The following is a 44,666-nucleotide window of genomic DNA, read 5'->3' on the forward strand; positions in this document are numbered from 1 at the left end:
GCCACGCAAAAAAATGCCTGACACTGGCCTCCACCCGCGCACGCCCGATTGCGCAAAGCCCTCGCAAGCGGGAGAGGGAGCGCAGCTCCTTCGCGGCTGCTACGCAACTCTGTCTCATCAATGCTCTATTGACCCTTCCGAGATGCCCGATCACAACCGCCTCCCCGACCAGCTCCGCGCCGATCTGCGCCTGGTGTTCGTCGGCACCGCAGCGAGCACGCGGTCAGCCGCCGTCGGGCATTATTACGCGCATCCCGGCAACCGGTTCTGGCGCGCGCTGCACGAGGCCGGCATCACGCCGCGGCGCTATCGGCCGGATGAGTTCGCCGCGCTACTCGCGCTGGGCATCGGCTTCACCGATCTCTCCAAGACCGGCGCCGGGATGGATCACGAGATCAACAGGCAATCGTTCGACGTGGTGGGCTTCCGGGCGAAGATCGAGACCTATCGGCCGAGCACCGTCGCCTTCACCAGCAGGAAGGCGGCCAGCCTGTTTTACAACAGGCCGACCAGCGCGCTCGTGCTCGGCCGGCAGCCGCGCATGAGCGGTTTTCCCGAGGTGTTCGTGCTGCCGTCGCCATCAGGCGCGGCGTCCGGGCATTGGACCTTACAGCCGTGGCGCGAGCTCGCCGAGTGGATCACCGAATCGTAGGATGGGTAGAGCCAACGGGTCCGCGCAAAGCGCGGCCCGATGATAAACTCCGCGAAACCCATCATCTCTCCCGGCGTACCGAGGTCGATGGGTTTCGCTTCGCTCTACCCATCCTACGAGATCGCTACGAGACCGCCCCTTATTCCTTCAACGTGATCGCAAGCCCGCTGAGGTCGACATTGGCCATCAGGCCGACCTGCTTGCCGCTCAGTTCGAGCACCGCGCCGTTCGGGTTGGTCAACAAGATGCCGCGCACGCCGGCGCCGAGCGCAACGCCCATGCCCGCCGCGGCATAGACGCCGTTGATGTCCTGCGGACGGCGGATGTTGCGCACCCGCCCCTGCAACGTGGTCTGCGAGCCGCCGAACACGAGGCCATAGTCCAGCCCGCCGGCGGTGAGCCCATAGGTCTGGCCGTGGAACGTCATGACACCCTTGCCGGCGGAGCCGCCGAACACCCAGCCGCCCTTGAAGATCACGAGCGTCACCGCGCCCTCGTCAGCCAGGGCGGCGGACGTTCCGGTGAGCAGCGCCAGCGCGAGCAGCGCGGCGCGGGCGACGGATGGCAATCTCATGGGAGTTCTCCGGACGAAGTGAGAGCGAATCGCGGCAACCCAACCGACCGGCGGCACCACTGAAATGCCGCGAAACATGCGGGATTGCGCTTGTTCCTGATGGTGCGGAGTCTATCATCGCCTCCGCAGCCGCGCGACCATTGGCGCATGCGCGCCCACCGCTTTGCCGGACCGCTGAGGAGTTTGCGCAACAGGGATCTGCACCGATGCACGATTTCACCCCACTTTCCGGCCTCGCCGGCGGCGCGCTGATCGGGCTTGCCGCGGCGCTCTTGATGCTGCTGACCGGGCGAATCGCCGGGGTCACCGGCATCGTCGGCGGCGCGCTGCAGGCCGATACCGCCGACCGTAGCGCCGATCGTTCCTGGCGCATCGCGTTCATCGCGGGACTGATCGCAGCACCCCTGATTGCGGCACTGTTCGGCGCGCCGCTGCCGCGGCCGGCGATGAATGCGAGCCTTGTGGTGGTCGCGATCGCCGGACTGCTGGTCGGGTTCGGCACAAGGTTGGGCAATGGCTGCACCTCGGGCCACGGCGTCTGCGGCTTTGCGCGGCTATCCGGCCGTTCGATTGCGGCAACATGCATCTTCATGCTGACGGCGATCGCGACGGTCGCAATCGTCAGGCACGGGATCGGAGGCTAGCGATGCCGGTGCTTGCCAGTTTTGTCTGCGGCCTGATCTTCGGCGCGGGGCTTCTGATCTCCGGCATGACCGATCCGCAGAAGGTGCTCGGCTTCCTCGATCTGTTCGGCGCGTGGGACGCGACGCTCGCCTTCGTGATGGCGGGCGCGGTTGCGGTTGCAGCAACCGGCTTTGCGGTCGCACGGCGGCGCGCCGCGCCCGCCTTCTCGGCGCGCTTCCTCTGGCCCGACCGCCGTGACATCGATGCGCCGCTGGTTGCCGGCGCGGTGCTGTTCGGCATCGGCTGGGGCCTCGTCGGCATCTGCCCCGGGCCGGCACTGGTCAATCTCGCCGGCCTCTCGCTGCCGATCGTGGTCTTCGTTGTCGCGATGCTCGCAGGCATGATCGGCCAGAATCTCTTCGGCAGGAATCTTTGGCGCCGGCGTGCAGCGGCGCCGCGCGCCATCGAAACTTCTCCCCTTCCATCTCACGCAGACGGGTGACCCAATGACTGAAAAGACAGCTATCAAGCACTTCCCTCCTCCGCCCGGCGTCCAGGCGCCGCCACTCTCGTTCGGCGCCCGCGTCGGCGATTTGTTGTTCATTTCCGGCATTCCCGGCTTCGACGCCAATCGCGAGCTGCCCGACGGCTTCGAGGCGCAGTTCGCCAATGTCGTGACCAATTTCAAGCGCGTGCTGAATGAAGCGGGCGCGACGATGCGCGATCTCGTCAAGGTCAACGTGCTGCTGACGCGCGCCAGCGACGTCGCGACGATGAACGCGCTGTATGCCGGCGCGTTCGGCCCCGCCCCCTACCCCGCGCGCACCACCTGCGTGGTGGTGGCGCTGCCCAATCCGAAGATGCTGATCGAGATCGAGGGCGTGGCACACGTGAAGGGGTGACAACTCTCTCCGTCATTCCCCGATGCGCAATTGCGCATCTGAGGGTGTGCCACTTGCGCGAGCCCGGAATCCTCAGGCCACGCAGCGTGTAGCGAAATGGATTCCGGGTTCTCGCTTCGCGAGCCCCGGAATGACGAGTGGAGAGAGCGGCGAAACGAAATGCAAAGCTCGGGCAGATCATGTTGCGAGAATGTCGAAGTTTGATCCACTGCCCGTGCAACATATTCAGTGTCGTCCCGGCGAAGGCCGGGACCCATAACCACAAATCTCAATTGGTTTGCGAAGCTGGAGCTACAGCGCGCTTCAACAATGCAGCCCTGTGGTTATGGGTCCCGGCTTTCGCCGGGACGACGACGTGGAGAGAGCTGCGCTTCAATCCCGGCCCCAGCTACGCAGACATTCGCTAAAACAACGACCCCTGCCCGTCGTCCTCCCGCGCAGTCGCCTTTCTTGGCGCGGCCTTCTTCGGCGCCGGCGCGTCCTCCGCGGCGATCTCCTCCGCCGTCATCGGCAGCAGCAATTGCGCATCATCGTTGGCGACGGCGTTGACGCGCATCGTCACCTGGTGCCAGGCGAACTCGCCGACCTCGGGACCCTTCAGTATCGGCATCACGTCGTCGACATCATTCGGCAGGCAGTCGAGCCAGCGCGTGAATTGCTCGGGCCTGATCGTGACCGGCACGCGGTGATGCAATTGCGCGAGATCGGGGCTGGCCGGCGCAGTGACGATCGCAACCGTGTCCTGCTCCTCGCCGTTCGGCCCCATCCAGGTCTCGGCGAGCGCGGCGAAGGCGAGCGGGTGGCCGTCGCGGCGATGGATGAAGAACGGCCGCTTGCGGCCGCCGGCATCTTGCCATTCGTAGTAGCCGTCGGCCGGGATCAGCGCGCGGCGCCGCTTGATCGCATTCTTGAAGGCGGGCTTCTCGCGCACCGTCTCGGAGCGCGCGTTGATCAGGAGCGAGAAGGTCCTGGGGTCCTTGACCCAGGACGGGATCAGGCCCCAGCGCATCAACTGAAAATGCCGGCCGCCATTCTGCAGCAGCACCACCGGGATCGGCTGGGTCGGCGCAACATTATACCGTGGCGGAAAATTCGGCTGCTCGATATAGCCGAACATTTCGCGCAAGGCCGCCGGCGGCGAGGTAATGACAAAGCGTCCGCACATTTGCCGTCCAGAATGGTATCCGTTTATTCTGCCTTAACTTGGACCGTTAAAGACTGCGATCAATGACCTCAACGGCCGCCATAGCGGGCTCTTCCCCGCGACCGACGTACCCCGACGAGGCGCGGGCGGCGCTGTTGCGCGCCGCCAACATCAATCCCCGCACCGGGCTTGCCACCGACTACCTCAATCACTTCAACGAAGCCATCATGCTGCTGGAGATGGTCCCGGACCTGCCGGAATGCGCCAGCGATTTCCTCGAATGGCAGCCCCTGTCCTATGCCGAGCATTTCACCGCGTCCAATTTCCGGGCGCGCGATCTCGCGATCGAGGCCTATGAGACCGCGGATACCGCAATCCGGGCCGAATTCGACCAGCTCACCGACAGCATGACGAAGATCCTGACCGAGGTCGGGGCGGCGATGCGGCAATTGCAGCAGGACAAGAGCCGGATCGTGCTCGCGGAGCAGGCGATCGTCTGGGTCAAGCCGCTGGTGATGCAGACCGCCGGCATCATCAACGGCGCCGCGGAGGCCGATGTCGACAGCATCATGGCGGGCGCCTGAGATATCGGGCATGATGGCCTTCACAACCGGCTGCCAATCACCTTGACCTCTCCCGAACCTCCGATCCGCCCGCAGCTCGCCGTGTCCGGCGTGATTTTCCGTGACGGCAAGGTGCTGCTGGTGCGCCGCGCCCGTTCGCCGGGCAAGGGCTTCTATTCGCTGCCCGGGGGCCGGGTCGAGTTTGGCGAAACGCTGCACACCGCCCTGTACCGGGAGATCGACGAGGAGACCGGCCTCAAGGTCGAGATCGTCGGCCTTGCCGGCTGGCGCGAGGTGCTGCCGACCGGCCCCGGAGGCGGGCACTATCTGATCATGACCTTCGCCGCGCGCTGGGCATCCCGCGAGCCCGTGCTGAACGACGAGCACGACGATTTCAAATGGCTGGCGCCGGAGGAGATCGGCGACCTCAAGGTCACTGGCGGACTGCATGAGGTCATTGCGGCCGCCCGGCGGCTGGTTTGAGGCCCGTTTTGGCGGCTTTGGCGGGCCCTGCCGCCTTGCCTCGGGCGCATTGAGGGGGCATACCACCGCCATTCCGGAACCCCTGATGATCAGAGCCTTTCTCGCCGTTGTGATCCTGATGTCGGCATGCCTTGCGACGCCCGCCCGGGCGCAGGACGCGGCTGCGCCGTTCGACGGCGATTTGCAGCGGCTGGCCGAGATCCTCGGCGCCCTGCACTATCTGCGCGGCATCTGCGGCTCCAACGAGGGCGCCAAATGGCGCAACGAGATGCAGGCGCTGATCGATGCCGAGACCCCCTCCGGCGACCGCCGCGCCCGCATGATCGCGGGCTTCAACCGCGGCTATAACGGCTTCCAGCAGACCTACCGGACCTGCACGCCCGCGGCCACGGTTGCGATCCGCCGCTACATCGAGGAGGGCTCGAAAATCTCCCGCGACCTGACGGCCCGCTATGCCAACTGAACGGGCGATCTTCTTCGACCTCGACGGCACCCTGACCGACCCGAAGCCCGGTATCACCGGTTCGATCCAGTACGCGCTGGAAAAGCTCGGCCGGCCGGTTCCCTCGCAGGATGACCTGACCTGGTGCATCGGGCCGCCGCTCAGGGCGAGCTTTGCGATGCTGCTCGGCGGCGAGGAACTCGCCGATCGCGCGGTCGAGCTCTACCGCGAAAGGTTCGGCGATGTCGGGCTGTTCGAGAACGCGGTCTATCCCGATATCGCGGAAGTGCTGGCCGAGCTGCGCCGGCGGCCGGGCCGGATGTTCGTGGCAACCTCGAAGCCGCATGTGTTCGCGACGCGGATCGTCGCGCATTTCGGCCTCGGCGGCTATTTCGACCACGTGTTCGGCTCGGAGTTCGACGGAACCCGGGTCAACAAGGTCGACCTGCTCGGCTATGCGCTGGCGCAGACCGGGGCCGATCCGGCCAAATCCCTGATGATCGGCGATCGCAGCCACGACGTGATCGGGGCGAATCGAAACGGCATCCGGGCGGTCGGCGTCACCTATGGCTACGGCACGCCGGAGGAGCTGACCGAGGCCGGCGCCAGCCATCTGTGCGCCACGCCGCGCGCGGTGCTCGACCATATCCACAGCTCATTCGGCTGATCGAGGCCCGGATATCCGGAATTCCCCTTTAAATGCCGAGGCGGCCGTTAACCTTTTCGAAAGATGTGGGCTAGGCGGTACCCGCATGCGTGATACATCTCGCGGGTCGCAGTGGTTCGCTCCTCGGACCGCGCGCATCCATTTTGCAGAGTTTCATGCGCCATCCAGCGTCCTTCCCCCATCACCAAGACCCGCGGCCCGACCATGAGCAGAAACAGGCCGCGCTGGGCTACCTGAACGAGGCCTGGGCTGAAGCGCGTCACGACGGCGTCGATGGCGACTGCCTCGCGCAGGCGAGCCTGTTTGCGGCGCTCGCCGAGCTCGTCGGCACCTATGGCGAGGACGCGGTGGCGAAATTCGCCGAGGGCCTCGCCGCGCGCGTGCGCAACGGCGAGTTCTCGCTGGCATTGGCCAGGCAGTAATCCGGCAAAGCGTTTTCGAGCGAAGTGGGCACCGGTTCGCGTAAAGAAAACGCGTCAAACAAGAATCTAGCGCACTTGATGCGCTAGGCCTTCAGCGTCTCGAGGAACCGGACCGGTTCACCGGTGGACGGTGTCGTGACTTCGCCCTGCCACATCACCCGCCGGCCGCGCACGAAGGTGCCGACCGGCCAGCCCTGCACCCGCACGCCGTCATAGGGCGTCCAGGCGGCGCGCGAGGCGATCCATTTGTTGGTGATGGTCTCGCTGCGCTTCAGGTCGACGATGGTGAAGTCGGCATCGTAACCCGCCGCGATGCGGCCCTTGCAGGCGATGTTGAACAGGCGCGCGGGCCCCGCGCTGGTGAGATCGACGAACCGCTGTAGCGACAGCCGCCCGGCATTGACGTGATCGAGCATCAGCGGCACCAGAGTCTGCACGCCGGTCATGCCCGATGGCGAGGCCGGATAGGTCTTGGCCTTCTCCTCCAGCGTATGCGGCGCGTGGTCCGAGCCGAGCACATCGATAATGCCCTGCTCGATGCCGTACCAGATGCCGGCGCGGTGATCGGCCGAGCGCACCGGCGGGTTCATCTGGGCCAGCGTGCCGAGCCGCTCGTAGCACTCCGGCGCGGCCATGGTGAGGTGGTGCGGCGTCGCCTCGCAGGACGCGACATCCTTGTGGTCGCGCAGGTACAGAATCTCTTCCTTGGTCGAGATGTGCAGCACGTGGATGCGCTTGCCGGTCTCGCGCGCCAGATTGACCAGGCGCTCGGTCGCCATCAGCGCGGCGGTCTCGTCGCGCCACACCGGATGCGAGCGGGGATCGCCCTCGATCCGCAGCGGCTTGCGCTCGTTGAGGCGGTATTCGTCCTCGGCGTGGAACGCGGCGCGGCGCCGGATCACCTGGAAGATCCGCCGCAGGCTTTCGTCGTCCTCGACCAAGAGCGCGCCGGTGGAGGAGCCGATGAACACCTTGACGCCGGCGCAGCCCGGGGCGCGCTCGAGCTCCGGCAGATCCCGCACGTTCTCGCGGGTGCCGCCGATGAAGAACGCGAAATCGCAATGCATGCGATGGCGGCCGCGCTCGATCTTGTCGGTGAACGCCGCTTCCGTGACCGTCAGCGGATTGGTATTCGGCATCTCGAACACGGCGGTGACCCCGCCCATCACGGCGCTGCGCGAGCCGGTCTCGAGGTCTTCCTTCTGGGTCAGCCCGGGCTCGCGGAAATGCACCTGGGTGTCCATCACGCCGGGCAGGATGTGCAAGCCCTTGCAGTCGATCACCTCGCCGGCCGAAGCCCGGCTGAGCGAGCCGATCGCGGCGATGCGGCCACCCGCGATACCGATATCGCGCACGCCCTCGCCGTCCTGATTGACCACGGTGCCGGATTTTAGAATGGTGTCAAAATGCTGATTCATCGGTCCTCGACGCCCGCTTTCGGCTGTCGCGCGGGCCTTGTTCGGCGCACTCTAGCGCCTTAGCTTGGCAGGGGATATCGCGGCCTGCGCGTTTCCCAAGGAACTTGGAAAAAGAGCCAATTTTGCGAATGAAAGCAGCGTTTCTTCCAGATCGGGGCGTGGTCAAGGTCTCTGGCGAGGACGCCCGCAACTTCCTCAACGGCCTCATCACCGCCGACATCGCCGAGTTGCGCGCGGGACAGGCCCGGTTTGGCGCGCTGCTGACGCCGCAGGGCAAGATCATCGTCGATTTCCTGATCACCGAGATACCCTCAGGCCATGGCGGCGGCTTTTTGATCGACGCACCGCGCGCGCTCGCCAAGGGCCTCGCCGACAAGCTCGGCTTCTACAAGCTGCGCGCCAAGGTCGTGGTCGAGAACCTTTCCGACAGCCTCGGCGTGCTTGCCGCCTGGGATGGCGAGCCGGCGGCGACACCGGATCTCGCGTTCGCCGATCCGCGCAACGCAGCGCTCGGCTGGCGCATCCTGATCCCGGAAGATTTGAAGCAGAAGCTCGCTGAGCTGATCGGTGCCGACCTCGTCGATAGCAGCGCCTATGAGGCGCATCGGATCGCCACCGGAGTGCCGCGCGGCGGGCTCGACTTCATGTATGGCGACGCCTTCCCGCACGAGACCAACATGGACCGCCTCAACGGCGTCGATTTCGACAAGGGCTGCTATGTCGGCCAGGAGGTGGTGTCGCGCATGCAGCACCGCGGCACGGCGCGCACCCGCACGGTGAAGATCGTCCTAGACGGCCCCGCGCCTGAGGCCGGCGCAACGATCCTGGCCGGCGACAAGCAGGTCGGCACCATCGGCTCGACCGCCGGCGAGAAAGGTCTCGCGCTGGTCCGCATCGACCGTGTCGCCGACGCGCTCGACGCCGGGCTAGCGCTGACCGCGGGCGGGCTGTCGCTTCACCTTGCCGAACCTGACGCCGTCCGCATCACACCCAAGCACACCGTCGCATGAGCCGTACCGCGCAACTGCATCCCGATGGCAAGACACGATGCCCCTGGCCGGGCGAGGATGCGTTCTACGTCGCCTATCACGACAATGAATGGGGCGTGCCGGAATATGACGACCGCGCGCTCTATGAAAAGCTGATCCTCGACGGCTTCCAGGCCGGCCTGTCCTGGATCACGATCCTGCGCAAGCGCGAGAACTTCCGCAAAGCCTTCGACGATTTCCAGCCCGAGAAGATCGCGCGCTACACCGACAAGAAGGTGCATGCGCTGATGAACGACGCCGGCATCGTCCGCAACCGCGCCAAGATCGAAGGCACGGTGGCGAGCGCCAAGTCCTATCTCGAGATCATGGAGAAAGGCCCCGGCTTCTCGAAATTCCTGTGGGATTTCGTCGACGGCAAGCCGAAGGTCAACCAGTTCAAGACCACCGCGAGCGTGCCGGCGTCGACGCCGGTCTCGATCAAGGTCTCCAAGGAGCTCGGCGCGCGCGGCTTCAAGTTCGTCGGCCCCACCATCGTCTACGCCTTCATGCAGGCGACCGGCATGGTCAACGACCACCTCGTCACCTGCTTCTGCCACGAGAGCTGCGGCGGCAAGCTCCGCACACCGCGGCTCAAGAAGAAATGACTGCGCGCAAATCGACGGAGACAACCCGCGCCTGGCAGCGGATGTTGTCCGGACGCCGGCTGGACCTGCTCGATCCGTCACCGCTCGATATCGAGATCGTCGACATCGCGCACGGGTTGGCGCGGGTCGCGCGCTGGAATGGCCAGACCAGCGGCGCGCACATCTTCTCGGTGGCGCAGCATACGTTGCTGGTCGAAGCGGTGATGCGCCAGCAGATGCCGCGCGTCGACATCAGCCATCGTCTCGCCGCACTGCTGCATGACGCGCCCGAATATGTCATCGGCGACATGATCTCGCCGTTCAAGGCGGTGCTGTCAGGCGAATACAAGGTGGTGGAGAAGCGGCTGTTGTCGGCGATCCATGTCCGCTTCGGCCTGCCCGCCGTGCTGGCGGACGAAATCACCCAGCAGATCAAGGCCGCCGATCGCGGCGCCGCGTATCTGGAGGCGACGCATCTGGCGGGATTTTCACAAGCCGAGGCGAAGCGGCTGTTCGGCCGCGATCCGGAACTGCCCGAAGCGACCGAGCGCGACTATCTGACGCCGTGGACCGCAGCGCGGGCCGAAAAGCAGTTCCTCGAACGCTTCAAGGCATTGCACGCGTCGTAGGAGCGGCACCCGTGCCGCGGTTGCGCCGCAAAACGAAGAATCGGCATGGCACCCCCGCCTTTGCCCACTCGGGAGCAGCCGTTATAATCCGGTACACCCGATAGAAGGACCATCATGCTTCACGTCTGCTCGCTTGCCGCACTCTCCGACACGGTTCGCGCCACTGGCGCCAGCCATGTGCTGACCGTGATGGCCAATGTCGACCAGGTTCAGCGGCCGCCCTCCGTGCTGCCGGCCAACCACCTGAAAGTGTCGATGGACGACATCATCGAACAGATGGACGGGTTCGTTGCGCCCAACGAGACGCATATCGAGAAGGTGCTGAGCTTCGTGCGCGGCTGGGATCGCCAAGCACCGATGGTGGTGCATTGCTACGCCGGCATCAGCCGCTCGACCGCGAGCGCATTTGCCACGGTCTGCGCGCTCAACCCGCACCGCGACGAAATGTCCATCGCCCGGATGATCCGCGAGGCCTCGCCGATCGCGGCCCCCAACCGGCTGATCGTCAGCCTCGCCGACAAGGCGCTGGGACGCGAGGGCCGTATGCTGCGTGCACTCGACGCGATGGGTCCCGGCAGCATGAGCGTCGAAGGCCGGCCTTTCCACATCGATCTGGACTAAGCGCGGCCGGTCACGCCCGATCGCTTGAACTTCCGGTCCTCCTCACTGCACTACTAGGTTGCGACGGGCCGCCGGCTGGCCAAGTCCGGCGCGTCCTGCCGGAGGCCCGATGTTCGATTCGCCGTTCGACTTCCTGACGCTGGTCCTCGCCATCGTCGCCATCATTTTCGCGCGCAAGGCGCTGGGCCGAATCGACCTGCTGCAGCGACGCCTGGATGCGATCGAGGCCGCGGGCGGCGGCGCCGTGCGGACGGTCGTGCCGCCGCCGCTGGCCCCGCTGCAGGAGTTCGAGCAACCGCTGCCGACGGCGCCTTCCGCCGCGCCGCCACCGCTCCCGGAGGCTGCTCCCGGCGAGCCGGCCGCGCAGAGCGAGCCAGCCGCGGACGCTGCAGGCGCCGCACCGCCGCCCCTGCCGGAGCCGCCAGCTCCGCCGCAGCCGGCGCCCGGCTTCGAGGAGACGCTCGGCACGCGCTGGGTGGTTTGGATCGGCGGCCTGACGCTCGCGCTCGGCGGCTTCTTCATGGTGCGCTATTCGATCGAGGCCGGGTTGCTCGGCCCCGGCGTTCGCACGATGCTCGGCGGATTGTTTGCGCTGGCGCTGCTCGGCGCCGGTGAATGGACCAGGCGCCAGGAAAGCATCTCCAATATCGCGGCGCTGCCGATCGCCAACATCCCGGCGATCCTCACCGCGGCCGGCACCGCGGTGGCATTCGCCACCGTCTACGCCGCCTATGCGCTGTACGACTTCCTCGCGCCGGCAACCGCCTTCATCCTGCTCGGCATGGTCGCGCTCGGCACGCTGGCGGCCGCGCTGCTGCACGGACCCGCGCTGGCCGGGCTCGGCATCGTCGGCGCCTTCGTCACGCCGCTCCTGGTGTCGTCAGACAAACCCGACTTCTGGTCGCTCTACATCTACCTCGCCATCGTCACGGCGGCGGCGTTCGGCCTCGCGCGCATCCGGCTGTGGCGCTGGCTCGCGGTCACGACGATCGCCTTCGCGCTGCTGTGGACCTTCCCATGCCTGGCGTGCGGGCCCGAGATGATCGCGCCGCACGTCTTCCATGTGATCGCAGGCTTCGTGCTGGCGGCGCTGCTCGTGGTCTGCGGCTTCATGTTCGGTCCCGACGGCGATGGCGAGGAGATCGAGCCGATCTCCTCGGGCTCGCTCGCCGCCTATCTGCTTGGCGCGATGCTGATCGTGCTCAACAGCGCCCACGCCGACACCGCGATGATCGGCTTTGCGCTGCTGACGGCCGCAAGCCTCTTTGTCGCCTGGCGCGCGCCCGCCGCCGCCGGAGCGATCGGCGCGGCATCGGTGTTCGTCTTCATCGTGTTCGGCGAATGGGCCGTGCGCCGCAACGTCGACATGCTGGTGCTGCCGGGCGGCGCGATCCCCGGCATCGGCCCGTCCGCGACCGATGGCTCGGTCTCGCTGCATCTCGTCACCGCGGCGATTTTCGCAGCCGCCTTCGGCATCGCCGGCTTCCTCGCGCAACTGCGTTTTGCCACGACGAAGATCACGGTGACCTGGGCCGCCGCGGCCGTGTTCACGCCGGTCGCGCTGCTGGTCGCGCTCTACGCACGCATCGCGCATCTCGACCGTTCGATCCCGTTCGCGATATCAGCCGTGATGCTGGCGGCGGCCTATGCAGCCGCGACCGAGGCGTTGACCCGGCGCGGCGAGCGGCCGGAGCTGTCGCCTTCGATTGCGTTGCCCGCCACCGGCGCCCTCGCCTCGCTGGCGCTGGCGCTGACCTTCGCGCTCGACAAGGGCTGGCTCACCATCGCGCTCGCGCTGGTCTCGATGGGCACGGCGTGGCTGTCGGTGCGGCGGCCAATTCCGTTCCTGCGCTGGCTTGCCGCGATCCTGGCCGGCATCGTCGTGCTGCGCATCGGCTATGAACCGCGGATCGCGGGCGACACCGTCGGCAGCACGCCGATCTTCAACTGGCTGCTGTGGGGTTATGGCGTGCCGGCGTTGTCATTCTGGGCGGCAAGCCATTTCCTGCGCCGCAACGGCGACGACGTCCCGCTGCGCATCGTGGAGTCCGCGGCGATCCTGTTCACGGTGCTGCTCGCCTTCATGGAGATCCGCCACGCGGTCAATAGCGGCGATGTCTACTACGCCAGCGCCGGGCTGACCGAGGTCGCACTGCAGGTCGGCGTGACGCTTGCGATGGCGATCGGACTGGAGCGGCTGCGCCTGCGCAGCGGCAGCATCGTGCATAATGTCGGCGCGATCCTGCTGACCGCGTTCGCCGGGCTTGCCAGCCTGTTCGGGCTGCTGGCGCTGGAGAACCCGATGCTGTGGTGGCAGGACGTAGGCGGCAGCTTCATCAACCTGCTGCTGCTCGGCTATGCGCTGCCGGCGGTGCTGGCGCTGCTGCTGTCCTATGCGGTGGCGGGCCATCGTCCTGCCGGCTACGCCAACACGATCGCCGCCGGCGCGCTGGTCCTTGCGCTCGCCTATGTCACGTTCGAAATCCGCAGGCTCTACCATGGACCGGTGCTGACGCGTGGCGAGACCACGGGCGCGGAGCAGTACACCTATTCGATCGCCTGGCTGATGTTCGGCGTCGCGCTGCTCGGCATTGGCGTCGTCGTCAACTCGCAGCGGGCGCGGCTCGCGTCTGCTGCGGTGATCGGGCTGACGATCCTGAAGGCGTTCCTGATCGACATGTCGACGCTTACTGGTGTCTACCGCGCGCTGTCGTTCATGTGCCTTGGCATCGTGCTGGTCGCGATCGGCTGGCTGTATCAGCGGATCCTGTTTCGCAGGCGGGCCGCTCCGCCGCTCGCGCAGGCCGAGGGTTAGAACCTGCCGTCCTGAAAGACAGCCTTCAGTCGACGGACTCGGCGACCAGTCGAATCCTGAACACGGGTTTTCTGCCCTCGTCGAGCAGCTCCATGTGCCATTCGCTGTTCTGCTTCAGATTGCGCGAAATGCTGCCGAGAAAATTTCCGCAGACCTTGGTCATCTCGGCCCAGGCCACGTCGCGGCTCTCAAACTCCGTCGCGTGGTCGGATGCACCAGCGTAATCGCCATCACTGATTCGAAAAAAATATTGCGCCATATGACTACTCAAAATCAGAGTCCCCAATGTCCCGCCTCGCGGCGAACGCCAGGTATTGAGTAGCGAGCAAGGCGTGGCGACCGCCATCCGTATGACTACGGCTTGGCGGCGCTATTCCCGCTAGCGCGCAGATGAAAGGTTAGTCGGTGGAGCGGCGCAATTCCGGCGCGCTCTCAACCTTGGCGGGCTCGGCCTTGACCGGCTCGAGCTTCGCGCTTCCGACCTGCGGCGTCTCAACGCGCGACACTTCGGTCTGCGAGGCATCCGCGGATCGGGTGCGCGGATGCAGCGAGCGCGGACGCGCCGCCGCGCGCGCCATCAGCATCTGCTGGCCGCCCTGGTGATGGAAATCGCAATAGGCAAAGCCCATGCCGGAGACCGAACCGCGGAACGTGCGGTCATCCTGCTTGTCGAGATTGAAGCACGGTTCGAACGGAATGCCCTTCAGGGACGCGCAAACGCTCTGACCGCGGATCTGCAGCGTGTTGCCGGGCAGGCGCACGTGACGGATCGGCCCCGAGCCGGAGAACTGGATCGAGCCTGTCGCACCCAGATCGTCGAGGATGCGGCCGGCGCCGCGGGTGCCATCGAAACAGGTGAACGCGAACACCTTGCCGGCGACGAACCTGCGGGCCTCATCGGCGTTCATCTGGCCCGCGAATGCCGGCACGACCATCGCTCCGGCCGTGACGGCCCCCAACACCAAACGCGCAAGCATGAGCTACTCCACTGACGAGCGCGGGCACCCGCTCCTTGTTGCGCATGATCCCCGCACCAACGCTTCTCGGCGTCTGCGCGAGGAAACCCGGCCCCCCGGGATCATGCCGCAAGTCTCTTTACCCGCTGCTTACCATACCAACAGTGGCAACATTGGAGCAGCTTGGTTGGTAAAGTCTGAACGTCCTCAGACTATTTTTACCACGATGCGGCCGCGGACCTGGCCACCGAGGATTTTCGCGCCAAAGCCGATGACTTCGTTCAGGGCGATTTCGTGAGTGATATCAGCCAGTTTCGCCTTGTCCAGGTCGCTGGCAAGACGGCGCCAGGCGGTCCTGCGCAGTTCGATCGGACACATCACTGAATCGATACCGAGAAGGCACACACCCCGCAAAATGAAGGGCGCGACCGACGACGGCAGGTCCATACCGGCCGCCAGACCGCAGGCCGCGATGGCTCCGCCGTACTTGGTCATCGACAGCAGGTTGGCGAGCGTGGTCGACCCGACGCTGTCGACGCCGCCGGCCCAGCGCTCCTTCGCCAGCGCCTTGGGCGCACCTGACAGTTCGGCGCGGTCGATCACCTCGGTGGCGCCGAGACCCTTGAGATAGTCGGTCTCCGACGTCCGCCCGGTCGACGCGATGACGTGGTAGCCGAGCTTCGAGAGCACGGCGATCGCCACCGAGCCGACGCCGCCGGCGGCACCCGTGACCACCACCGGGCCGCTCTTCGGGGTCAGACCGTGCTTCTCCAGCGCCAGTACCGAGAGCATCGCGGTATAGCCGGCGGTACCAACCGCCATCGCATCGCGGGCCGAGATGCCGTCGGGCAGCCGCACCAGCCAGTCGCCCTTGACCCGGGCCTTTTCGGCATAGGCGCCGAGATGGGTCTCGCCCATGCCCCAGCCGTTGCAGACGACCTTGTCGCCCGCCTTCCAGTCCGGATGGCTGGATTGCTCGACCGTGCCGGCGAAATCGATGCCGGCGATCATCGGGAACCGGCGCACCACCGGCGCCTTGCCGGTCAGCGCCAGGCCGTCCTTGTAGTTCAGCGTCGACCACTCGACGCGGACGGTGACGTCGCCGTCCATCAGCTCGGCTTCGTCGAATTGGGTGAGTGCGGCGGTGGTACCCTTGTCCGCCTTGTCGATCCTGATTGCCTTGAACGTTGCCACGATGTGCACTCCCCGTAATCTTGGTTTCGGGGAATGGTTTACCCCATCAGGCAGGCTGCGCAACCGGGCGGACGACGGGCTTTTCGACGATCGGCAGGTTGATCAGTGCCGACAGCACGCCAAACAGCACCGACAGCCACCAGATCGGGGTGTAGGAGCCATACTGCTCGAACACGATGCCGCCGAGCCAGACTCCGAGGAAGCCGCCAACCTGATGACTGACGAAGGCGAAGCCGTACAGCGTCGCAAACCAGCGCGTGCCGAACATCAGCGCCACCAGCGCCGAAGTCGGCGGCACTGTGGAGAGCCAGGTCAGGCCAGAGATCGCGCCGAACGCGATCGCCGAGAAGGTCGTGATCGGGAACGAAATGAAGGCGATGATCGACAGCGCGCGGGTGAAGTAGATCACCGACAGGATGTAGCGCTTCGGGAAGACGTTCTGCAGCCAGCCGACGCTGAGCGAGCCCACGATGTTGAACAGGCCGATCGCCGCGATCACCCAGCCGCCGGTCGATGCCGGAATGCCGCGGTCGGCGAGATAGGCCGGCAAATGCACGGTGATGAAGGCGAGCTGAAAGCCGCAGGTGAAGAAGCCGAGCACCAGCAGCACGTAGGAGCGATGGCCGAACGCCTCCGCCAGCGCGGTCTTGAACGACTGCTGATCGGCGGGCGCGGCGTCATTCGTCTCCGCCGGCGGCGTCGAGAGCGCCAGCGACAGCGGCAGGATCAGCAGCATCAGCGCGCCGAATACGAGGAGCGCGGTCTGCCAGCCGAAATTGTCGATCATCGCCACGCCGAACGGCGCGAACAGGAATTGGCCGAACGAGCCCGCAGCGGTGCCGGCGCCGAGCGCAATGCCGCGCTGCGCGGGCGGCAACAGCTTGCTGAACGCCGACAGCACAAGGTTGAACGAGGAGCCCGACAGGCCGAAGCCGATCAGGACGCCGGCGCCAAGGTTGAGTGAGAGCGGCGTCGCCGAGTAACGCATCAGGAGCAGGCCCGCGGCGTAAAGCAGTGCGCCGACGACCATCACACGCAGCAGGCCGAAGCGGTCGGCAATCGCGCCGGCGATCGGCTGGCCGAGCCCCCACAACAGGTTCTGCAGCGCCAGCGCGAGGCCGAACACGTCGCGGCCCCAGGTGAATTCATGGCTCATCGGCTGCACGAAGAAGCCCAGGCTGGAGCGCGGGCCGAAGCTCAGCAGCGCAATCGCGCAGCCACAGACGATGATGACAAGCGGCGTGCGCCACGTGCCCGACGTCGGTCGAAGATCCCCGGTGGTAACGGCCATCTTGTCTTCCCCAGCAACTGCTGCGCGGGGAGCCGCCCCGCCGAACATTACGGGGAATTAATGCAGGTGCATGAAAACCCCAAGAGGGGCCGGAGAAAAATATTCGCCTGCAGGGCTGCTCTGCAGAATCGGAGAGGATGATGACCGTCATTCCGGGGCAGGCCCTGCCGGCCATCCCGGAACGACGTCGTGAGGTTGCGACGCGTCTGCCCCGAATATCGCGACGGCTCAGGCCGAATGGCGGGGAACGTTGCCGTCTCCTTCCCCCTGAAAGGGGGAAGGTCGGGATGGGGTCAGCCACAAGCATCGCCGCTCGCGGAGGGACCAGATCCCCACCCGCTTTGCTCTGACGAGCAAAGCGACCTCCCCTTTTCAAGGGGAGGTTAGGTTGACAGCCCTATCGCCGGGCGCTGGCCTGCTCGGCCGAGCTCCGGGCTGCCTCGGCAAGCTGCGCCGAGATCTTGGCGGTCTCGGCCGGATTGCCCCAGCTCGGCGCGTCGCTGCCGTCGCCCCAGGCGCGCGGGCGATAGAAGGTGTGGACGCCGAACTTGTACATCTTCTTCATCTCGCTGACCCAGGACGGCCGCACCCAATAGGCGTGGTAGTGGGTCGAGCGGTCGACTTCCGGCAGCCACAATTCGCCGTCGAGCATCGCCTTCGCGATCTTCCTGGCGCGATCCCACATGTCGGGCTCGCGGACGACGTCAGCGATATTGTCGCAGGCGAAGGTGAACTGACAGGCGTAGTGGCGGTTCTTGTTCTGGTAGACCACGCCGCACACCGTCTCCGGATATTTGCCGGAGAAGGCGCGGTTCAGCACCACCTGGGCGACCGCGATCTGGCCACGCACCGCTTCGCCGCGGGCTTCGAAATAGACCGCCTCGGCGAGGCACTTCTCCGACTTGGCGCGCGACTTCTCGTCGAACAGGCCGAGCCGCTCCGCCGGCGTCTTGGTGTGCTGGTCGTCGGCATTGACCTCGCCCTTCGGCGCGATGCTCTCGCCCATCTCGCCGGCCTTGACCGGACCATCGGCATCGACCGGCAGTGATGCCATCACCTTCATGTCGGGATCGGGCGTTGCTGCCGGCGTCACGACAACCGGCGCCTCGCCGGGCTGCCAACGCTCGAGGTTCTCCGGCGTGCCGAGCGACGAGCCGAAGAACACGCTCGCGGTCTTGAATGCGAACGGATCGCGCTCGCGCGCCGCATCGGCGGGCGCAGCCGCGGGCTTCGCGGGCGCGGGTTTCAGATCGTCGAGCGGGTTGGCCTCGAGCGACAGCGACACGTCGTTCTGCTGCGGCGACGGCTTGACATATTGCGGTAAGGGCGGCGCGCGCAGCGCCTCCTGCAATTCAGGATCGAGCGGCGCGCTATCGGCCGGCGCGGTCGCGGTCTTCATGCCTTTGACCGACGAATTCGATGTCGCGGGATCTTCGTTCGCCGGCGCCGTATCTGCAGGCTCCGCAGGTTCGACCTGATCAGGCCGCCGGACGACGAGGCGATCGCCCTTCAGGGTGCGATCGACCCTGGGAAAATCGGATGCCTGGTAGCGCGGCGGCGGGGCTGTGATCGGATTGCGCGTCACCGTTCCGGTGATGTCGAGGTTCGAACTGTCCAGTCTTGCGAGCAGGATTTGCGGGGCTTGCGGCGCGGACGTGCCGATCGGACGGCCGAAACTGTAGGTCGCGACCTGGATGGAGCCGACGGCGGAGGCGAAGACGCGCTTCTGCCAGCGCTCGGCGACGCCGGGCTGCCGGGCCAGGAGCGAGGCAATATCCTGATATCCGATCTCGGTCGGCATAAGTGCGAAGATGCCAAGACCGAGACCGAAGAGCGCAAGACGTGCGCCCTTCGGCTGGTTACGCGACACAAACATCGTACGCTCACGCAACGCTTACTGAGTGCAATCGAACGCGGTACATCCGCGCAATTCGACCTTTCTCGTTGCTAAACCGTTTAGGTTGCCGCGGAGTTAATCGGCGTTGCTCGCGCGCTACACTCAAGCGATCGCAGATGTTTCGCATGTTGCATTGCGCGCCTTGGTAAACGCGTGGCGCATGAAAGTCGTAAACAGCAGGTCAACGAAGATGGTGAACAAGGTGTTGCACGCACGATACCTACCCGTCGTCATTGCGAGGAGCGACAGCGACGAAGCAATCCATGTCTCGGCGGTTGGAAACATGGATTGCTTCGCTTCGCTCGCAATGACGCTATTTGCACGCTGCCTCAACAAGCAAAATGGCCGGGACTGGGTCCCGGCCATTGCACTTCTCTGAACTACGTAGTCGCTCACGCCTGGCTGGCGATCTCCTTGCCGAGCGCGGCCTGCGCTGCGGCGAGACGCGCGATCGGCACGCGATAGGGCGAGCACGAGACGTAATCGAGCCCGACCTCGTGGCAGAACGCGACCGACGCGGGATCGCCGCCGTGCTCGCCGCAGATGCCGACCTTGAGGCGCGGCCGCGTCTTGCGGCCGCGGGTGACGCCGATCCTGACGAGTTCGCCGACGCCGTCGCGATCGACCGAGATGAACGGATCGATCTCGAGGATGCCCTTGGCGACATAGGTGCCGAGGAAGCTCGCGGCGTCGTCACGGCTGATGCCGTAGGTGGTCTGCGTCAGATCGTTGGTGCCGAAGGAGAAGAACTCCGCGGTCTCGGCCACCTCGCCCGCCATCAGGCAGGCGCGCGGCAGCTCGATCATGGTGCCGACCTGGTAGCTCAGCTTGACGCCGGTTTCCTTCATCACCGCGTTGGCGGTCGCATCGATCCGCGCCTTGACCAGATCGAACTCGGCCTTGGTCGCGATCAGCGGCACCATCACCTCGAGACCGACCGGCTTGCCGGTGCGCTTGCCGGCCTCGACGGCGGCCTCGAAGATCGCGCGCGCCTGCATCTCGGCGATCTCCGGATAGGCGATCGCAAGACGGCAGCCGCGGAAGCCGAGCATCGGGTTGAACTCGGAGAGTTCGCGGGCGCGGTCGGCGAGCTTGCGCGGATCGGTGTTCATGGCGCGCGCCACTTCCTCGATCTCGGCCTGGGTGTGCGGCAGGAACTCGTGCAGCGGCGGATCGAGCAGGCGGATCGTGACGGGCAGGCCCTGCATGATCTCGAACAGTTCGACGAAGTCGGCGCGCTGCATCGGCAGCAGCTTCGACAGCGCGGCGCGGCGCGACTGCTCGTCCTCGGAGAGGATCATCTCGCGCACGGTGCGGATGCGGGTCTCCTCGAAGAACATGTGCTCGGTGCGGCAGAGGCCGATGCCCTCGGCGCCGAACTTCACCGCGGTGCGCGCGTCATCGGGCGTGTCGCCGTTGACGCGGACGCCGAGCTTGCGGACCTCGTCGGCCCAGCCCATCAGCGTGCCGAACTCGCCGGACAGCTCCGGCTCGATCATCGGCATGCGGCCGGCCAGCACCTGGCCGACCGAGCCGTCGATGGTAATGACGTCGCCGGTCTTGAAGGTGCGCGAGCCCACGCTCATGGTGCCGCGGCCGTAATCGACGCGGATGGTGCCGCAGCCGGAGACGCAGGGCTTGCCCATGCCGCGCGCGACCACTGCCGCGTGCGAGGTCATGCCGCCGCGGGTGGTGAGAATGCCTTCCGCGGCGTGCATGCCGTGGATGTCCTCCGGGCTGGTCTCGATGCGGACCAGGATGACCTTGCGTCCGTCGGCCTGCAGCTTGGCCGCTTCGTCCGACGAGAACACGATCTCGCCCGAGGCGGCGCCAGGCGACGCCGGCAGGCCGGTCGCGATCACGTCGCGCTTGGCGGCCGGATCGATGGTCGGGTGCAGCAGCTGGTCGAGCGAGGCCGGATCGATCCGCGTCACCGCGTCCTTGCGCGAGATCAGGCCTTCATTGGCGAGCTCGACCGCGATGCGCAGCGCCGCCTTCGCGGTGCGCTTGCCGCCGCGGGTCTGCAGCATCCACAGCTTGCCCTGCTCGACCGTGAACTCCATGTCCTGCATGTCGCGGTAATGCTTCTCGAGCAGCGTGTAGATCCGCGTCAGCTCCTTGAACGCGACCGGCATCGCGGCTTCCATCGACAGCTTGTCGGAGCCGGATTCCTGGCGCGCTTCCTCGGTGATGTCCTGCGGCGTACGGATGCCGGCGACGACGTCCTCGCCCTGCGCATTGATCAGGAACTCGCCGTAGAGCTTGCTCTCGCCGGTCGAGGGGTTGCGGGTGAACGCGACGCCGGTCGCCGAGGTCTCGCCCATGTTGCCGAACACCATCGCCTGCACGTTGACGGCGGTGCCCCAGGATTCCGGAATGTCGTGCAGCTTGCGATAGGTCACCGCGCGGGCATTCATCCAGGATGAGAACACCGCGCCGATCGCGCCCCACAGCTGATCGTGCGGATCCTGCGGGAAGTCGTGGCCGGTCTCCTTGGCGACGGCCTCCTTGTACTTGCCGACCAGCTCGACCCAGTCGTCGCCGGTGAGGTCGGTGTCGAGCGAATAGCCCTGGCCGTCCTTGAAGGTGTCGAGGATGTCCTCGAAGTGATGATGCTCGAAGCCGAGCACGACGTCCGAATACATCGTGATGAAGCGGCGATAGCTGTCATAGGCGAAGCGACGGTCGCCGGAGAGTTCGGCGAGCGCCTCGACAGTGCTGTCGTTGAGGCCGAGGTTGAGTACGGTGTCCATCATGCCCGGCATCGAGGCGCGCGCGCCCGAGCGGACCGAGACCAGCAGCGGGTTCTTGGCGTCGCCGAACGTCTTGCCGGTCAGCTTGCCGACATAGTCGAGCGCCTTCTCAACCTGTGCTTTCAATTCCTTCGGATACGTCTTGTCGTGCTCGTAGAAATAGGTGCAAACCGAGGTCGGAATGGTGAAGCCGGGAGGCACCGGCAGGCCGAGATTGGCCATTTCCGCGAGGTTGGCGCCCTTGCCGCCGAGCAGATTGCGCAAGGTCGCCTGGCCCTCGGCCTTGCCGTCGCCGAACGTATAGACCCACTTGCCGGCCTTGATCGCAGCCGGGGCCGCCTTCTTCGCAACGGCCTTCGCCGGCGCCTTGTTGGCCGGCTTCGCGGCCGGCTTTGCAGCCGATTTGGGGGCGGCTTTCGGCGCCGCCTTCGGGGCGCTCTTCTTCAGCGCCTTGCGCACTGGTGCGGCCTTGCGGGCTGCGGCGGAGGGCTTTGATTTCGCTGCTGTTTTCTCGGCAGTTTTCTTGGACTTCGCGACGGCTTTGGCCATGTCAGACAACAATCCGAAAAGAGGGGTCGAAGATGCGCGCCTTACACCATTTTGAGGGGTTCCGCGCAAGCCGCGAAACCCCGCTTTCCCGCTAGAGGTGCAGCCAGCGCAGCAGACCCATCCCCACGAGCCCGACGAAGATCAGATAGATCGCGACGATGTAATTCAGGAGCCGCGGCATGATCAGGATCAGGACGCCTGCGATCAGAGCCACGATAGCAGGCAGATGCCCAGCGGTGATGGTCATTGAAGTTGTCTCCGGGGTTTCTTGGAAGAGCGAATCGAGCGGCAGTTTATCCGCTGAGGGGGTTCCCACATCAAGACGCCCGCGCGGCCTGAGAGTTCCCGTAACTCACGAAAATTGCTCCAAATTGCCGCGTATATGGCGGCGGTTTTCCGGAACATCACCGCAGCCGATGCATTGGCTCGCCGTGCGCATCGGCGAAGGCTGGCGCGCACCGAAAAAGAATGGAGCGAGCCATGCGAAACAGAATACTTGCCGTTGCAGCGGTTGCTGCTGCGATCACGGTGCCGGCTGTTGCCGCACAGGCCCAAACCGTTGGCGTCGTCCGCGGTGGCCCGCCGGTTGCAGTCGATGATGACGAGGGCATTACTGTCGAGCAGCGTCCGGCCTTCCGCGAGTACATCGTGCGCGAGCGCGTGCCGAACTACACGGTTCCGGATCGCATCGTGGTCGGCACCGTGCTGCCGGACGCCGGCGTGACCACTTACGACGTGCCGCAGCGGTTCGGCGCGACGCCCTATCGTTACACCGTCGTGAACGGTGAGACCGTTCTGGTCGAGCCGCGTTCGCGACGGATCGTTCAGGTGGTCGACTAGATCAACGTCAGCACGATCGCCTGAACGACAGTCCGGGCGCCGCGCAAGCGGATGTGCGCGAGGATCGACCGGACCAGAAAGCCCCGTCCGGCCTCCCCTCCGGGCGGGGCTCTTCCGTCGTGTTGTGATCGTCGTGTTGTGATGAGTTCCGGCGGCTGGTCTTGACGCGCTTTCTTCACGTTCTTCACGCAACCCGCTGCGCGCTTCGCTTCAGTGTCGAGTGGGTTACGATTTGAGGATCGAGAGCAGCGTCGAGGTCGACTTGTAGCTCTTGATCGCAGCGTCCTGGAAATCCTGCGTCCAGTTGGTCGCCTGGCGCTCCTCCGCGCTCATCGAGGAATATTGCTTGAGGATGCCGAGGCTGAACTGGCGCGGATCGCCGGCGGTCTGGCTCTGCTTCAGCGCGTCGAGCACGGCGAGACGCGTCCGCGTATTGAGTTCCTGCTTGGCCGCGAAGATCTCCTCGGTGGAGAACTTCTTGTCCTGGTTCAGCGAGATCGCCGAGAGCGAGCGGTTGTCGAGCGAGGAAAGGTCGGCGAGCTGTCCGGTCTTGCGGCGGGAATCGTAGACCAACTCCTTGCCGGTCTTCGCCGCCTCGCTCTTCTGCCGATCGAGGAAGGCGCGCACGTCGCCGGCGATGCTGCTGAAGTCGCGCGTCGTGCTCTTCGTGGGAGGCGCCGTCCCCGCCAGTGCGGCCGCGATCGGATCGCCGGAAATTCCAGATGGCGCCGTGTTGGGATCTTGCTGCGTCGCCTGATAGCCCTTCAGCACCGCGGCGCGTTGGTTGGCCCAGGTTGCGGTGGCCTTCTCCTCATCGCTCGCCCCATCGAGATAATCGAGCGCGGCCTTGTAGCTGACGCTGTAGTCGCCCGTCAGGCGCGTGGTCGCCAGCGACGGTTTCAACGCCTTGTCGAAGCGCTGCTTCAGCTCGGTGGCCGCAACCGCCTGCTCGTCCGGCGTGAACTTGCCGCCATTGTTGGTCGAGATCGCAAACAGCGAGCGACGGTCCAGCGTCGAGAGATCGATGGTGGTCTTGCCGTCGACGATCGGTGCCTTGACGCCGGCGACCGTGTAGAGCCGGTCGAGCGTGATGCGCGCGTCGCTGGTGACGGTGGCAGAATCCGGCAGCGGCGCCTTGGCGAGTTGCGCGCGGGCGGCGTCCGACAGCGTGAGGTTGGTTGCGGCGTTGGATGTCGAGGACGCCGACAGATCGCCGGCGGTGCCGTCGCCCGACAAGGTCGCCGCCAGCGAGGGCGTCGCTGCTGCCCGCGCATAGGCCGAACCATATTGGGCGTAGGGATTGGGCGTGGTGCCGATCGAGGTCATCGGGCGGTCCCTGCATTGGCGCGAGGGGCGATGTCTTAAGAAATCGTTGCTTCGTCAGGACCTTCGCAGGGCATGGTTAACAAATTGCAAATTGTGTCGAAATATTTCCATCGCGACGCAACTCGCTGCGTCGGCGGCCTATTTGTCGACGACCCAGGCGTGGCGGCGCTGGGTAAAGACCGATTGCGACGGCGCGGGAAAATCGGGATCCGCGAAGGCGCCGACCGCAACGCCGATCAGATCCGGCGCGCGGCCCGGCTCCCAATAGACCGACGATCCGCAAGTCGGACAGAAGTGAAACACCACGGTAGACCCGCTGCCGCCGACCCGGCTGTACTGCCGCGCGTCGCCTTGCCGCTCGACATCGGCGCGCGCAAAGAACGCCGCGACGCCATAGGTGCTGCCGGTGCGCTTCTGGCACTCCAGGCAATGACACAGCGATACGTTGAGGGGCTCGCCCTGACAGGTGACGCGGAGCCGTCCGCAGGCACATGTCGCGACCCGCGTCATCATCCCCCGCCCCTGCCGGCGACCAGCCGGTGAATGACCTTGCCAGACGAGGCACTGACGACTTCCGCGTCGAGCAGCAATTCGGCCGCGGCCAGCTCAGCCCGCACCAGTGCGGTATCGAACGCCGCATAGAGCCGGCCATGCGCATCGCGCGCATCGTCACCTCTGGTGACGCGCCAGCTCAGATAGAACACGCCGCCGGGCTTCACGAGTTCGAGCATGCGGCGGACTGATGGCGCGATCAGCGCGTGATCGAGATGCATGATCACGGTCTCGCACAGCACATTGTCGAAGCTGTTGGCGGCGATGCCGGACAGGTCAGGCAATTCGGCGCGGGTGAAGCGCAACGTCGGATAGCGGGCGCGGGCCTCCGCGAGCAGGCCCTCGGAGGCGTCATAGCCTTCGGCCGGAAAGCCGTGGGCATTCAGCCAAGCCACCTCGCGGCCGCTGCCGCAGCCGATATCGGCGGTCGCGCCGCCCTCGATGAAGAATTGCCCGACGATCTCCTGCAGATCGACCGGCGCCGGCTGTTCGTGCCAGTCCTGCGCAAACGCCGCCGCATCCTTGTCGTAAGCGGCGAGCGTCGCGCGGTCCATCGATCAGCCCTCGATCCTGGAGAAATCCGCCACCGCACGCGTCGCGGCGCGGATCTCGTTGAGGAGCTTCAGGCGGTTTTCGCGCACCTTCGGATCGTCGTCGTTGACCTTGACCTTGTCGAAGAACGCATCGACCGCCGGACGCAGCTTGGCCATCGCGCTCATCGCGGCGGCGAAGTCTTCCTTGGCGACGGCGGCGGAGGCCTCGGCCTTCACCTGGTCGATCGCCTTGGCCAGCGTCTTCTCTTCATCGAGCTTGTAGAGCGCGGCGTCGGGCGCGCCGTCGAAGGTCCGCTTGTCCTTCTTCTCCTCGATCGCGAGAATGTTGCTGGCGCGTTTCGTGCCAGCGAGCAGGTTTTTGCCGTCGTCGCTGTCGAGGAATTTGCCGAGCGCCTCGACGCGCCGAACGACGAGCAACAGATCGTCCTGGCCACCAAGCGAGAACACGGCATCGACGAGATCGTGCCGCGCGCCCTGCTCGCGGAGCTGGACCTTCAGGCGGTCGGCAAAGAAGGCGAGCAGATCGTTCGGCAGTGTTTCGGCATCGGCCTTGAGCGACAATCCGAGCAACGCGGATTTGGCCGTCTTCAGGATCGGCAGGCGCAGCGTATTCTCGACGATCAGCCTAATCGCGCCGAGCGCCGCGCGACGCAGCGCGTACGGGTCCTTCGATCCGGTCGGCTTCTCATCGATCGCCCAGAACCCCGCGAGCGTATCCAGCTTGTCCGCCAGTGCCACCGCGACGCTGACCGGATCGGTCGGCACGCGATCGGTCGGCCCCTGCGGTTTCCAGTGCTCCTCGCTGGCGGCCGCGACGGAGGCATCCTCGCCCTGCGCCAGCGCGTAGTACTTGCCCATCAAGCCCTGCAACTCCGGGAATTCGCCGACCACTTCGGTCAGCAAATCCGCCTTGGCGAGGCGCGCGGCGCGCCTGGTTTTCGCGACATCGGCGCCGACCAGCGGCGCGATCTCGGCGGCGAGCCGCTCGATCCGATTGATCCGCTCCGCCTGGGTGCCGAGCTTCTCATGGAACACGATCTGCTCGAACTTCGGCAGCCGGTCCTCGAGCTTGGTCTTGAGGTCCGTCTCGTAGAAGAACTTCGCGTCCGACAGCCGCGGACGGATCACGCGCTCATTGCCGGCGACGATGGTCTTGCCGCCGTCGGGCGCCTCGATGTTCGCGGTCAGCACGAACTTGTTGGTCAGCTTGCCGGTCTTGGTATCCCTGACCACGAAGCACTTCTGGTTGTTACGGATAGTGGCGCGGATCACCTCGTCGGGGATCGACAGGTATTGCTCCTCGAACGATCCCATCATCACGACCGGCCATTCGACGAGGCCGGAGACCTCGTCGACCAGCACCTGATCCTCGACCAGTTCGAGGCCCTGCGCGAACGCCAGTTCCTTGGCGTCCTCGAGGATGATGTCCTTGCGCGCCTGCGGATCGAGGATCACCTTGGCAGCCTTCAGCTTGGCCTCGTAATCCTCGAAGCGGCGCACGGAGATCGCACCCGGCGCCATGAAGCGATGGCCATAGGTGGTCTGCCCGGCCTCGATGCCGTCGACCGAGAACTTGACGATGTCGGGCTCCTCGGTCTCCAGACCGAAGGTCGCGGTGATGGCGTGCAGCGGGCGCACCCAGGTGAGCGAGCCTGATTTGGCCGAGCGCGCGCCCCAGCGCATCGACTTCGGCCAGGGGAAGGTGCGGATGATCACCGGCAGCATTTCCGCGATCACGTCGATCGCGGCGCGGCCGGGCTTTTCGATCAGCGCGATGTAGAAGTCGCCCTTCGGATCTTTCTGGATCTTCGCTTCATCCAGCGATTTGAGACCAGTCGCTTTCAGAAAGCCCTGCACCGCCGCATCCGGGGCGCCCATCTTCGGGCCGCGACGTTCAGTCTTCAGATCAGGCTGGCGCGCCGGAATCCCGTGCACGGTGAGCGCCAGACGGCGCGGGGTCGCGAACGCCTTGGCGCCTTCATAGACCAGGCCTTCGGCGACCAGCTTGTCGGTCACCATGCGGCGCAGATCGTCGGCCGCCTTGGCCTGCATGCGCGCGGGAATTTCTTCGGAGAACAGCTCGAGGAGAAGATCGGGCATCAGGCCGCCCTGCCCGTTTCAGTGTGGATCCATGCCTCGCCGCAGGCCTTCGCCAGGTCGCGCACGCGCCCGATATAGCTCTGCCGCTCCGTCACCGAGATGACGCCGCGGGCGTCGAGCAGGTTGAACACGTGGCTCGCCTTGATGCACTGGTCGTAGGCCGGCAAGGCCATCAGATGTTCCTTACTGTTGCCACCTTCGCGCCAGCCGGCGGCGAGATATTTGCGGCAGGCCTCTTCCGCCATCCTGAACTGCTCGAACAGCATCGCGGTGTCGGCATGCTCGAAATTGTGCCGCGAATATTCCTGCTCGGCCTGCAGGAAGACGTCGCCATAGGTGACCTTCTCGGCTCCCTCGCGGCCGTTGAAGTTGAGGTCATAGACGCGGTCGACGCCCTGCACATACATCGCGAGCCGCTCGAGCCCGTAGGTCAGTTCGCCCGCGACCGGTGCGCATTCGACGCCGGCGACTTGCTGGAAGTAGGTGAACTGCGACACCTCCATGCCGTCGCACCAGCATTCCCAGCCCAAGCCCCAGGCGCCGAGCGTCGGGCTTTCCCAGTCGTCCTCGACGAAGCGGATGTCATGGACGGCGGCGTCGATCCCGATCGCGGCCAGCGACTTCAGGTACAGGTCCTGAAGGTTCGCCGGCGACGGCTTCATGATCACCTGGAACTGGTAGTAGTGCTGCAGGCGGTTGGGGTTTTCGCCGTAGCGGCCGTCCTTGGGCCGCCGCGAGGGCTGCACATAGGCCGCGTTCCAGGGTCTTGGCCCCAGCGCGCGCAGCGTGGTCGCGGGATGGAAGGTGCCGGCGCCCATTTCCATGTCGTAGGGCTGCAGGATGACGCAACCCTGCTCGGCCCAGAACCGCTGGAGGGCCAGGATGAAGCCCTGGAACGAACGTTCCGGGCGCATGTGGTCAGGCAGGGCGTCCATCGTTGGAATCGATCTCGCGGAGGGGTGTGAGGCGCGCGGGACCGTATCGGCGGCAGCCAATGGAATCAAGGCGATGGGAGATGTTTAGCGTCATTCCGGGATGGTCCGAAGGACCAGACCCGGAATCTCGAGATTCCGGGTTCGATGCTGACGCATCGCCCCGGAATGACCACGATGTTAGCCCGGGCGATAGGCCCCGGTCACGGGGTCGCGGCGCAGGGTCTTGATTTCGCCCGCGCGGGTGGCCTCGGCCACGCGGGACAATCGCGCCTCTTCGAGTTCCTGGTTGATCCGGACGGCCGTCTTGTACGCCCAGCGGACCACGGCCAAGCTTCCCAAGACGCCTGCGAATGCAATCAGCGGCGGCATCGGTCGATCCTTGTCGTTCACGTCTGTCAGGCCCCCAATGCCAAGCATTCTCGCGCAAGGTGGCCTGCGCCGCAATCGCGGTTTTGGGACTAAATGGCGCGCTCACATCCCTGTGTTCACAGCCCGAATCTGGCCCAAATCGCACGGGTTTCCAGCGCCGAGATCACCTCGTCCGGCAGCGCGGCCAGCCCATCCAGCGCCGCCAGCGACCCTGCCCCCGGCGCCCGTCGGCCGAGCAGGCCGGACAGCAAGCCGCTGGCCGGCGCAATCACCGGGGTCAGCACCTTGTCGCCATAGCGGGCCCGCAGCGTGGAGCGGATGTCGCCGATGCCATCGGCGAGCCCGAGACCGATCGCGGTATCGCCGGCCCAGTACTCACCGGTGAACAGCACGTCGTCGGCGCCATTGAGCCGGCTGCCGCGGCTCTGCCTGACCAGCGCGATGAAGATCGCATGGATCTCGCGCTGGATCGCCTTCAGCCGGGCGACGTCGTCGGGGTTCTCGGGAAGGAAGGGGTCGAGCATCGCCTTGTGGCTGCCCGCCGTATAGAGCCGGCGCTCGACCCCGATCTTCTTGATCAGCCCCTCCAGGCCAAAGCTGCCGCCGACCACGCCGATCGAGCCGAGGATCGAGGACGGATCGCAATAGATCTCATCGCCCGCGCAAGCGATCATGTAGCCGCCGGAGGCCGCGACGTCCTCGACGAACACCAGCACCGGGAGCTTCTTCTCCGCGGCGAGTTGCCGGATGCGCAAATAGATCTGCCGCGACTGCACCGGCGAGCCGCCGGGCGAATTGATCACCAGCGCCACCGCCTTGGCATTCCGCGTACCAAAGGCGCGCTCCAGCATCTTGGCGACGCCGGAGAGTGTCATGCCGGGCCGCAGCGGCGTCACCGCACCGATCACGCCTGCCAGCCGCACCACCGGCACGACGGCCGCGCCGCGCCTGAAGCGCGCCGGCAACATTGCCTGCACGCGTTCGAGCAGTCCCGAACGTCCAGCGTGATCACTTCTTTGTTCACTCATGCCGTTACCTCGAATTAACCACTTTTTATCACGCCACTGTCATTGGAATCCGTGGAACGCGTTTTGCATTTTGTCATTGGGGCTGCAATGCGCGAGCGGAGAGGGACTCATGAAAATCTATCTGCTGATTTTGCTGATCGGTACACTCCTGGCGGCGATCCACTTCACGTCCACGCCGGACCGCCAGTCGGAAACGGCTTCGCAGTGATTTAGTGCCTCTGACGACGTGGGCAGCGCCCTGCCCGCTAGCGCCGCGCCAGCGGCAACTCCCCCTTCCCAGCCAACACCTCCTGCACCCATTTATTGGGCACGCCTGACTCTTCATTGAGCAGCAGTGCGGCATGGAGCCGCGTCGGCGCCCGGCCGCCCTTGGTCGCCCGCACCAGGATTCGGATCGCCGGCGAGGTCGCATCGCCGTGGACCGGCAGGATCTCGACACTGCCAAAGCCGCGGTCCAGCGCGGCCAGCACCTCGGCAATGCCGTCGGCCCGCCAGATCAGCGCAAGCTGCCCGTTCGACTTGAGAATCCGCCGCGCCGCGTGAACCCAGCCGGCCAGCGTGGTCGTGGTCGCGACATGGGCGCGCTCGCGTACACCGTCCGGCGAGGCGCGATGCCGCGACGGATCATTGAACGGCGGGTTCATCAGCACGACGTCAGCGCTATCGGGCCCGAGGCCGGAATCATCGAAGGCCGCGGCGCCGGCTTCGACATCAAGCACGATCACCTCCGCCATTATCGCGTTGGTGCCGGCATTATTCCGCGCAAGCTCGGCCAGGGCCGGGTCGATTTCGACCAGAACGAGATCGATCCCCCTCACCCGCCGCGCCACCGCCAGCCCCGCGGCGCCCACGCCGGAGCCGAGATCGACGACGCGGTCGCCCGATCGAGCCGGCGTCGCCGCGGCGAGCAGGATCGCGTCATGGCCGGCGCGGTGGCCGCTGCGGGGTTGCCGCAGGCGCAATTGGCCACCGAGAAATCCGTCCTCGGTGATCTCGGCCGCCGGAGACTCCTTTTTTGACGCGTTTTCTTCACGCGAACCGGGGTCCACTTCGCTTGAAAACGTTCTAATCATCGGCCCGCAATTCGTGGCCGAGGCCGGCATCGGTCAGGAGCTGGCGGGCCTCGTGGTTGTCGTCCTCATGCACCAGGATCCGCCGCGGCAGCACGCCGAGCGAGCCCTCAATGATGCTCATGTTCTGGTCCAGCACCAGATGATGGATGTTAGCGCTGTCGAGCAGCGCGCCAATGGCGGAGACCAGCACCATGTCATTGGTCCGTACCAATTCCCGCAAAATACGCTCTCCTGTCGCCCCGGCTGTGCGGCACTTGCGCCACATGTCAATAACTTGATGGCCTTGCCGCTGCACCGCGCAGTTTCTATTGTTATAGCTGAGCATAGTGCGTATTCGGCAAAATTGGAGACCAGCGTGGCGGTTATTGTACCCTTCGAAAGCCCGTCCAATGCTTCGATCGACGGGCTGGTGGGACTTGTCGCCGCCGACATGGAGCGCGTCAACGCGACGATCCTTTCGCGGACCGGCTCCGAGGTCACCATGATCCCCGAGGTCGCCAACCATCTGATCTCCTCCGGGGGCAAGCGGTTGCGCCCGATGCTGACGCTGGCGATGGCCCAACTCGCGGACTATTCCGGCGACGGCCATATCAAGCTCGCCGCCGCGGTCGAATTCATGCACACCGCGACCCTGCTGCATGACGACGTGGTCGACGAGAGCGAACTGCGCCGCGGCAAATTGTCCGCGCGGATGCTGTGGGGCAACGAGGCCAGCGTGCTGGTCGGCGACTTCCTGCTCGGCCAGGCGTTCCGGATGATGGTCGAGGTCGGCTCGCTCCGCGCGCTCGACATCCTGTCCGCCGCCGCCGCCACCATCGCCGAGGGCGAGGTGATGCAGCTTGCCGCCGCCAAGAATACCGCGACCACCGAGGACGAATATCTCGCCGTGATCCGCGGCAAGACGGCGGAGCTGTTCGCCGCGGCCTGCGAGGTCGGCCCGGTGATCGCCAACCGTCCGAAGGCCGAGCAGACCGCGTGCCGCTCGGTCGGCATGAATCTCGGCATCGCCTTCCAGCTCGTCGACGACGTGCTCGACTATGGCGGCAAATCCGCAAAGCTCGGCAAGAATGTCGGCGACGATTTCCGCGAGGGCAAGATCACGCTCCCGGTGGTGCTCGCCTTCCGCCGCGGCAATGACACCGAGCGCAAGTTCTGGATCCGCGCGCTGGAGCGCGGCGAGATCGGATCCGCTGACCTCGACCACGCCATCGGCCTGATGACCAAGCACCGCGCCCTCGAAGACACCATCAGCCGCGCCCAGCACTACGGCGCGATGGCCGTCGACGCGCTGGCGCTGTTCCCGCCCTCACCGATGAAGACGGCGCTGGAAGAGGTCGTCGCATTCTGCCTGGCGCGCTCTCATTGATCTAGGCACTCGCGAGCAACAAGACGGTGTCGTCCCTGCGAAAGCAGGGACCCATACGAGCACGTACGCTGCTCTCACCCCGTCATCCTGAGGAGCGCGTAGCGCGTCTCGAAGGATCGACGGCCACCAGCCGGGCCGCGCATCCTTCGAGGCTTGCTCCGCTCGCACCTCAGGATGACGGGGTAACTGTCGCGCAATTTGAAACGGCGCTGAGGATGCGACACCGCATTCTCGCAACATGATTTGCCAGAGCTTGTCGCGAAAGCAGGGACCCATACGCCGCGGCGGGCGTTGTAGGCGGGATTCGTCGTTCCAACGTCGCGCAACAACCATCCGTGGTTATGGGTCCCTGCTTTCGCAGGGACGACACCAGGGTTTGCTGCACCGGCGCCCGCTACTCCTTCACCGGCACCCAGATCTCCAGGCCGCCATTGCCGGTGCTCGCATCGAACTTCTCGTCGTAGCGCTCGAAGTTCGGCGCGTCCGCGACCTTCATACCGGATTGCGGCAGCCAGCGATTCCAGATCGTGTTGACGGTGCGGCGGATGGTCGAGATGTGGTCGGCGTGGGTGAACACGACGTATTTCTGCTCGGGAATCCGGACGCGCGCGAACTCGCGCGGCAGGTCGGAGAAATCGGCGACCTCGACGCCGGCGATGTAATCGAAATTGCCGGCATCGTCGCCGTTGCAGCAGACGCCATAGGCGACGTTGCCGACCTGGCGGGGGATATGCGCGCATTGCTGGTGGAAGCCCTGCCACTGCTTCGGAATGCCGGCACCGCTGCCATTGTCGTGATTGTAACGCTCGCCGATGCCGGCGACGAGGAACGCCTTTCCGGTGGCAATGCGCGGCGGATCGATGTGGTCGAGAGCTGTCGAGATCATGGTGATCGGCTCCTGGAGATTGAGCTTCGTCAGGCACGTTGTCGCGCGCACCGTCTCGGGCGTGACGCCGAAATGGTCGCGAAACGCGCGGGTGAATGCTTCGTGGGAGCCGTAATCCGCATCCAGCGCGAGGCTGAGAATATCGGGCGCACCGGCCGCGAGTTGGCGCGCGGCTTCGCTGAGGCGGCGCGCCCGCACATAACGCATCACCGAGAACCCGGTCGCTTCCGCGAACGCACGTACCAGATGGAAGCGCGAGACGCCCGCAACGGCGGCAATCTCGTCGAGCGTCAGCGGCGCGCCGAGATGGCTTTCGATGTACCAGAGCGCCTTCTGGGCTGGATTCATGGACGACGGCCTTCCTGCAAAGCTCGGGCATCATGCACGGCTGCCGCGCGCGGCATTTGACAGTCCTTGCTGCCCTGCGGCGAAACTGTGGTTCCGCTCCACGGAAATTTACCCGCAAAGCCGTCGCTAGCAACAATGTTGCAATCGTGCATACTCGCCGACGCATCGATCCGACGGCTCACCAAGCTGCCCGATAATCAAGACTGCAAGAGCCGCGGCCAGCATGTCAGGGAGGACAATGATGCACCACCAACGCTTGAGCTATGCCAACTGCGTCAAGTCCGCGGCGCTTGCGGGGCTTTTGACGATCGCCTTCGCAAGCGCAGCCAACGCGCAGAAGAAATACGATCCGGGCGCAACCGACGCCGAAATCAAGGTCGGCAACATCATGCCCTATTCCGGTCCGGCGTCCGCCTACGCCACGATCGGCAAGACCGAAGCCGCCTATTTCAACAAGCTCAACAGCGAAGGCGGCATCAACGGCCGCAAGGTCAACTTCATCTCCTACGATGACGCCTACTCACCGCCGAAGATGGTCGAGCAGGCCCGCAAGCTGGTCGAGAGCGACGAGGTGCTCCTGATCTTCAATCCGCTGGGCACGCCGGGCAATACCGCGATCCAGAAATACATGAACTCCAAGAAGGTGCCGCAGCTGTTCGTCTCCACCGGCGCGGCCAAGTGGAACGATCCGAAGAACTTCCCGTGGACCATGGGCTGGCAGCCGAGCTACCAGGTCGAAGCGCGCATCTATGCCAAGTACATTTTGCAGAACTATCCGGGCAAGACCATCGGCGTGCTCTATCAGAACGACGATTTCGGCAAGGACTATCTGATCGGCCTGCACGACGGGCTCGGCGACCAGGCCAAGAAGCTGATCGTCGTCGAATCCTCCTACGAGACCTCGTCGCCGACGGTGGATTCGCAGATCGTGCAGATCAAGGGCGCCAACCCCGACATCTTCGTCAACATTGCAACGCCGAAATTCGCGGCGCAGGCGATCAAGAAAGCCGCCGAGCTCGACTGGCATCCGGTGCAGTTCCTGACCAACGTCTCCGGCTCGATCGGCGGCGTGATGAAGCCGGCCGGCTATGAAGCGAGCCAGGGCGTGCTGTCCACGGCGTATCTCAAGGACCCCAAGGATACCGAGTGGAAGAACGATCCGGCGATGACCGAGTGGCGCGCCTTCATGACCAAGTGGTATCCCGAAGGCGACCTCGACGACGCCGCGACCGTATTCGGCTATGGTGTCGCCAAGGGGCTCGAGCAGGTGTTGCGGCAATGCGGCGACAATCTTACCCGCGAGAATCTGATGAAGCAGGCGGCCAGCCTCAACTTCGAGATCGGCATCTATCTGCCCGGCACCAAGATCAAGACCGGGCCGGACGACTATGCGCCGATCGAGCAGTTGCAGATGATGCGCTTCAAGGGCGAGAGCTGGGAGCGGTTCGGCCCCATCATGAGCGGCGAGAAGAGCAGTTGAGGGCTTTCCTCCACAACTTTGCGGTTCGTGATGCCCGGCCGTGCGCCGGGCATCCACGTCTTCGACATGATTCACGAGCAAGACTTGTCGCAAGCAAGACTCGTTACGAGCAAGATTTGCGATGGCCGGAACCCAGACCAGCCGAAGCGACGCCGTTCTTCAGGCTCAAATGTCCGGCCACCACGAATTCCAGGCACATCCTGCGATCGGAAGGACAACAACAATGAAAATCACCGACGTCCGCGCCCACCATATCCGCATTCCCTATGACGCCGGGCCCGCGAGCTTCCGCCAGGGAGCTTCCGCGATCTCGGCGCTCGACATGGTGCTGGTCGAGGTTTCGACCGATGCCGGCCTCACCGGCTGGGGCGACGCGTTCGCCTATGTCTGCCCGAAGACGAGTTGCACGGCGGTGGCCGAGATGATCGCGCCGCAGGCGCGCGGCCTCGAGGTGCCCGACGCCGCCAGCATCCCCGCCGCGATGGAGCAGATCCAGCGCAACCTGCATCTGTTCGGCCGCTACGGCATCACGATGTTTGCGATCTCGGCGCTCGACATCGCGCTGTGGGATCTCGCCGGCAAGGTGAAGGGCGTGCCGCTGCATCAACTGATCGGCGGCGCGAAGCGCAGCACGATCCCGGCCTATGCGAGCCTGATGCGGATCGGCAATCCGGCGCATATCGCCGCCGAATGCAAGAAGGCGATCAAGCTGGGCTATTCCGCGATCAAGCTGCACGAGACCACCGTGCCTGCGGTGGCCGCCGCGCGCGAGGCGATCGGCCCCGGCGTGCCGCTGATGGTCGACATGAACTGCCCGCTGGACGGACCCGCGGCGATCCAGTTCGCGCGCGACTGCAAGCAGGCCGCGCCGCTGTTCCTGGAGGAGCCGGTCTGGCCGCCGGAGGATTTTGCGACGCTCGCCGAGGTGCGCAGAGAAGGCCGGCTCGATATCGCGGCCGGCGAGAACGCCTGCACCGTGCATCAATTCCGCCAGATGATGACCGCGGGCGCGGTCAGTCACGCGCAGCCCTCCGTGATCAAGGTCGGCGGCATCACCGAATTCCTCAGGGTGGCCGTCCTCGCCGACGAGTTCGGCGTCCAGGTGATTCCGCACTCGCCCTATTTCGGGCCTGGTTTCCTCGCCACGCTGCATCTGATGGCGATCCGCGACGCGGGGCTGATCGAGGTGTTCTTCATGAAGCGTCCCGCCTGCCTGTGGGGCGACCGCATCGACGTCGACGCCAACGGCCATGTCGCCGTGCCGCAGGGCCCCGGACTCGGTTACGAGCCGGATCGCGACGTGATGGAGAAGTATCGGGTGGCGTAGCTGAGACACGCTTCCTGTCATTGCGAGGAGCGAAGCGACGAAGCAATCCATCGTTCCGCAGGCGCGGTGGGATGGATTGCTTCGCTTCGCTCGCAATGACGGTTTTCTACTTCGTCCCGTCCTTCGCGGCGGGCGCGGCATCCTTCGCCGGCGGCGCGCCGGCCTTCTTCTTCAGGTCCTCAGTGAGCTTGACCTGCGCGGCCTGCAGATCGGTGACGAGCTTCTGCAGACTGGCCGCTGCGCTCTGCAAGCTCGCGATCTGCCGGTTGGCGGCGTCGAGCTTCTGCTGATGATCCGATGTGAGCTTGTTGATCCTCTTCTGCAGGAAATCGATATTGCTCTGCAGACAGCTCGTGCGCCGCTCCATGGTTTTCTCGACGGTGCAGATCTCGATGCCGGGAACGTCCTGCGCATGCGCGGTTGCGGCGACGCCGAGTGCAAGCGGAGCCAGCAAGGCGAGAACAAAACGAGCGGTCATCGGCGTCTCCAGGCAAATGCGTCATTCACAGTTTTGTGCTCGCGACGCTGAAAGCGAGGCAGACATACCACACTGAAACCGCATTCAAGCGGTGTGCTTCACCCATTACGGGACTACTCGTGGGGACGGGGGCCTCGGAACTTGTTTGGTTCGATCCCTTTTGGCTCGGCCTTGGGCAGTGGAGACAGATCGCATGGCAACGCGCGAAAAACGGATGGCGCAATTCGACGGCAATGGCGAACCTGCGCCGGAACAGCGCGTGGAAGTACTTTGTGAGGATCATAGCGGAACGTATCAGCTGCCGTTCGCCTGCCGCTTCGTCAACGGCCAGTGGCGCAATGACACCACCGGCGGCGCGCTGGAAGCCAACGTCATCGCCTGGCGGAAGCCGCGCGAGAAGCAGGCGGGCACGGGCATGGCCTGAGGCCGGCACCGGCGCGCGCTGTTTCAAAACGCGACGCGCGCGCACCGTGCCTTAAGATTTGGAACGCGGGTGGAACGAACCGCGTCCGAATCACTGATCGAGCGGCGTACTGCGTTGTTCACGGCTAGATGTGGTCATCAGCCCGAGGCTGCGCACCACATACAGAAGCATGACGATCGGCCGCAGCCAGCGGCCGATAACAAAGGTTAACTCCTCCGCAGACGACATTGCGATCCCTCCTCTCTGTCCTGCCTGGCGATCATTTCCACGGCGTGATCGGCGGCACCGTTTCGGTCGCCGGCGGCACATCCACGGTCTTGAAATCGGCCGGGCTGACGATCTCGAGGTATTCCATGTCCTTCGAGTAATCGAACAGGTAGTGGGTGATGCCGGGACGCTGATGGATGACGTCGCCGGCCTCGACCAGCGTCTCCTTGTCCTCGTACATGAAGCGCGCCCAGCCCTTGGTCATGATGACGATCTGAAAATCGCACAGATGCTTGTGCCAGCCGGTGCCCTGCTCCGGCGGCATGTCGGGATTGGCCTTGACCAGGTGGCAGATCACCTGCCCGCTGGTGGCATCGGCGATGCCGAGATCGCGATACAGGAAGAAGTCGCGCAGACCTCCGCCCTTGAACTCGGTGTCACCGGGTTTGACGTGGGAAAATTTGCTGACGACGGCGTGCTGGTTCATTTCAAGCCTCCACGGTTCTCGTGTTCGCGAGATCGCGGCGCGGCTCAGCGTCCAAATTTTCGGCAGCGTCGCATCGTCGCGGTCACAGCTCGGTCATTGCCATGCGAAATCCTTGCCAGCCGGGTTGGGCTGCGGCGAACCGTCTCGCCATGCGCTGATATCGCCGCGGAAGCATTTGGAGCGAGGCGCGAATTTGCGCTTCGACGGCTGTCATGCACACCCGTCGCGTGGCGCCGATGCCTGACGCCGACGGCACGTCCATTGAGCAAGGCTTGCCTCGTGCTTGAGCCGCCGATGCAGGCAGGCCGGCCCGGGCGCTGCCTAATATTCGACCTCGAGCTCCTCGACGTCGGCCGGCTCCGCCTTCGCGGCCTCGATCCATTCCTGCATCTCGGGCATCGTCATGATGGTGCTGGCATACACCGCAAGCGCAGGCTCGAGCTTGACGTCATAGGTCATGAAGCGGGTCACGACCGGCGCATACATCGCGTCCGCCATGGTGCGGCGTTCGCCGAACAGGAACGGCCCGCCCGATGAGCCGAGGCAGTCGCGCCAGATGGTGCAGACGCGGTCGATGTCGGCCTGCGCCCGCGACCAGATCTTGAAGCCGGGAAAATGGCCCTTGAGATTGACCGGCAGCGACGAGCGCAGCGTGGTGAAGCCGGAATGGATTTCGCCCGAGATCGAGCGGCAATGCGCGCGCTGGATCCGGTCTTCCGGCAACAGCCCGGCATGCGGCATGATCTCGTTGAGATACTCGCCGATCGCCAGCGTATCCCAGACCGTCGCACCGTCGTGGCGCAGGCAGGGCACCAGGATCGAGGACGACAGCAGCAGCAGCTCGGCGCGGGCCGACGGGTCGTCGGGCGCGGTGACCACCTCCTCGAACTCGAGCCCGGCGAATTTCGCCAGCAGCCAGCCGCGCAGCGACCAGGAGGAGTAATTCTTGCTGCTGATGGTGAGTGTCGCTTTCGCCATATCGGTCCCTCACGCCTGAACGCGTCCTCAGCTCCCGGACATCGCGCGCCGGTTCAGCCGCCGCGCACCCGGCGCCATCGGTTTTTGCAGCAAGCCACGTGCCAATTTGCCGGGCGGCCGGCACCGCCTCTGGCGTCGATATTGCATGGCAAGCCGGGCCACGGGTGGATGCGTATGATGTCAATGCTGTACCAAGCCTATCAGAACCACATGGACCTCACCGCGCCGTGGCGAACCGGCGCCGCGGCGGCGTTGCGCTATCTCAATCTGGTGCCGCGCGGCGCTTCCTACCGGACGTTCGGCCGGCTCGCCGCCGCGCTCGAGCTGATCTCGCGCTCCAGCCTGAGCTACGCCCGTCCCGACTACGGCATCGGCAGCGTGACCGTCGGCAACAGGGAGTTGGAGGTGACGGAGGAGGTCGCCTATGCGACGCCGTTCGGCTCGCTGCTGCATTTCAGGAAGGTGGACGGACCGGAGCAGCCGCGGCTGTTGCTGGTGGCGCCGATGTCCGGGCATTTTGCCACGCTGCTGCGCGGCACCGTGAAGACGCTGCTGCAGGACCACGACGTCTACATCACCGACTGGCACAACCCGCGCGACATCCCGCGCAGCAAGGGCCGCTTCGGGCTCGAGGATTACACCGACCATCTGATCGACTTCCTCGGCCAGCTCGGCCCGCGCGCGCATATGGTGGCGATCTGCCAGCCTTCGGTGTCGGCGCTGGCGGCCGCCGCGATCATGTCGGAGGATAATCATCCGGCGCGGCCGGCCTCGCTCACCCTGATGGCCGGGCCGATCGACACAAGGATCCAGCCGACCAAGGTGAACGAATTCGCCAAGAGCAAGCCGATCAAATGGTTCGAGGACAATCTGATCAATTACGTGCCGATGCAGTGCAAGGGCGCGTTGCGTCAGGTCTATCCCGGCTTCGTGCAGCTCACGGCGTTCGTGTCGATGAATCTGGAGCGGCACATCAAGCAGCATATCGATCTGGCCGATCATCTCGCCAAGGGCGAGACCGCCAAGGCCGCGGTGATCAAGACCTTCTACGACGAGTATTTCGCGGTCATGGACCTGCCGGCGGAGTTTTACATCGAGACGGTGCGCGACGTGTTCCAGGAGCATCTGTTGCCACAGGGCATGCTGATGCATCGCGGCCGCCCGGTGAATCCGGCGGCGATCCGGCGCATGGGGTTGATGACGGTGGAAGGCGAGAAGGACGACATCTGCTCGATCGGCCAGACGCTCGCCGCGCAAGACCTCTGCACCGGCGTTCGCACCTATCGCAAGGTGCATCACATGCAGGCCGGCGTCGGCCATTACGGCGTGTTCTCCGGCAAGCGCTGGAACAACGAGATCTATCCGCTGCTGCGCGATTTCGTGCATGTGAATTCGTGACGGCGCGACGACGCTCTTTCCCCGTCATTGCGAGCCAACGGGTCGCGCGAACGCGCGCCCGATGACAGGCTCCGCGAAGCAATCCATCGCTCCATGCATGCGGAACGATGGATTGCTTCGTCGCTTCGCTCCTCGCAATGACGGCGTGGCGCTAGCCATGCCTGCCCTCGCGCAGTAGTCTCCCCGGCCACGACGACCCGCTTCCGAAGAATCGTCCAGGGAGAAACTCCATGCGCGCGCCTACCGCCTTCCGTGCCCTCACACTCGCCGTCATCGGCGCCCTCGCCTTCACCTCAGCCGTATCCGCCGCCGAAGTCCATGTCATGATCTCGGGCGGGCTGACGGCGGCCTACAAGGCGCTGGTGCCGGAGTTCGAGCGCAAGACCGGGCACAAGGTGGTGACCGCCTTCGGGCCGTCGATGGGCACCACGACCAATGCCATTCCGGTACGGCTGGAGCGCGGCGAGCCGGCCGACGTGCTGATCATGGTCGGCTATGCGCTCGGCGATCTCATCAAGCAGGGCAAGGTGGTGGCCGACAGCCGCGTCGACCTCGTGAAGTCGCCGATCGGGATCGCGGTGAAATCAGGCGCGGCGAAGCCCGACATCGGCTCGGCCGACACCGTCAAGCAGGCGCTGCTGGCGGCGAAATCGGTCGCCTATTCGGACAGCGCCAGCGGCGTCTATGTCTCGACCGAGATGTTCGCAAAGCTCGGCATCGCCGATCAGATGAAGGACAAGGCGCGGATGATCCCGGCGACCCCGGTCGGCGAGATCGTCGCCAAAGGCGAGGCCGAGATCGGCCTGCAGCAGATCTCCGAGCTGAAGCCGGTGACCGGCATCGACATCGTCGGCCCATTGCCGGAGCCGTTGCAGAAGATCACGGTGTTTTCCGCCGGGATCGCGACGGTTTCAAAGGAGCGTGAGGCCGGCAAGGCGCTGATCAGCTTCCTCGCCTCATCAGATGCGCGCGACGCGCTGGTGAAGAGCGGCCTCGATCCGATCGCGGCGGGTGGGACGCACTGAAGTCGGCCTCCCTCCCTCTCCCCGTCATCCTGAGGCGCGAGCGGAGCGAGCCTCGAAGGATGAATCGGCCACCAGCGGGCCGTTCATCCTTCGAGACGCGCTACGCGCTCCTCAGGATGACGGGAAGAGGGCCGGCTATCCGCTACCGCAAGTGATGCGCGCCGTAGGCCAGCAGCACCACCACGACCAGCGCCAGCAGCAGCGTGGTCGACTTCCAGAACAGCACCGGGTTGCGCTCGATCAGCGGGGTCGATGACGTCGTCAGATATTTTGCGTTGGGATTGCGCAGGTCGAACAAGAATTCCGAAAAGCTCTCGTAGCGCTTGAGCGGATTGGCGTGCACGGCGCGCTCCAGCGCGCCGTCGACCCAGGTCGGGACGTCGCGGCCGCCATGCGCGGCCGGCCGGTAAGCCAGCCGGTTGAAGTCGGCTCGTGTGCGGGCCCGCGCGATCTGCGCGCCATAGGGCAAGCGTCCCGTCAGCATCTGGTAGGTGACGACGCCGAGCGAGAACAGATCGGAGCGCGCAGTGCCGCCCTCGCCGAGGAAATATTCCGGCGCGGTGTATTGCTGGGTGCCCAGGATGTCCTCGACGCCCGCCGGCACCGCGTCTGCGACACCCGCAATCCGGGTCGAGCCGAAATCGATGATCTTCACCGTGCCGGTCCTGTCGATCATGATGTTGTCGGGCCTGACGTCCTGATGCAGCATCTCCTTGCGGTGAAAGGCGCGCAGCCCTTTTGCAATTTGCTCGGTGATGTCGCGCACCGTCTCCAGCGCCGGTGCTGGATTGTCCGTGATCCACTGCGTCAGGGTCTGACCGTCGATATATTCCATCGTGACGTAGAGGAAGTTGCGCTTGCGCTGCGGCAGAAACGGCTTCAGCACATGCGGGCTGTCGATCCGCCGAGCGACCCACTCCTCCATCACAAAGCGCTTCAGATAGGCCGGATCGTCGCGCAGGTCGATCGAGGGGATCTTGATCGTGACCGTGGTGGCGCTGTCCTCATCGACCGCGAGATAGATGTGGCTGCGGTGCGATGCGTGCAGCTCGCGCACGATGCGATAGCCGTCGAACAGCATCCGTGCGTCGAGCAGCGGCGGCAGCGGCAGTTCGGTCGGCTGGCCGAACACCTCGCCGGCATCGCCGTCGGGCAATTCGTCGATCCGGACGATCTGCACGGTGAGATTGTCCGGGCTGCCGTTCTCATAGGCCTGTTCGACGATCGACTTCGCGGCAACATCGAGATCGGCGGCGCCGTCTTTGATCGCCTTCGCCAGCTGCCGCGCCGGGACATGCTCGTAGATCCCGTCGGTCACCAGCAGGAAGATGTCGCCGCGCTCCAGCGGGAGAGCCTGGTAGTCGATCTCGAGCTGCGGGTTCACGCCGAGCGCGCGGCCGAGATAGCTCTGCTGCGAGGAGATCACGACGCGGTGGTCGTTGGTCAGTTGCTCGAGGCTGTTGCCGGCGACGCGGTAGATCCTGGAGTCGCCGACGTGGAACAGGTGCGCGGTGGTCGACCGAACGACCAGGGCGCTCAGCGTGCAGACGTAACCCTTGTCCTTGTCGTAGGGATTCTGGCTGCGCCTGGTCTGCGCGTGCAGCCAGGAATTGGTCGCCTCCAGCACGCGCTGCGCCGAGCTCTTCACCGACCAGGATTCCGAGGTGCAGTAATAGTCGGTCAGGAAGCTCTTGACCGCGGACTCGGCGGCAATGCGGCCGACGCTGCTTGAGGAGATGCCGTCGGCGAGCACCACGGCGATGCCCTTCAGGCCGAGCAGCGGCTCGCCGGGGATCAAGGCGCCGTGGAAGTCCTGATTGGCGTCCTTGCGGCCCTGATCAGAGAATTGCCCGACCGATATTGTCAGCGCGCGCGGCATCGACCGTCCCAAAGCCAATGGGGCCCTCCGCGACAGGAGAGCCCCATAAGCTAGCCAGGATCAAGCCGCGAGGCGCTGGCGCTTCGGGGCCGTCTTCACATGCGTGGTGTAGAGCGTGAGCCCGGTGAAGGCGAGACCGCCGGCGAGATTGCCGAGCACGGTCGGGATCTCGTTCCAGATCAGGTAATCCATGATCGAGAACTTCGCATGCAGCATCAGTCCGGACGGGAACAGGAACATGTTCACCACCGAATGCTCGAACACCATGTAGAAGAACACCAGGATCGGCATCCACATCGCGATCACCTTGCCGGGCACCGTGGTGGAGATCATCGCGCCGACGACGCCGGTCGAGACCATCCAGTTGCAGAGCATGCCGCGGATGAACAGCGTGGCCATGCCCGCTGCGCCGTGCGCCGCGTAGCCCAGCGTTCGCCCCTCGCCGATGTTGCCGATGGTCATGCCGACCTTGTCGGGCTCCTGCGTGAAGGCGAACGTCGTCACGAACGCCATCATGAACGCCACCGTGAGCGCGCCGGCAAAATTGCCGATGAACACCAGGCCCCAGTTGCGCAGCACGCCGCCGAGCGTCACGCCGGGACGCTTGTCGAGCAGCGCGAGCGGCGAGAGCACGAACACGCCGGTCAATAGATCGAAGCCCAGCAGATAGAGCATGACGAAGCCGACCGGAAACAACAATGCTCCGACAAGCGGCTGACCCGTATTGACGTTGATCGTCACGGCGAACCAGGCCGCCAGCGCGAGGATCGCGCCGGCCATATAGGCGCGGATCACGGTGTCGCGGGTCGACATGAAGATCTTGGATTCGCCGGCATCCACCATCTTGGTGACGAATTCGGACGGAGCGAGATAGGCCATTCGTAAAATCCCCTTGCGCAATTCGGCCGCGCCGGTTGCCTGCCGGAAGCGACGCGGGTTGGTTGAAATGCTCGTTCGTCCGGGAGATGGGGGGTCAACGATTGCTCGAGACGCCCGGGCCGGGCGCCTTGATCCCCTCGCCTCGGCCAGCGTTGGCCCTTGGCAATCCGGAGGACGGCAGTCGTCATTGACTGGTGCAATCAAAAGCAATGGATGTGCCAAGCGGCGACGCTGGCGGTTGGCTTTAAATCCCTGTTAATACAATGAGTTAGGCTGGTGGCGCAGGAAGCGCGCGGCACGATGGCGCGGAATTATGCAGCATGCCCAGATGTCGCCCAGAGGATGTGCGCCCCTCCATCACCGTCATCCTGAGGAGCCGCGGAGCGGCGTCTCGAAGGATGGACGGCCCGGCTGGTGGCCGTCGACCCTTCGAGACGCGCTACGCGCTCCTCAGAGCTTGTGACCCTATGAGTTGCGAGCGCGGCATTTGCCCTGGTAAGGCGATGGCGCGATCGGAAG

The 44,666-nt window shown here is 65.2% G+C and carries 48 protein-coding genes; 21 read left to right on the plus strand and 27 right to left on the minus strand.

The features are described from left to right. Positions 1-142: 142 nt before the first annotated feature. Positions 143-652, plus strand: coding sequence for a mismatch-specific DNA-glycosylase (locus tag QJT82_RS38340; RefSeq protein WP_028343734.1), 510 nt, complete (start codon positions 143-145; stop codon positions 650-652). Between the two features lie 139 nt (positions 653-791). Here QJT82_RS38340 and QJT82_RS38345 read toward each other — a convergent pair whose 3' ends face one another. Continuing rightward, positions 792-1,226 carry a hypothetical protein gene (locus QJT82_RS38345; protein WP_028343733.1) on the minus strand — a complete coding sequence of 145 codons (435 nt, stop codon included), beginning with the start codon at positions 1,224-1,226 and terminating at the stop codon, positions 792-794. Positions 1,227-1,432: 206 nt separating this feature from the next. Between QJT82_RS38345 and QJT82_RS38350 the strand changes: the two genes are divergently transcribed. The 3 genes from QJT82_RS38350 to QJT82_RS38360 are packed head-to-tail and all read left to right on the plus strand — an operon-like array spanning position 1,433 to position 2,752. Next, positions 1,433-1,870 (plus strand): YeeE/YedE thiosulfate transporter family protein, encoded by a 438-nt coding sequence (locus QJT82_RS38350; protein WP_028343732.1) that lies wholly within the window; start codon positions 1,433-1,435, stop codon positions 1,868-1,870. A 2-nt stretch (positions 1,871-1,872) separates the two neighbouring features. Beyond that, positions 1,873-2,352 (plus strand): DUF6691 family protein, encoded by a 480-nt coding sequence (locus QJT82_RS38355; RefSeq protein WP_028343731.1) that lies wholly within the window; start codon positions 1,873-1,875, stop codon positions 2,350-2,352. A gap of 4 nt (positions 2,353-2,356) precedes the next feature. Then, on the plus strand, positions 2,357-2,752 hold the full coding sequence (locus tag QJT82_RS38360) for a RidA family protein (protein ID WP_028343730.1): 396 nt from the start codon (positions 2,357-2,359) through the stop codon (positions 2,750-2,752). A gap of 403 nt (positions 2,753-3,155) precedes the next feature. Here QJT82_RS38360 and QJT82_RS38365 read toward each other — a convergent pair whose 3' ends face one another. Beyond that, entirely contained in the window at positions 3,156-3,917 is a 762-nt protein-coding gene (locus tag QJT82_RS38365; RefSeq protein ID WP_028343729.1) for an SOS response-associated peptidase, read from the minus strand. A 62-nt stretch (positions 3,918-3,979) separates the two neighbouring features. Here QJT82_RS38365 and QJT82_RS38370 point away from each other — a divergent pair, with 62 nt between their 5' ends. The 5 genes from QJT82_RS38370 (at position 3,980) to QJT82_RS38390 (ending at position 6,473) form a co-directional block, all read left to right on the plus strand. Next, positions 3,980-4,480 (plus strand): hypothetical protein, encoded by a 501-nt coding sequence (locus QJT82_RS38370; protein WP_028343728.1) that lies wholly within the window; start codon positions 3,980-3,982, stop codon positions 4,478-4,480. Between the two features lie 42 nt (positions 4,481-4,522). Beyond that, positions 4,523-4,942 (plus strand): NUDIX hydrolase, encoded by a 420-nt coding sequence (locus tag QJT82_RS38375; protein WP_028343727.1) that lies wholly within the window; start codon positions 4,523-4,525, stop codon positions 4,940-4,942. A gap of 85 nt (positions 4,943-5,027) precedes the next feature. After that, the gene (locus QJT82_RS38380) at positions 5,028-5,405 is read left to right on the plus strand and encodes a TIGR02301 family protein (RefSeq protein WP_028343726.1); all 378 of its coding nucleotides are present in this window, start codon (positions 5,028-5,030) and stop codon (positions 5,403-5,405) included. Further along, complete coding sequence (locus QJT82_RS38385) at positions 5,395-6,051, plus strand: HAD family hydrolase (RefSeq protein WP_028343725.1); 657 nt, start codon at positions 5,395-5,397, stop codon at positions 6,049-6,051. Before QJT82_RS38380 ends, QJT82_RS38385 begins: the two co-directional genes overlap by 11 nt. Positions 6,052-6,206: 155 nt before the next feature. Further along, entirely contained in the window at positions 6,207-6,473 is a 267-nt protein-coding gene (locus QJT82_RS38390) for a hypothetical protein (RefSeq protein ID WP_028332620.1), read from the plus strand. 83 nt (positions 6,474-6,556) lie between these two features. Here the strand turns inward: QJT82_RS38390 and QJT82_RS38395 are convergent, their stop codons facing one another. Then, positions 6,557-7,891, minus strand: coding sequence for a dihydroorotase (locus tag QJT82_RS38395; RefSeq protein ID WP_028343724.1), 1,335 nt, complete (start codon positions 7,889-7,891; stop codon positions 6,557-6,559). 23 nt (positions 7,892-7,914) lie between these two features. Between QJT82_RS38395 and QJT82_RS38400 the strand changes: the two genes are divergently transcribed. The 5 genes from QJT82_RS38400 (at position 7,915) to QJT82_RS38420 (ending at position 13,568) form a co-directional block, all read left to right on the plus strand. After that, positions 7,915-8,901: a folate-binding protein YgfZ gene (locus tag QJT82_RS38400; protein ID WP_259245222.1), complete on the plus strand. Its 987-nt coding sequence runs from the start codon at positions 7,915-7,917 to the stop codon at positions 8,899-8,901. Further along, complete coding sequence (locus QJT82_RS38405) at positions 8,898-9,524, plus strand: DNA-3-methyladenine glycosylase I (RefSeq protein WP_028343722.1); 627 nt, start codon at positions 8,898-8,900, stop codon at positions 9,522-9,524. The genes QJT82_RS38400 and QJT82_RS38405 overlap by 4 nt, the downstream gene beginning before the upstream one ends. Then, the gene (locus tag QJT82_RS38410; protein ID WP_028343721.1) at positions 9,521-10,132 is read left to right on the plus strand and encodes an HD family hydrolase; all 612 of its coding nucleotides are present in this window, start codon (positions 9,521-9,523) and stop codon (positions 10,130-10,132) included. Before QJT82_RS38405 ends, QJT82_RS38410 begins: the two co-directional genes overlap by 4 nt. 114 nt (positions 10,133-10,246) lie before the next feature. Then, the gene (locus QJT82_RS38415) at positions 10,247-10,753 is read left to right on the plus strand and encodes a protein-tyrosine phosphatase family protein (RefSeq protein ID WP_018273050.1); all 507 of its coding nucleotides are present in this window, start codon (positions 10,247-10,249) and stop codon (positions 10,751-10,753) included. Positions 10,754-10,862: 109 nt separating this feature from the next. Next, entirely contained in the window at positions 10,863-13,568 is a 2,706-nt protein-coding gene (locus QJT82_RS38420) for a DUF2339 domain-containing protein (protein WP_028343720.1), read from the plus strand. A gap of 25 nt (positions 13,569-13,593) precedes the next feature. Here QJT82_RS38420 and QJT82_RS38425 read toward each other — a convergent pair whose 3' ends face one another. The 8 genes from QJT82_RS38425 to QJT82_RS38460 all read right to left on the minus strand — a co-directional run bounded on the left by QJT82_RS38425 (position 13,594) and on the right by QJT82_RS38460 (position 22,455). Beyond that, on the minus strand, positions 13,594-13,827 hold the full coding sequence (locus QJT82_RS38425; protein WP_016844381.1) for a hypothetical protein: 234 nt from the start codon (positions 13,825-13,827) through the stop codon (positions 13,594-13,596). 139 nt (positions 13,828-13,966) lie between these two features. Continuing rightward, positions 13,967-14,545 carry a hypothetical protein gene (locus QJT82_RS38430; protein WP_028343719.1) on the minus strand — a complete coding sequence of 193 codons (579 nt, stop codon included), beginning with the start codon at positions 14,543-14,545 and terminating at the stop codon, positions 13,967-13,969. Positions 14,546-14,731: 186 nt separating this feature from the next. Beyond that, positions 14,732-15,718 (minus strand): MDR family oxidoreductase, encoded by a 987-nt coding sequence (locus tag QJT82_RS38435; RefSeq protein ID WP_028343718.1) that lies wholly within the window; start codon positions 15,716-15,718, stop codon positions 14,732-14,734. A gap of 46 nt (positions 15,719-15,764) precedes the next feature. Continuing rightward, the gene (locus QJT82_RS38440; protein ID WP_028343717.1) at positions 15,765-17,009 is read right to left on the minus strand and encodes an MFS transporter; all 1,245 of its coding nucleotides are present in this window, start codon (positions 17,007-17,009) and stop codon (positions 15,765-15,767) included. A 397-nt stretch (positions 17,010-17,406) separates the two neighbouring features. Further along, entirely contained in the window at positions 17,407-18,885 is a 1,479-nt protein-coding gene (locus QJT82_RS38445) for a cell wall hydrolase (protein ID WP_028343716.1), read from the minus strand. A gap of 123 nt (positions 18,886-19,008) precedes the next feature. After that, positions 19,009-19,272, minus strand: a complete 264-nt coding sequence (locus QJT82_RS38450) for a hypothetical protein (RefSeq protein ID WP_155258720.1) — start codon at positions 19,270-19,272, stop codon at positions 19,009-19,011. Positions 19,273-19,298: 26 nt separating this feature from the next. Continuing rightward, the gene (gene ppdK / locus QJT82_RS38455) at positions 19,299-22,208 is read right to left on the minus strand and encodes a pyruvate, phosphate dikinase (protein ID WP_028343714.1); all 2,910 of its coding nucleotides are present in this window, start codon (positions 22,206-22,208) and stop codon (positions 19,299-19,301) included. A gap of 91 nt (positions 22,209-22,299) precedes the next feature. Beyond that, positions 22,300-22,455: a DUF3096 domain-containing protein gene (locus tag QJT82_RS38460; RefSeq protein ID WP_016844375.1), complete on the minus strand. Its 156-nt coding sequence runs from the start codon at positions 22,453-22,455 to the stop codon at positions 22,300-22,302. 233 nt (positions 22,456-22,688) lie between these two features. Between QJT82_RS38460 and QJT82_RS38465 the strand changes: the two genes are divergently transcribed. After that, the gene (locus QJT82_RS38465) at positions 22,689-23,048 is read left to right on the plus strand and encodes a DUF1236 domain-containing protein (protein WP_028343713.1); all 360 of its coding nucleotides are present in this window, start codon (positions 22,689-22,691) and stop codon (positions 23,046-23,048) included. 225 nt (positions 23,049-23,273) lie between these two features. Here QJT82_RS38465 and QJT82_RS38470 read toward each other — a convergent pair whose 3' ends face one another. From QJT82_RS38470 to QJT82_RS38510, 9 genes are all read right to left on the minus strand, one after another. Next, positions 23,274-24,374 carry a hypothetical protein gene (locus QJT82_RS38470; RefSeq protein ID WP_028343712.1) on the minus strand — a complete coding sequence of 367 codons (1,101 nt, stop codon included), beginning with the start codon at positions 24,372-24,374 and terminating at the stop codon, positions 23,274-23,276. A 138-nt stretch (positions 24,375-24,512) separates the two neighbouring features. Continuing rightward, positions 24,513-24,887, minus strand: a complete 375-nt coding sequence (locus tag QJT82_RS38475; RefSeq protein WP_028343711.1) for a GFA family protein — start codon at positions 24,885-24,887, stop codon at positions 24,513-24,515. Beyond that, a complete protein-coding gene (locus QJT82_RS38480; RefSeq protein WP_028343710.1) occupies positions 24,884-25,480 on the minus strand; it encodes a class I SAM-dependent methyltransferase in 597 nt (198 codons plus the stop codon). Before QJT82_RS38480 ends, QJT82_RS38475 begins: the two co-directional genes overlap by 4 nt. A gap of 3 nt (positions 25,481-25,483) precedes the next feature. Further along, positions 25,484-27,580, minus strand: coding sequence for a glycine--tRNA ligase subunit beta (gene glyS / locus QJT82_RS38485; protein WP_028343709.1), 2,097 nt, complete (start codon positions 27,578-27,580; stop codon positions 25,484-25,486). Continuing rightward, a complete protein-coding gene (locus QJT82_RS38490) occupies positions 27,580-28,515 on the minus strand; it encodes a glycine--tRNA ligase subunit alpha (protein ID WP_028343708.1) in 936 nt (311 codons plus the stop codon). The genes glyS and QJT82_RS38490 overlap by 1 nt, the downstream gene beginning before the upstream one ends. Before the next feature lie 177 nt (positions 28,516-28,692). Further along, positions 28,693-28,884 carry a hypothetical protein gene (locus QJT82_RS38495; RefSeq protein WP_026193154.1) on the minus strand — a complete coding sequence of 64 codons (192 nt, stop codon included), beginning with the start codon at positions 28,882-28,884 and terminating at the stop codon, positions 28,693-28,695. Positions 28,885-29,000: 116 nt separating this feature from the next. Next, on the minus strand, positions 29,001-29,912 hold the full coding sequence (locus QJT82_RS38500) for a S49 family peptidase (RefSeq protein WP_028343707.1): 912 nt from the start codon (positions 29,910-29,912) through the stop codon (positions 29,001-29,003). Positions 29,913-30,157: 245 nt separating this feature from the next. Next, positions 30,158-30,985, minus strand: coding sequence for a methyltransferase (locus QJT82_RS38505; RefSeq protein WP_259245177.1), 828 nt, complete (start codon positions 30,983-30,985; stop codon positions 30,158-30,160). Further along, positions 30,978-31,205 carry a DUF2007 domain-containing protein gene (locus QJT82_RS38510; RefSeq protein WP_026193157.1) on the minus strand — a complete coding sequence of 76 codons (228 nt, stop codon included), beginning with the start codon at positions 31,203-31,205 and terminating at the stop codon, positions 30,978-30,980. The genes QJT82_RS38505 and QJT82_RS38510 overlap by 8 nt, the downstream gene beginning before the upstream one ends. Positions 31,206-31,340: 135 nt before the next feature. Here QJT82_RS38510 and QJT82_RS38515 point away from each other — a divergent pair, with 135 nt between their 5' ends. Beyond that, positions 31,341-32,351, plus strand: coding sequence for a polyprenyl synthetase family protein (locus QJT82_RS38515; protein ID WP_026193158.1), 1,011 nt, complete (start codon positions 31,341-31,343; stop codon positions 32,349-32,351). Positions 32,352-32,745: 394 nt separating this feature from the next. Here the strand turns inward: QJT82_RS38515 and QJT82_RS38520 are convergent, their stop codons facing one another. Then, positions 32,746-33,585, minus strand: coding sequence for an AraC family transcriptional regulator (locus tag QJT82_RS38520; protein ID WP_028343705.1), 840 nt, complete (start codon positions 33,583-33,585; stop codon positions 32,746-32,748). A gap of 238 nt (positions 33,586-33,823) precedes the next feature. Here QJT82_RS38520 and QJT82_RS38525 point away from each other — a divergent pair, with 238 nt between their 5' ends. Continuing rightward, the gene (locus QJT82_RS38525) at positions 33,824-35,065 is read left to right on the plus strand and encodes an ABC transporter substrate-binding protein (protein ID WP_051448093.1); all 1,242 of its coding nucleotides are present in this window, start codon (positions 33,824-33,826) and stop codon (positions 35,063-35,065) included. A 223-nt stretch (positions 35,066-35,288) separates the two neighbouring features. Beyond that, a complete protein-coding gene (locus QJT82_RS38530) occupies positions 35,289-36,392 on the plus strand; it encodes a mandelate racemase/muconate lactonizing enzyme family protein (RefSeq protein ID WP_028343703.1) in 1,104 nt (367 codons plus the stop codon). Between the two features lie 106 nt (positions 36,393-36,498). Here QJT82_RS38530 and QJT82_RS38535 read toward each other — a convergent pair whose 3' ends face one another. Then, positions 36,499-36,870: a hypothetical protein gene (locus QJT82_RS38535; RefSeq protein WP_028343702.1), complete on the minus strand. Its 372-nt coding sequence runs from the start codon at positions 36,868-36,870 to the stop codon at positions 36,499-36,501. A 193-nt stretch (positions 36,871-37,063) separates the two neighbouring features. Here QJT82_RS38535 and QJT82_RS38540 point away from each other — a divergent pair, with 193 nt between their 5' ends. Next, positions 37,064-37,294, plus strand: a complete 231-nt coding sequence (locus QJT82_RS38540; RefSeq protein ID WP_028343701.1) for a hypothetical protein — start codon at positions 37,064-37,066, stop codon at positions 37,292-37,294. A 90-nt stretch (positions 37,295-37,384) separates the two neighbouring features. Here the strand turns inward: QJT82_RS38540 and QJT82_RS38545 are convergent, their stop codons facing one another. The 3 genes from QJT82_RS38545 to QJT82_RS38555 all read right to left on the minus strand — a co-directional run bounded on the left by QJT82_RS38545 (position 37,385) and on the right by QJT82_RS38555 (position 38,966). Then, positions 37,385-37,522, minus strand: coding sequence for a hypothetical protein (locus QJT82_RS38545; protein WP_196238224.1), 138 nt, complete (start codon positions 37,520-37,522; stop codon positions 37,385-37,387). Positions 37,523-37,553: 31 nt separating this feature from the next. After that, complete coding sequence (locus QJT82_RS38550; protein WP_016848368.1) at positions 37,554-37,988, minus strand: cupin domain-containing protein; 435 nt, start codon at positions 37,986-37,988, stop codon at positions 37,554-37,556. A 321-nt stretch (positions 37,989-38,309) separates the two neighbouring features. Continuing rightward, positions 38,310-38,966, minus strand: a complete 657-nt coding sequence (locus QJT82_RS38555) for a glutathione S-transferase (protein WP_028343700.1) — start codon at positions 38,964-38,966, stop codon at positions 38,310-38,312. 174 nt (positions 38,967-39,140) lie between these two features. On the opposite strand from QJT82_RS38555, the gene phaZ reads away from it, so the two are divergent. Both phaZ and QJT82_RS38565 read left to right on the plus strand, forming a co-directional pair. After that, positions 39,141-40,364, plus strand: a complete 1,224-nt coding sequence (gene phaZ / locus QJT82_RS38560; protein WP_028343699.1) for a polyhydroxyalkanoate depolymerase — start codon at positions 39,141-39,143, stop codon at positions 40,362-40,364. A 230-nt stretch (positions 40,365-40,594) separates the two neighbouring features. Next, entirely contained in the window at positions 40,595-41,389 is a 795-nt protein-coding gene (locus QJT82_RS38565; protein ID WP_028343698.1) for a substrate-binding domain-containing protein, read from the plus strand. A 142-nt stretch (positions 41,390-41,531) separates the two neighbouring features. Here the strand turns inward: QJT82_RS38565 and QJT82_RS38570 are convergent, their stop codons facing one another. Both QJT82_RS38570 and QJT82_RS38575 read right to left on the minus strand, forming a co-directional pair. Next, positions 41,532-43,268, minus strand: coding sequence for a bifunctional protein-serine/threonine kinase/phosphatase (locus QJT82_RS38570; RefSeq protein ID WP_028343697.1), 1,737 nt, complete (start codon positions 43,266-43,268; stop codon positions 41,532-41,534). 60 nt (positions 43,269-43,328) lie between these two features. Next, positions 43,329-44,147: a formate/nitrite transporter family protein gene (locus tag QJT82_RS38575; RefSeq protein ID WP_028343696.1), complete on the minus strand. Its 819-nt coding sequence runs from the start codon at positions 44,145-44,147 to the stop codon at positions 43,329-43,331. Positions 44,148-44,666: the final 519 nt, after the last annotated feature.

It is taken from the genome of Bradyrhizobium sp. Mp19 (genome assembly GCF_029952935.1).
Taxonomy (GTDB): domain Bacteria; phylum Pseudomonadota; class Alphaproteobacteria; order Rhizobiales; family Xanthobacteraceae; genus Bradyrhizobium; species Bradyrhizobium elkanii.

Bases quoted from the DNA above. Each gene is read 5' to 3' on its own strand.
- QJT82_RS38480 (WP_028343710.1), bottom strand. From the start codon at position 25,480: ATGGACCGCGCGACGCTCGCCGCTTACGACAAGGATGCGGCGGCGTTT.
- QJT82_RS38360 (WP_028343730.1), top strand. From the start codon at position 2,357: ATGACTGAAAAGACAGCTATCAAGCACTTCCCTCCTCCGCCCGGCGTC.
- QJT82_RS38410 (WP_028343721.1), top strand. From the start codon at position 9,521: ATGACTGCGCGCAAATCGACGGAGACAACCCGCGCCTGGCAGCGGATG.
- QJT82_RS38565 (WP_028343698.1), top strand. From the start codon at position 40,595: ATGCGCGCGCCTACCGCCTTCCGTGCCCTCACACTCGCCGTCATCGGC.
- QJT82_RS38395 (WP_028343724.1), bottom strand. From the start codon at position 7,891: ATGAATCAGCATTTTGACACCATTCTAAAATCCGGCACCGTGGTCAAT.
- QJT82_RS38525 (WP_051448093.1), top strand. From the start codon at position 33,824: ATGATGCACCACCAACGCTTGAGCTATGCCAACTGCGTCAAGTCCGCG.
- QJT82_RS38500 (WP_028343707.1), bottom strand. From the start codon at position 29,912: ATGAGTGAACAAAGAAGTGATCACGCTGGACGTTCGGGACTGCTCGAA.
- QJT82_RS38425 (WP_016844381.1), bottom strand. From the start codon at position 13,827: ATGGCGCAATATTTTTTTCGAATCAGTGATGGCGATTACGCTGGTGCA.
- glyS (WP_028343709.1), bottom strand. From the start codon at position 27,580: ATGCCCGATCTTCTCCTCGAGCTGTTCTCCGAAGAAATTCCCGCGCGC.
- QJT82_RS38520 (WP_028343705.1), bottom strand. From the start codon at position 33,585: ATGAATCCAGCCCAGAAGGCGCTCTGGTACATCGAAAGCCATCTCGGC.
- QJT82_RS38540 (WP_028343701.1), top strand. From the start codon at position 37,064: ATGGCAACGCGCGAAAAACGGATGGCGCAATTCGACGGCAATGGCGAA.
- QJT82_RS38460 (WP_016844375.1), bottom strand. From the start codon at position 22,455: ATGACCATCACCGCTGGGCATCTGCCTGCTATCGTGGCTCTGATCGCA.
- QJT82_RS38550 (WP_016848368.1), bottom strand. From the start codon at position 37,988: ATGAACCAGCACGCCGTCGTCAGCAAATTTTCCCACGTCAAACCCGGT.
- QJT82_RS38370 (WP_028343728.1), top strand. From the start codon at position 3,980: ATGACCTCAACGGCCGCCATAGCGGGCTCTTCCCCGCGACCGACGTAC.
- QJT82_RS38450 (WP_155258720.1), bottom strand. From the start codon at position 19,272: ATGGCCGGGACCCAGTCCCGGCCATTTTGCTTGTTGAGGCAGCGTGCA.
- QJT82_RS38350 (WP_028343732.1), top strand. From the start codon at position 1,433: ATGCACGATTTCACCCCACTTTCCGGCCTCGCCGGCGGCGCGCTGATC.
- QJT82_RS38490 (WP_028343708.1), bottom strand. From the start codon at position 28,515: ATGGACGCCCTGCCTGACCACATGCGCCCGGAACGTTCGTTCCAGGGC.
- QJT82_RS38405 (WP_028343722.1), top strand. From the start codon at position 8,898: ATGAGCCGTACCGCGCAACTGCATCCCGATGGCAAGACACGATGCCCC.
- QJT82_RS38555 (WP_028343700.1), bottom strand. From the start codon at position 38,966: ATGGCGAAAGCGACACTCACCATCAGCAGCAAGAATTACTCCTCCTGG.
- phaZ (WP_028343699.1), top strand. From the start codon at position 39,141: ATGATGTCAATGCTGTACCAAGCCTATCAGAACCACATGGACCTCACC.
- QJT82_RS38570 (WP_028343697.1), bottom strand. From the start codon at position 43,268: ATGCCGCGCGCGCTGACAATATCGGTCGGGCAATTCTCTGATCAGGGC.
- QJT82_RS38495 (WP_026193154.1), bottom strand. From the start codon at position 28,884: ATGCCGCCGCTGATTGCATTCGCAGGCGTCTTGGGAAGCTTGGCCGTG.
- QJT82_RS38345 (WP_028343733.1), bottom strand. From the start codon at position 1,226: ATGAGATTGCCATCCGTCGCCCGCGCCGCGCTGCTCGCGCTGGCGCTG.
- QJT82_RS38470 (WP_028343712.1), bottom strand. From the start codon at position 24,374: ATGACCTCGATCGGCACCACGCCCAATCCCTACGCCCAATATGGTTCG.
- QJT82_RS38505 (WP_259245177.1), bottom strand. From the start codon at position 30,985: ATGATTAGAACGTTTTCAAGCGAAGTGGACCCCGGTTCGCGTGAAGAA.
- QJT82_RS38385 (WP_028343725.1), top strand. From the start codon at position 5,395: ATGCCAACTGAACGGGCGATCTTCTTCGACCTCGACGGCACCCTGACC.
- ppdK (WP_028343714.1), bottom strand. From the start codon at position 22,208: ATGGCCAAAGCCGTCGCGAAGTCCAAGAAAACTGCCGAGAAAACAGCA.
- QJT82_RS38445 (WP_028343716.1), bottom strand. From the start codon at position 18,885: ATGTTTGTGTCGCGTAACCAGCCGAAGGGCGCACGTCTTGCGCTCTTC.
- QJT82_RS38365 (WP_028343729.1), bottom strand. From the start codon at position 3,917: ATGTGCGGACGCTTTGTCATTACCTCGCCGCCGGCGGCCTTGCGCGAA.
- QJT82_RS38390 (WP_028332620.1), top strand. From the start codon at position 6,207: ATGCGCCATCCAGCGTCCTTCCCCCATCACCAAGACCCGCGGCCCGAC.
- QJT82_RS38535 (WP_028343702.1), bottom strand. From the start codon at position 36,870: ATGACCGCTCGTTTTGTTCTCGCCTTGCTGGCTCCGCTTGCACTCGGC.
- QJT82_RS38430 (WP_028343719.1), bottom strand. From the start codon at position 14,545: ATGCTTGCGCGTTTGGTGTTGGGGGCCGTCACGGCCGGAGCGATGGTC.
- QJT82_RS38340 (WP_028343734.1), top strand. From the start codon at position 143: ATGCCCGATCACAACCGCCTCCCCGACCAGCTCCGCGCCGATCTGCGC.
- QJT82_RS38575 (WP_028343696.1), bottom strand. From the start codon at position 44,147: ATGGCCTATCTCGCTCCGTCCGAATTCGTCACCAAGATGGTGGATGCC.
- QJT82_RS38545 (WP_196238224.1), bottom strand. From the start codon at position 37,522: ATGTCGTCTGCGGAGGAGTTAACCTTTGTTATCGGCCGCTGGCTGCGG.
- QJT82_RS38440 (WP_028343717.1), bottom strand. From the start codon at position 17,009: ATGGCCGTTACCACCGGGGATCTTCGACCGACGTCGGGCACGTGGCGC.
- QJT82_RS38355 (WP_028343731.1), top strand. From the start codon at position 1,873: ATGCCGGTGCTTGCCAGTTTTGTCTGCGGCCTGATCTTCGGCGCGGGG.
- QJT82_RS38530 (WP_028343703.1), top strand. From the start codon at position 35,289: ATGAAAATCACCGACGTCCGCGCCCACCATATCCGCATTCCCTATGAC.
- QJT82_RS38475 (WP_028343711.1), bottom strand. From the start codon at position 24,887: ATGATGACGCGGGTCGCGACATGTGCCTGCGGACGGCTCCGCGTCACC.
- QJT82_RS38380 (WP_028343726.1), top strand. From the start codon at position 5,028: ATGATCAGAGCCTTTCTCGCCGTTGTGATCCTGATGTCGGCATGCCTT.
- QJT82_RS38420 (WP_028343720.1), top strand. From the start codon at position 10,863: ATGTTCGATTCGCCGTTCGACTTCCTGACGCTGGTCCTCGCCATCGTC.
- QJT82_RS38465 (WP_028343713.1), top strand. From the start codon at position 22,689: ATGCGAAACAGAATACTTGCCGTTGCAGCGGTTGCTGCTGCGATCACG.
- QJT82_RS38415 (WP_018273050.1), top strand. From the start codon at position 10,247: ATGCTTCACGTCTGCTCGCTTGCCGCACTCTCCGACACGGTTCGCGCC.